Consider the following 57671-nt stretch of genomic DNA (forward strand, 5'->3'; position numbering starts at 1 on the left):
CCCGCCAGTGGCGCGATGTTCAGCCGTGCGCCGGGAAACGCGTCGCTGATCGCCGCCTGCAAGGCCTCGGGGTCACCGATTTCGATGATGGTGCGCAACGCCGCCGCCAGATCGCGGCCGTCGTGATGCAGCACCGGTGTGCGTGTGCCCAGTTGTGGCTGGCGCACCGGGGCGTCGGCGTCGCTGCGAAAGTGATCGTAGAAGCGCCAGCGGCGGATGAACTCGCGCATCTGGAACACTTCCGGCGAAGTGCGCAGGCTGCCGACCTGATCGAACAGGCTGTCGAAGTTCGGCGTGTGCTGCGCCAGCACATCCCAACTGCGGCCGTCGCGGCTGCGGATCATCGGCCCGTTGCGCTCCACCAGCAGGCTGGCCGGGCGATACAGCGGCCCGGCCCAGATGCATTCCTTTTTGATTTCCGGGTCGAGGGAAAAGAACGAAAGGCTCGGTTCGGGCAAGCCCAGCGCAATTGAATAGCTGAAATCCTCGCCAGCAAAACCCAGCCTCAGACGTTTCACGCCCTGGCGCACGGTGGACTGGATTGGCACTTCACCGTTGCGCATGCGCCGGCTGATGGTTTCCGGTCCGGCCCAGAACGTCGATTCCAGCCCGCCTTCGCGAGCCAGTGCATTGACCACGCCGCCCTGAGCGGTCTCCGCCAGCAGCCGCAGCGCCCGGTAGAGGTTGGATTTACCGCTGCCGTTGGGGCCGGTGATCAGGTTCAGCCGACCCAGTGGAATTACCAATTTATTGATCGAGCGGTAATTGGCCACCGCGAGGGTCTTGAGCATGAAAATCCTTCCTGGGGGCTCCGGAAACCGGGTCAGGATACCTGCTGCACATAAATGCATATATCGCCCGGACGAAGGTTGAACCCTGTTCTAAGCTCACAGTCGTATCGTCACTTGCACGTTCGTACACAGGAAGGAGTCTGCATGGCGAGTCCCGGATTGAAAACAGCCGCCCTGTTGGGCCTGCTCGCTTTGCTCACCGCCTGCGGCGAAAAAAAGGCGCCCCAGGAATATTTGCCGCGTGTCTTCGTGCAAGTGGTCAAGCCCGCGGATTTCGCGGCTTCGGTGACCCTCACCGGCGACGTTCAGGCCAGGGTGCAGACCGAATTGTCGTTCCGGGTCGGCGGCAAGATCATCCAGCGCATGGTCGATGTCGGTGACCGTGTCTCGGCCAAACAAGTGCTGGCCAAACTCGATCCCAAGGATTTGCAGACCAACGTCGATTCCGCCCAGGCCCAGGTGCTGGCCGAGCAGGCGCGGGTCAAACAGAGTGCTGCCGCGTTCGTCCGCCAGCAAAAACTGTTGCCCAAGGGCTACACCAGCCAGAGCGAATACGATTCGGCGCAGGCGGCATTGCGCAGCAGCCAGAGTGCGTTGAGCGCAGCTCAGGCGCAGTTGGCCAACGCCAAGGATCAGCTGAGTTACACCGCGCTGATCGCCGATGCGCCGGGCATCATCACCCAGCGTCAGGCCGAGGTCGGTCAGGTGGTGCAGGCCACGGCACCGATCTTCAGCCTCGCCCGGGACGGCGATCGCGACGCGGTGTTCAACGTGTACGAATCGCTTTTGGCAGAGCGGCCGGCCGAGCGTTCGATTGTCGTCAGCCTGCTCGACAACCCCGCCATCAAGACCACCGGCACCGTGCGCGAAATCACCCCGGCAGTGTCGGCGCAGTCCGGCACGGTGCAGGTCAAGGTCACCCTCGACAGCCTGCCCCAGGGCATGCAGCTTGGCTCGGTGGTCAGTGCCACCGCCAAAGGCAGCGGCAAATCGGCGGTGGAACTGCCCTGGTCGGCCCTGACCAAAAACATCAGCGAACCGGCGGTGTGGATGGTGGACAACAAGGGTGAGGCGCAACTGCACAATGTCACTGTCGGCCGTTACCTGACCGGTCACGTGATCATCAGCGAAGGGCTCAAGGGCGGCGAAAAAGTCATCGTTGCGGGTGGGCAGCTGCTGCATCCGGGGATGAAAGTCGAGATCGCCGAGAACACCTACAAGGAACTGCAACCGGGAGCACAGCCATGAAGCCTTTATGGGTGTTGTCTGTCGGGCTGCTGCTGGTTGCCTGTTCCAAGAGCGAGCCACCGCCCGAACCGGTGCGGCCGGTGTTGTCGATCAAGGTCGAAGCGCTGAACGAGGAAACCCTCGGTCGTTTCGCCGGCAGCATTCAGGCGCGTTACGAGAGCAACACCGGATTCCGCGTCGGCGGTCGGATTGCCAGCCGTAACGTCGACGTGGGTGCCGAGGTGGAGAAGGGCACCTTGCTCGCCACCCTCGACCCGTCCGACCAGCAGAACCAGTTGCGCTCGGCCCAGGGCGATCTGGCGAAAGTCGAAGCACAACTGATCAACGCCCAGGCCAACGCCCGGCGTCAGCAGGCGCTGTTTGATCGCGGGGTCGGCGCCCAGGCGCAACTGGACATCGCCACCACCGATCTGAAAACCACCCAGGCGTCCCTCGACCAGGCGCGGGCTGCGGTCAATCAGAGCAAGGATCAGCTCGGCTATACCGAGCTGCGCTCCGACCACAAAGCCGTGGTCACCGCGTGGAACGCCGAGGCCGGGCAAGTGGTGACGGCCGGCCAGCAAGTGGTGACGCTGGCGCAACCGGACATCAAGGAAGCGGTGATCGATCTGCCGGACACGCTGGTCGACCAGATCCCCAGCGACGTAGTGTTTCTGGTGGCCGCGCAACTTGATCCGAGCATCAACACCACCGCCGTCATCCGTGAAATCGAACCTCAGGCACAAAGCGCCACCCGTACCCGCCGCGCACGCTTGACCCTGGCCAGCACGCCACCGGGCTTTCGCCTCGGCACGGCGATCAGCGTGACTCTCAGTTCGGCGATCAAGCCGCGAATCGAATTGCCCGCGACAGCCTTGCAGGAGGCCGACGGCAAAACCCGGATCTGGGTGATCGACCCGCAAAGCAAAACCGTTGCCCCGCGCGACGTCAGCGTGACCAGCCGTACCGACAGCACCGTGGTGCTGGCCGGCGGGGTCAAGTCCGGCGAGCGTGTGGTCAGCGCCGGCGTCAACAGCCTCAAACCCGGACAAGCCGTGAAACTCGACGAGGACAGTCAATGAAAGGGTCTTTCAATCTCTCGGAATGGGCCCTCAAGCATCAGTCGTTTGTCTGGTACCTGATGTTCGTCGGGCTGCTGATGGGGGTGTTCTCGTACTTCAATCTGGGGCGCGAAGAAGACCCGTCGTTCACCATCAAGACCATGGTGATCCAGACCAAGTGGCCGGGCGCGACCCAGGAGGAAACGCTCAAACAGGTCACCGACCGCATCGAGAAAAAACTCGAAGAGCTCGATTCCCTCGACTACGTGAAAAGCTACACGCGCCCCGGCGAATCCACGGTCTACGTGTACCTGCGCGACACCACCAGTGCCAAGGACATTCCGGAAATCTGGTACCAGGTGCGCAAGAAGATCGATGACATTCGCGGCCAGTTTCCCCAGGGAATTCAAGGGCCGGGATTCAACGATGAGTTCGGTGACGTGTTCGGCTCGGTCTACGCGTTCACCGCCGACGGCCTGACGATGCGGCAACTGCGTGACTATGTGGAGCAGGCGCGCGCCGAAATTCGCAACGTGCCGGGGCTGGGCAAGATCGAGATGGTCGGCCAGCAGGACGAAGTGATCTATCTGAACTTCTCCACCCGCAAACTGGCGGCGCTGGGCATCGATCAACGACAAGTGGTGCAAAGCCTGCAATCGCAGAACGCCGTGACCCCGGCGGGTGTGATCGAGGCCGGGCCCGAGCGGATTTCGGTGAGAACTTCCGGGCAGTTCGCCTCGGAAAAGGATCTGGCCGAGGTCAATCTCAAACTCAATGACCGCTTCTATCGACTGGCCGATATCGCTGAAATCAGCCGGGGTTACGTCGACCCGGCGACCCCGGAATTCCGCTTCGACGGCAAACCGGCCATCGGTCTGGCTATCGCCATGCAGAAGGGCGGCAACGTTCAGGCCTTCGGAAAAGCGCTGCATGCGCGCATCGATCAACTCACCGCCGACTTGCCGGTAGGCGTTGGCGTGCACACCGTTTCCGATCAGGCAGTGGTGGTGGAAGAAGCCGTCGGCGGCTTCACCAGCGCGCTGTTCGAAGCGGTGGTCATCGTGCTGGTGGTGAGCTTCATCAGCCTCGGCGTGCGGGCCGGGCTGGTGGTGGCGTGCTCGATCCCGTTGGTGCTGGCGATGGTGTTCGTGTACATGGAGTACAGTGGCATCACCATGCAGCGGATTTCCCTCGGTGCGCTGATCATCGCCCTCGGGTTGCTGGTGGACGACGCGATGATCACCGTGGAAATGATGGTCACGCGCCTGGAAATGGGCGAGACCAAGGAGCAGGCGGCGACATTCGCCTACACCTCCACGGCGTTCCCGATGCTCACCGGTACGCTGGTGACCGTGGCCGGTTTCGTGCCCATCGGACTCAACGCCAGCTCCGCCGGTGAGTACACCTACACGTTGTTTGCGGTGATCGCAGTGGCGATGATCGTGTCATGGATTGTGGCGGTGTTCTTCGCGCCGGTGATCGGCGTGCACATCCTCAGCACCAACGTGAAGCCCCACGAAGCCGAGCCGGGGCGTATCGGGCGAGCGTTCAATCACGGTTTGTTGTGGTCGATGCGCAACCGCTGGTGGTGCATCGGCATCACCGTGCTGTGCTTCGTGCTCTCGGTGTTTTGCATGCGCTTTGTGCAGAACCAGTTCTTCCCGTCTTCCGACCGCCCGGAAATTCTGGTCGACCTGAACCTGCCGCAAAACGCCTCGATCGATGAAACCCGCAAGGCCGTCGACAAACTCGAAGCCACGCTCAAGGGCGACCCGGACATCGTGCGCTGGAGCACTTATATCGGTCAGGGTGCGATCCGTTTCTACCTGCCGCTGGACCAGCAACTGCAGAATCCGTACTACGCGCAACTGGTGATCGTCAGTAAAGACTTCAAGGCCCGCGAAGCCTTGAGCCAGCGCCTGCGAGATCGTCTGCGCCAGGACTTCGTCGGCATCGGCAGTTACGTACAGGCCCTGGAAATGGGCCCGCCGGTGGGTCGTCCGATCCAGTACCGGGTCAGCGGCAAGGACATTGATCAGGTGCGCAAGCACGCCATCGACCTGGCCACCGAACTGGACAAGAGCCCGCACATCGGCGAAATCATTTACGACTGGAACGAGCCCGGCAAAGTCCTGCGTATCGACATCGCTCAGGACAAGGCGCGGCAGCTCGGCCTGTCGTCGGAGGATGTGGCCAACCTGATGAACAGCATTGTCAGTGGCTCGCCGCTGACCCAGGTCGACGACGATATCTACCTGGTCAACGTGGTCGGGCGGGCGGTGGATTCCGAACGCGGTACACCGGAAACCCTGCAGAACCTGCAGATCGTCACGCCCAACGGCACGTCGATTCCGCTGCTGGCCTTCGCCACCGTGCGTTATGAACTGGAGCAGCCGCTGGTGTGGCGTCGCGACCGTTTGCCGACCATCACTATCAAGGCTTCGGTGCGGGATGAAATTCAGCCGACCGATCTGGTGAAAGTCCTCAAACCGACCATCGATGACTTCGCCGCCAAACTGCCGGTGGGTTACAAGGTCGCCACCGGCGGTACGGTCGAGGAAAGCGGCAAGGCCCAGGGGCCGATTGCCAAGGTCTTGCCGCTGATGCTGTTCCTGATGGCGACCTTCCTGATGATCCAGCTGCACAGCGTGCAGAAGCTGTTCCTGGTGGCGAGTGTCGCGCCGCTGGGGCTGATCGGTGTGGTGCTGGCGCTGGTGCCGACCGGTACGCCGATGGGCTTTGTGGCGATCCTCGGGATTCTGGCGCTGATCGGTATCATCATCCGCAACTCGGTGATCCTCGTGACGCAGATCGAGGAGTTCGAGCACAAGGGCTACTCGCCCTGGGATGCGGTGGTGGAAGCGACCGAGCACCGACGCCGGCCGATTCTGCTGACCGCTGCGGCGGCGAGCATGGGCATGATCCCGATCGCCCGGGAAGTGTTCTGGGGACCGATGGCCTACGCGATGATCGGCGGGATTGTGGTGGCGACGTTGCTGACGCTGCTGTTCCTGCCGGCGCTGTATGTGGCCTGGTACAAGATTCGCGAGCCGAAGAAAAACTAGATCAAAAGCTTCCCTCACCCTTGGGTGAGGGGAGTCAGATCTTGCGCCAGACACTCGCCAGCCACGGCTGCTGCTCCCGCGGCAGCCCCGCCGGCCGGTAGTAATGCTCAAGTTCCACGAATCCAGCGGCAGTCAACAACCCGCGCCACGCCTCCAGATCGTGATACGAGCCATAACGCGGCCCGTTCCAGCCCTCACGGTTGTCCCCGCGTGGATTGGAGCTGAACAGCACGCCGCCCGGTTTCAGTGTCCCGTGCAACTGCTTCAAAACCCGTGGCAATTCCTGCAACGGCACATGGAACAGCACCGCGTTGGCGAAGATCCCGTCGAAGCGTTCTGCCGGCAGATCCAGCTTCAGAAAATCCTGGCACCACACTTCACAGCCACTGTCCTCCCGAGCCATCTGCGCGAATTTTTCCGCACCGTCGAGGCCGACGGCGATGTGACCCATCCGTGTGAAGGTCTGCAAATCCCGCCCCGGTCCACAGCCGAAATCGAGAATGGAGAACGGCGCTTCAGCCTGAATATGCCGCAGCAAGGCGTCGATGTTCTGGCTGACATCATGGTCGCGGGTGCCTTCACGAAAATCCTCGGCCACCGAGTTGTAATGGCCGAGAGTAGTGGAGGTAATCTGTTCCAGATCGATAGGCGTCTGTTTCATGGTCGGACTGCGCTGGCAAAGGATGTTGCCGACTATACGCCATGCAATTCAGCGCTTGTTCAACCCTCGCGCCAGACGGTCGCCGCCCAGTTGAATCACCGCCACCAGCGCCACCAGCAGCACGATCACGGTCAGCATGATCTGGCTGTCGAAGCGTTGATAGCCGTAGCGATAAGCGATGTCGCCCAGACCGCCGGCACCAATCGCCCCGGCCATCGCCGATGAGTTGATCATCGTCACCAGCGTAATGGTGAACCCGCCAACGATGCCCGGCAGCGCTTCGGGCAACAACACGTGCCAGATGATGTGCCAGCGCCGGCAGCCCATGGCTTGGGCGGCTTCGATCAAACCGTGGTCGACTTCGCGCAGGCTCACTTCGGCGATCCGCGCGAAGAACGGCGTAGCCGCGATGGTCAGGGGGACGACTGCCGCCCACACACCGTAAGTGGTGCCAACGATCAGCCGGGTGAACGGGATCAGTGCCACCATCAAAATCAGGAACGGAATCGAGCGAAACAGATTCACGAACGCACCCAACGCACGATTAAGCACCGGCGCTTCGTAGATACCACCCTTGTCACTGGTGACCAGAATCACCGCCATGGGAATCCCGGCGAGCAACGCGATCAGCGACGACACGCCGACCATCAGGAACGTGTCGATGAAACCCTGCAGCAAGCGATCAAACCACATAACCCAACACCTCCGTGCGTTGTGCCCACTGGCTGGCACGCTGACGCAGCTCCTCGGCGTTCAGTTTTGATCCCGCCACCGCCAGCAACAGTTGCCCGAGCGCGTGGCCCTGAATCCGTTCCACGCCGCCCTGCAGCAATTTCACCCGGCCACCGAGGGCGGCGAACAGTGCGGCCAGATCCGGTTCGTCCTGCTGGCTGCCGGTGAACTGCAAACGCAGCACCACGGACGTATCGGACGATGACGGTTGCGCCTGCAAACGGCTTTGCAATTCTTCGGGCAAGGCGTGTTGCAGCGGTGCGAGCAAGGTCTGGCTGACTTCGTGTTGCGGGTTGCCGAACACTTCCCAGACCGGGCCCTGTTCGACGATGCGGCCATGTTCCAGCACGACGACGCGATCGCAGATCTCGCGGATCACGGCCATCTCATGAGTGATCAGCACAATGGTCAGACCCAGGCGTTGGTTGATCTCGCGCAGCAGGCCGAGGATCGACTGAGTGGTTTCCGGATCCAGCGCCGAGGTGGCTTCGTCGCACAGCAGAATGTCCGGGTCGTGCACCAGCGCGCGGGCAATGCCGACGCGTTGTTTCTGCCCGCCGGACAATTGCGCCGGATAGGCCTTGTGCTTGGCCTGCAGGCCCACCAGTTCCAGCAGTTCGCGAACCTTTTTCTCCCGCTGCTCCTTCGGAACGCCGGCGACTTTCAGCGGCAGTTCGACGTTCTGCCACACCGTTTTCGCCGACATCAGGTTGAAGTGCTGGAAGATCATGCCGATCCGCCGGCGCAGGGCGACGAGACGATCCTCGTCGTACTCGCCGATGTCCACCTGATCGATCAGCACCCGGCCCGAGGTCGGTTGTTCGAGGCGGTTGATGGTGCGGATCAGCGACGACTTGCCGGCGCCGCTGCGGCCGATGATGCCGAACACCTCACCGCGCTGGATCGCCAGGTCGATGCCTTGCAGGGCGGCGACCGGGCCTTGTTTGCCGTCGTAGGTTTTGCCGAGCCCGACGAAACGCACATGGGCGCGGTTCAGCTCGGGATGCAGTTCGGTGCGTTGCGCAAGCGCGGGTGGCTCTGGAAGATCCAGTCGCCGCTGGATGGCAGCGGTCATCCTCAGCTTTCCCAACCGGCCTGGTACAGCTTGCCGTGGGCCTTATCCAGCGCGGCGCGAACGGCCGGCGAATGCTGGTAGATGTCGACGAACTTGATCAGACGCGGGTCGGTCTTGCTCTTTGGCTGGATCACGAACTGGATCACGTATTCCTTGTGGTCGAGGCCGTCGAACAGCAGGGCGGAGCCGGCGTCGAACGTTTTCGCCAGACGAATGTAGGCCGGATAACCCTGGACCAGATCGGCATCATCGTAGGCGCGTACCAGTTGCACGGCTTCGACCTGCAGGATTTTGATTTTCTTCGGGTTGGCGACGATGTCGTCTTCGGTGGCCTTGTAGCCGACGCCCGGTTTCAGGGTGATCAGACCGGCCTTGGCCAGCAGTTGCAGGCCGCGTCCGCTGTTGATCGGGTCGTTGGCGATGGCGACGCTGGCGCCTTCCGGCAACTCGTCGAAGCTTTTGTATTTCTTCGAATACAGGCCGACGTTGTTGATGATCCCCGGGGCGAACGGCACCAGGTCGAAACCGGAGGCGGCCTTGGCGTTTTCCAGGAACGGGATGTGCTGGAAGTAGTTCACGTCGATGTCGCCGGCGGCAAGGCTGATGTTCGGCGCGATCCAGTCGGTGAACTCCACCAGCTCGACTTTCAGGCCTTGTTTGGAGGCCTCTTCGACGGCGGCTTCCAGCGGGATCGCGAACGCGGCGGTGGTGCCGATTTTCAACGGGGCGTCGGCGGCGAACACCGCCGAGCTGAACAGGCCGAAGGCCAGGGCCAGTGCTTTGACTGGGTGGGACAGGAGCTTCTTGGTCATGGTGGTTTCCAGTCAGTGCGAGGAGGTGTGTCGGTAGTGGGCGCCGGTGTGTTGCTGCGGCAGGTGCGCTTCGCCGTGAAACAGTTTTTCCCGCAGGCTGCCGGTGTCGTACGCGGTCTTGTACGAGCCGCGTCGTTGCAGCTCCGGAATTACCAGATCGATGAAATCCACATAGCTTTCCGGAGTGACGATGCGGGTCAGGTTGAAGCCGTCGAGACCGGTTTCGGCAATCCACGATTCCAGCTCATCCGCTACTTGCTGCGGCGAGCCGACCACGGTGATGTAGCGTCCACCGAGGGCGTGCTGGTCGAGCAACTTGCGTCGAGTCCAGTCGTTGTTCTGCAGGTTTTTGGTGGCGGACTGGATCGCGTTGCTCTTCACGTACTGGATCGGCTCGTCGATTTCGTACTGGGAAAAATCGATCCCGGTGGACGCCGAAAAGTGCGCCACACCCGCTTCGGCGCTGGCGTAGCTCAGGTATTCGGCGTGCTTGGCCCACGCTGCTTCCTCGGTCTCGCCGACGATCACGTTGAGGCCCATGAACACCTTGATGTCTTCGGGATTGCGACCCGCTTCGACGGCGCTGGCGCGGACCTTGTCTACCTGAACCTTGGTCGACGGTTTGTTCTGGCCGCTGATGAACACGCACTCGGCATGACGCCCGGCGAACAGCAGACCGCGCTCCGAACTGCCGGCCTGAAACAGCACCGGCGTGCGCTGCGGCGACGGCTCGCACAGGTGATAACCCTCGACCTGATAGAACTCGCCCTTGTGCTCGACCTTGTGCACCTTGTCCGGCTGCGCGTAGATCCGCTGCTGCGGATCGTTGAGCACCGCACCGTTTTCCCAGCTGCCTTCCCAGAGTTTGTAGAGGACTTCGAGGTACTCGTCGGCCTGGTCGTAACGCCGGTCATGCTCGACCTGTTCGCTCAGGCCCATGGCCTTGGCGGCGCTGTCCAGATAACCGGTGACGATGTTCCAGCCCACCCGCCCACGGCTCAGGTGATCGAGGGTCGACATGCGTCGGGCGAACAGATACGGCGGCTCGTAGGTGAGGTTGGCGGTCAGGCCGAAACCCAGATTTTTGGTCACGGCGGACATCGCCGACACCAGTAACAGCGGATCGTTGACCGGCAACTGGATCGACTCTTTCAGGGTGACGTCCACCGAGTTCTGATAGACGTCGTACACACCGACGATGTCGGCGATGAACAACCCGTCGAACAGCCCACGCTCCAGCAGTTGCGCCAGTTCGGTCCAGTATTCGAGGGTCTTGTATCGGGTCGAGGTGTCGCGTGGATGGGTCCACAACCCGTGGTTGATGTGGCCGATGCAGTTCATGTTGAACGCATTGAGCAAGATCTTCTTTTTCGCAGCGGTCATCAGATGGTCCCTCGCAGCGGAGGGTTTTCATCGTTGAGGTAGTAATTGCCCACCGCGTGATATTTCCAGCGCACCGGGTCGTGCAGGGTGTGCACCCGGGCGTTGCGCCAGTGACGGTCGAGGCCGTGCTCGATCAGGGTGGCCTGACTGCCGGCCAGTTCAAACAGCGTGCTGCCGGCGGCCAGAGAGATTTCGGTGCTGATGGCCCGTGCTTCGGCGACGGCAATCGAGGCTGCCGCAACCGTTTCGGCGTTGGTCTCGGCCTGGGCTGCATCGAGGAATTCGCCGGCGCGTTCGAGCAAGGCTTCGGTGGCGTGCAGGCGGATACTCAGGTGGCCGAAGCTCTTGAGGGTCAGCGGATCTTCGGTGGCCTTGTCGTTACCCGAATCGATCCATGGCCGGGTCTTGCTGCGCACGAAGTGCAGCGCATCTTCATAGGCGGCGCGGGCGATGCCGGTGTCGATGGCGGCGTGAAGGATCTGCGCCAGCGGGCCGACGGTGGTTGGGCGCTCGAAAGCGCTCTGGAACGGGATGACATCTTCGGCGGCGACATACACGTCTTCGAACACCACCGAACCGCTGCCGGTGGTGCGCTGGCCGAAGCCGCTCCAGTCGTCGATCACGGTCAGGCCTTTGCTGTCACGCGGGACGAAGGCCAGTTGCTGCACGCCGTGTTCATCGACCACCGAAGTCGGGATGCGCTGCGCGTAAATCGCACCGGTTGCATAGAACTTGCGACCGTTGATGCGATAACCGCTGCCGTCCCGTTTCAGGCTGGTGACCCGGTCGTGGGCAGTCTTGGTGCCCAGTTCTGCAAGTGCGTTACCAAAGCGCTGGCCGGCGAGGACTTCGGCGTACAGACGTTGTTTTTGCTCGTGGCTGCCGTTCACCCGCAGCACTTCGAGGGCATAGAAATGGTTCTGCGGAATCTGCCCCAGCGAGCCATCGGCCCGGGCGATCAGGGCGATGACTTTGGCCAGGGTCACGTTGGACACACCGGCGCCACCGTATTCCTTGGGCACGCTGATGCCCCACAGGCCGGAGCGGGAAAACACCTCGAGTTCCGGCAGCGGCAGGCGGCGTTCGCGGTCGCGCAGGTTGCTGTCACGCTGGAAGTCTTCGGCCAGGTCGCTGGCGACGATCAGGGCTTGCTCGTCGCTGGTGATGACCGCGACGGGATGGGAAAGAGTCATGTGTTTCTCCAGAGATCTGGTCAAAAATGTTCTGGTCGTCAGATCCAGGAATGGCGAGCCGGAAGTTTTCCGTTTAGGCGGTAGGCGCCGACCGCGTGGTACTTCCAGCGCACCGGGTCGTGCAGGGTGTGCACCCGGGCGTTGCGCCAGTGGCGGTCGAGGTTGAATTCGGCGAGGGTGGCGCGGCTGCCGGCCAGTTCGAAAAGTTTTTCGCTGGCCAGCAGCGAGATCTCGGTGGTCAGCACCTTGGCTTCGGCCACGGCAATCGAGGCGCGGGCGGCGGACTCGGCAGTCAGCGGTGCAGCGTGCACCTGATCCAGCACTTGCCCGGCCTTGCGCAGCAGCGCCTCAGCGGCGTGCAGTTCGATTTTCAGTTTGCCGATGTCGGCGATGACGTAGAGATCGTCGCTGGCCCGCTCGACCTTGGCGTCGATCCACGGCCGGGCGCGGGTCTTGACGAATTCGATGGCGTCATCGATGGCGCCACGGGCGATGCCGGCGTCGATGGCCGCTTGAATCAGCTGCGAAACCGCACCCTGGGTGTTGGGCTTTTCGTTGATCTTCCAGTTATCCACCACGAGGCCTGCATCGACCCGCACGTTGTGCAAAAGAATCGTGCCGCTGGCGGTGGTGCGCTGGCCGAATCCCGACCAGTCATCGACGATGCGCAATCCCGGCGTGCCGCGACGGACAAACGCCAGCACTTGCCTGCCGTCATCGTTGAGCGCCTTGACCGCCACCCAATGGGCGAAGAGGGCGCCGGTGGAATAGAACTTCTGGCCGTTGATCACGTAGTCATCGCCGTCGGCGGTGATGCGCGCTTTCAGTTCCAGGGTGTCCTTGGTGCCGCGCTCCGGCCCGGCGTTACCGATGCGCCAGCCTTCGAGCACGCTCTGCAGCAGTTGCTGTTTCTGCGCTTCGGTGGCGCTTCCGAGGATCAGGTTGATGATGCCGAACTGGTTCTGCGGGATTTGTCCCAGCGCCGGGTCGGCCGCGGAAATGATTGCGAACACCTCGGCCAGGGTGACGAAGGAAACCTGCGGTCCGCCGTACTCGCGCGGGATGGCGATGCTGCCCAGGCCGCTGCGGGTGAACTGTTCGATTTCCGCCCATGGCAGCTTGCGCTGGCGGTCGCGTTTGGCGGCCTGCACGCGGGCGACTTGCGCCAGCTCATGTGCAGCCTTGATGGCTTGTGCGTCGTTGCGCAGCACTTGCGCGGGCAACAACAACGGGGCGATGTCCAGGTCACTCTGGACGTTTGCGTCTGCCAGACTGGACATCAGTGCCGCTCCTTGGCTGCACGCAATGCCCTGGCGATCTGCACTGGGGTGATTGGGTTCCGGACCATGTTACCTACCTCACATCTCATGAAAAACGCCGCAAAAGTGCGGCGGACGAAAGAGTGTCCGGTGGTCCGGTTCATATACCCTAAGCGCGTATAAAATTTAAATAAACTAACTTTTAGGAATATGCATAGAAGCTCGAAAGCTCACTTGGCTTTGCGCTCCGCAGCCATGGGAGTCCGCCTCGGCTGTGCTTTCAGATAAGGATTCACGCAGCCAATCTTCAGTGTGCGTGGCGGTGCCCAGCGCGAGTTGTTGCCGACCCGGTCGATGATGCAATAGGTCACGTCAAGCCGCAGGTCTTCACCCGCTTCGACGATGACTGCCGGTGGCACCCAGACCTGGATTCCCTGGCCGACATCGGCTTGCGTGACAGGGGGAAGATCCATTCGTGCATCACCCCAGCGCAGGGTGATTTCGTCACCCTCGGCCATGTTCAGGTAAGGCTCGATGGTCAGCGGGACGCCGCGTTTGATCTGGCTCGGGTTGACCCCGCGCCGGCGGATGACATCTGGAAGGCTGACCGGCAGCAGATACTGATTTTCTTCTTCGCATCCCGACGCTAATTGCCCGCCCGGGCAGTCGAGCTTGACCTGGAACCGGGCGCCGGCCGACAGCGCCGGTTTTCTCCCGACCTGCATGACCCGATAGTGCACGCAGGGTGAGCCGTTGACGATGAAGCTCTCCGGCACCCTGAGTCTGACCGTGCTTCCGATATCACCGGCAGCCAGCACATGGGAAGCCACATAGCAGTCATCCCAGAACAGCTCGATCAGATCGCCGCTGTCCATATCGTCATAAGGTCCGATTTCGACCGACAGGTTGGCGGCCGCCATGAGGTTGATTCCGGCTCCGTGGGTTTGCTCCAGGGTCGGTGGTGGCAGTAGCGGGATGTTTGAAATGCAGGTCATCGGTTTCTCTCCTTGAAGCCTTGCAGCGAAGTCCGTATCTGAAAGAACGAATGGCGTGAATTAATCGGCAATAAAACTTAGGAGTTGCGTACAAGTTTGAAAGTGTCTTGTTGAACTAGCGTGCGCCGGTTGATGACTAGATAAGAGTTCGCCGGAAGAAGTGTCAAGCGAGTGGATTAGTTAATCCGTGAATTACGGATTAATCAGAAGGTTCCTACGTTGTTGTAGCAGTCGGACTAGGTAGGGAAAGGAAAGAGGCTACAGGTTTTCGCGGTTTTCAGCGTGTTTGACCGTGCGTTCTGGTGAAGGATGGAATCAAGTCGCGGCGAATTTTATGCGCAGGGAGTTGTTGCAGGACAAATATATGTACTGCCTTTTCAAAGGTTGGGTAGTTTGTGTTTTGAGAGTGATTTGTATATCGGGGGGAACACTACTTCCATCCATGGAAGTGAGTGAGGGTGCAGGCGAAGTTCTCAGCCGTTGTTGCGAAACTTGCTGAGAAACTGTCGGGTGCGTTCTTCTTTCGGATTGGCGAACAGCGCCTTGGCTTCACCTTGTTCGACGATCACGCCCTTGTCGAAAAACACTACGCGGTTGGCCACGTCACGGGCGAACGCCATTTCGTGGGTCACGATAACCATGGTGCGTTTTTCTTCGGCCAGACCGCGAATGGTCGCCAGTACTTCGCCCACCAGTTCCGGGTCGAGGGCCGACGTCGGCTCGTCGAACAGGATCACTTCCGGCTCCATCGCCAGCGCCCGGGCAATCGCCACGCGCTGTTGCTGGCCGCCGGACAAGCGTCGTGGATAGGCGTCTTCCTTGCCCGCAAGGCCGACCTTGGCCAGCAGCTTCTTGCCCAGGGCAATGGCTGCGTCACGGGGCGTCTTCTTGACCACGATCGGGCCTTCGATGACGTTCTCCAGAGCGGTGCGGTGGGGGAACAGGTTGAAGTTCTGGAACACGAAGCCCACATGCTGGCGCAGGGTGCGCACCAGATTCTGCTGCTGGTTCAGGGGACGGCCGGTATCGATTTCGATATCGCCGACCTTGATCCGGCCGCTGGTGGGTTGTTCGAGGAAGTTCAGGCAGCGCAGGAACGTGGTCTTGCCCGAACCGCTGGGGCCGATGATGGCCACGACCTCGCCTTCCTTCACTTCAAGATCGATGCCGTTGAGCACGACTTGACCCTTGAACTGCTTTGTCAGTTTTTCCACGACAATCATGGGGTCAGGACTCCTGGTCGTGCCGATTGACCCGCTCTTCCAGCTTGTTCTGGAAGTGCGACAGCACTGTGGCCAGAATCCAGTAGATCAGCGCGGCGGCAAGATACATGGTGAAGACTTCGAAAGTCCGGGCGGTAATCAGTTGGGCCTGACGGAACAGCTCCGGCACCTGAATGGTGGCGGCCAGCGCGGTGTCCTTGACCAGTGAAATGAAGCTGTTGCCCAGCGGCGGCAACGCCGTGCGCATGGCTTGCGGCAGGATGGCCCGGCGCAGGGTCTGCGCGCGGGTCATGCCGATGCTTGCAGCCGCTTCCCACTGACCGCGTTCGATCGAACCGATCGCGGCGCGCAGGATTTCACAGGCATAGGCAGCCATGTTCAGCGAGAAACCGATCAGGGCTGCCGGCAACGGGTCGAGTTCCAGACCCAATTGCGGCAGGCCGTAATAGATCACGAACAGCTGCACCAGCAACGGCGTGCCGCGAAAGAACGACACGTAGATGCGGGCCAGCCAGCTGACCGATTTGAAACGCGACAGGCGCATCAGCGCCAGGCCAAAGCCCAGCAGCAGGCCGAAGAACATACCGCCGAGGCTGAGGACTACCGTGTAGTACGCGCCCTTGAGCAGAAAGGGCGCGGAGTCCAGTGCGAGTTGGAAAGCTGCTTCCATTATTTAGTGACGTCAGCTTGGAAGTACTTTTCCGAGATCTTGGCCAGGGTCCCGTCGGCACGCAGCTCGTCGAGGGCCTTGTTCACGGCCGCCAGCAGTTCTGGCTCGCCTTTGCGCAGGGCGATACCGGATTCCTGACGGGAGAACGCCTGACCGGCCGCTACGGTTTTCGGTGCTTTCTTGGCGTACTCGAGGGCGGCCAGACGGTCGATCAGAATCGCGTCGGTACGGCCGTTGTTCAGGTCGGCGAACTTGGTCGGATCATCGTCGTAGGTGCGCACGTCGGCACCCGGCACGTTGGCGCGGACCCACTGCTCGTAGTTGGTGCCCAGGCCTACGCCGACTTTCTTGCCGGACAGGTCGGCGGCAGTCTTGATGTTCAGCGCAGCTTCCTTGTCCTTCAGCACCAGCGCCTGAATCCCGGAGATGGTGTACGGCTCGGAGAAGTCATACTTCTTCTTGCGCTCGTCGGAGATAGTCACCTGGTTGACCACGACGTCCAGACGCTTGGATTCCAGCGCGGCGAGGATGCCGTCCCACTTGGTTGGCTGGATCTTGGCCTTGACGCCCAGCTTCTTGGCCAGGGCTTCGGACAGCTCGACTTCGAAGCCCGACAGTTTGCCGTCGGCATCGACGAAGCTGAACGGTGGGTAAGTGCCTTCCAGGCCGACGTTGATGACGCCTTTGTCCTTGATCTGTTGCAGTTGCTCACCGGCAACGGCGCTGCTGATCAGACCGGCGCTCAGTGCCAGGCCCAGCGAACCTACCAGCAGATTTCGACGTAGTGCGGAAAGAATCATGACAAGCCCCTGTGTTTTCTTATGGAAGACGCTTAAGGAAAGTTGGCGAATCCGGGAATTGGACGACAGCGCTATCCTGCCTTAAAGCAGCTTATGCGTCTCTCGCGATATTCGCCTGCGGCGAGACTATAAGACTGTTCTTTTAGAATGGAAAATAATGAATTTTCCAATTGTTATTCGTATATGGAATATGAGTTTCCCGTATTCCGGTTGATCCCACCCGATGCGCGGGAGGGCTTCAACGGACGCAAAGGGACGCGGAGCGTCCCTGCCTGCCTTCCCACGCCGAGCGTGGGGACGAGCGCATCAGAGAAAATCCTTGTAGGCAAACAACGCCGGGGCGCCGCCGGTGTGCAGGAAAATAATCGGGCCGTCGTCGAAACGCCCGCGACCGATGCCGTCGAGCAACCCGGCCATGGCCTTGCCGGTGTAGACCGGATCGAGCAGCACGGCGTCCTGGCTGGCCAGCAGCTTCACCGCCGCCAGGGTTCCGGCATTCGGCTCGCCGTAGCGCGGGCCGAAGTATTCGTCCCACAACTCGACCTTGAAACTCTCCGGCAACGCCACGCCCAACAAGGCGGCAGTACGCTCGGCGAGGCCTTGCACTTTCGGGCGCTGATCTTCTTCGCTGCGCGATACCGTCACGCCGATCACCGGCAATTGCGGCAGTACTTCGCTCAAGGCCAAGGCCATACCGCTGTGCGTGCCGGCGCTGCCCGAGGCCAGGACCACGGCGGAAAATTGCAGGCCGGTGTCCTCGATTTGCTGCGCCAGTTCCAGGCCGGCCCGTACATAACCCAGTGCGCCGATGGCGTTGGAGCCGCCGATCGGCACCAGATATGGCTTCTTGCCGTTGCTGCGCAGGCGTACGGCGAGGGCGGCCAGTTGTTCGTCGGCGTTGTCGAGGTTATCGACCAGCTCGACCTTGGTGTCGAACAGGTCCAGCAGCAGGCGGTTGCCGTTGCCGGTGTAGTTGCTGTCGTCGGTGCCTAGCGGGTTTTCCAGCAGGGCCACGCAGCCCAGGCCCAGTTTCGCGGCCAGCGCGGCGGTCTGGCGAACGTGGTTCGATTGCAGTGCGCCGGCGGTGATCAAGGTGTCCGCGCCTTGGGCAAGGGCATCGGCGGCAAGGTATTCGAGCTTGCGCAGCTTGTTGCCGCCCATGGCCAGCGGCGTCAGGTCATCACGCTTGATGTAGACGTCGCGGCCGAGCCAGGTGGACAGGCGCTCGAGTTTTTCCAGTGGGGTCGGTTGGCCAAGCAGGTCGAGGCGGTTAAAGCGGTCCAGCTGTTGTTTGATCATGAGTCCGTACTGATGCAAGGGGATGTCAGGACTATAGGCACGCCGTTTTACCGGGGCAACCGTCAATCGCTTATAGCCAAATGTGCTTAGGCCAGCACTATCGGTTCTTAATTCGCCTCCGGGGCGTTGCCGTAAAGTAGTGGCCGTTGACGCGGCCAGACAGTCCGGCCGCCCGTGAGGAGTCTTTACCGTGAGCGAGCGTTCCAGCCATTGGCAATTGCAGACCATCGTCAGCCAGCTGCGTACCGCGCGGGATCAGTGGCGTGCACAAAATGGCCGCGCCAGCGGCGAACAGGGCGGCCGCGAACTGCCGTCCCGTGATGCGATGGCGCAGATTCTCGAAGCCTTGTGCGGGGCGTTGTTCCCGATGCGTCTGGGGCCGGTGGATCTGCGTGAAGAGAGCGAGGATTTTTACGTCGGCCACACCCTTGATGTTGCGCTGAATGCATTGCTGACCCAGGCACGACTCGAACTGCGTTACGTCGCCCGCCACAGCGCCCGGGATGACAGCGAAGTCGAGGCGCAGGCCATCCGGATCATTCAGGATTTCGCGTTGGCGCTGCCAGGCCTGCGCAGTCTGCTCGACACCGATGTGCTTGCCGCGTATCACGGCGACCCGGCGGCGCGCAGCGTCGATGAAGTGCTGCTGTGCTATCCGGGGATTCTGGCGGTGATCCACCATCGTCTGGCCCACCATTTGTATCGCGCAGGTCTGCCGCTGCTGGCGCGGATCAGTTCGGAAATCGCCCACTCGGCGACCGGCATCGATATTCACCCGGGCGCGCAGATCGGCCGCAGTTTCTTCATCGATCACGGCACGGGCGTGGTGATCGGCGAGACCGCGATCATTGGCGAGCGCGTGAGGATTTATCAGGCAGTGACCCTCGGCGCCAAGCGCTTCCCGGCAGACGAGGACGGCCAGTTGCAGAAGGGCCATCCACGCCATCCGATCGTCGAGGACGACGTGGTGATTTACGCCGGCGCGACGATTCTCGGGCGGATCACCATCGGCAAGGGCTCGACCATCGGCGGCAACGTGTGGCTGACTCGCAGCGTGCCGGCCGGGTGCAACCTGACCCAGGCCAATCTGCAGCATGATGACGGGACTCAGAAGTAATTTTCCTGTCCGTTCGTTCCCGCGCAAGGCGGGAACGAACGCCCTCGCCACAGCGTCATACCCCTCCCTGAGCCAGCGTACGAAAGGTACCGCTGAGCCCTGCGATTAGTCCTGAGCGTGCTATCCATGTTTAACTTGAACGTTCATTCAAGTTAAACCGGCGGTTCGCTGCCCGCTCACAACAGGAGGCTTGCCTTTGCTGAGTCCGATCATTTCAGCCATTTTCCAACCCCTTGAGGTGCACCGTTCATGAGTGCATCGTCCACCCCCGCCAGCGGTCTGGTACGCATGAATCCGCCGGTGTTCTGGTTCGCCGCAACGGTGATCCTGCTGTTCGGCCTGACCGTTATCGCCATGCCGGAACAGGCCGGTGCCTGGCTGCTTGAAGCGCAAAACTGGGCGGCCAATACGGTCGGCTGGTACTACATGCTCGCGATGACCCTGTATCTGGTCTTCGTGGTGGTCACCGCGTTATCGGGCTACGGCAAGATCAAACTCGGTGCCGACCACGACGAACCCGAATTCAGTTACCTGTCCTGGGCCGGCATGCTGTTCGCCGCCGGGATCAGCATCACGCTGTTTTTCTTCTGTGTGTCCGAACCGCTGACCCACATGCTCCAGCCGCCGCAAGGCGAGGCCGGCACGGCGGACGCGGCGCGTCAGGCGATGCAGATACTGTTTCTGCACTGGGGCCTGCACGGCTGGGGCGTGTTCGCCTTCGTCGGCATGGCGCTGGCGTATTTCGCCTATCGACACAACCTGCCGCTGGCCCTGCGCTCGGCGCTTTATCCGCTGATCGGCAAACGCATCAACGGGCCTATCGGCTACGCGGTGGACGGCTTCGGCATCATCGCCACGGTGTTCGGCCTCGGTGCGGACATGGGCTTCGGCGTGCTCCATCTCAACTCCGGTCTGGACTACCTGTTCGGCATCGCTCACACCCAGTGGATTCAGGTGGGTTTGATCACGCTGATGATGGGTGCAGCGATCATCGTCGCCGTCTCCGGTGTGGATAAGGGCGTGCGAGTCATGTCCGACATCAACATGCTGCTGGCCTGTGCGCTGCTGCTGTTCGTGTTGTTCGCCGGCCCCACCCAGCATTTGCTCAACACCCTGATCCAGAATCTCGGAGATTACCTTGGCGCGTTGCCGACGAAGAGTTTCGACCTCTACGCCTACGACAAACCGAGCGACTGGCTCGGTGGCTGGACGGTGTTCTACTGGGCCTGGTGGATTGCATGGTCGCCGTTCGTGGGCCTGTTCATCGCACGGATTTCCCGTGGCCGGACCATCCGCGAATTCGTCTTCGGCGTGCTGTTGATCCCGCTGGGTTTCACCCTCGCGTGGATGTCGATCTTCGGTAACAGCGCCATCGATCAGGTGCTCAACCACGGCATGTCGGCACTGGGCATGTCGGCTCTCGACAACCCGTCGATGACCCTTTACCTGCTGCTGGAAACCTACCCGTGGAGCAAAACCGTCATCGCGGTGACGGTGTTCATCAGCTTCGTGTTCTTCGTCACCTCCGCCGACTCCGGCACCGTAGTGCTCTCGACCCTGTCGGCCAAGGGCGGCAACCCGGATGAAGACGGGCCGAAATGGCTGCGGGTGTTCTGGGGCGCGATGACCGCGCTGATCACCAGTGCGCTGCTGTTCTCCGGCAGCATCGATGCGCTGAAGTCAGCGGTGGTGCTGACCTCGCTGCCATTCTCGCTGATTCTGCTGCTGATGATGTGGGGCCTGCACAAGGCGTTCTATCTGGAGTCGCAGAAGCAGATCGCGCAGCTGCATTCGCTGGCGCCGGTGTCCGGCTCGCGGCGTGGCAAGGGTGGCTGGCGCCAGCGCCTGAGCCAGGCCGTGCACTTCCCGTCGCGGGACGAGGTGTACCGCTTCATGGACACCACGGTGAAACCGGCCATCGAAGAAGTGACGGCAGTGTTCGTCGAGAAGGGGCTGAATGTCGTTACGCAACCCGATCCGGCCCACGACAGCGTCAGCCTGGAAATCGGACACGGCGAGCTGCATCCGTTCATCTATCAGGTGCAGATGCGCGGCTACTTCACGCCGTCGTTCGCCCGTGGCGGCATGGGCTCCAAGCAGCTCAACAACCGTCGCTACTACCGCGCCGAAGTGCATCTGAGCGAAGGCAGTCAGGACTACGATCTGGTCGGTTACACCAAGGAGCAGATCATCAACGACATCCTCGACCAGTACGAACGGCACATGCAGTTCCTGCATCTGGTGCGTTGATCGGGGCAGGGCGCCGGGACGGTTTCAGGTCTCGGCGCTCAGCACCATGAACAACACCATCGCCGCGATCGGCACGCCGAACACGGCACTGCCAATCGCAATCTCCGACCCCAGCGGCTGCCCGGCATGCACCACGCCGACCGCGCCATTGATCACCGTCAACGCCAGCCACAACGCCGCGAAACCGTAGGCCATGGTCTGCCGACTGAAGCCGATACGCTCGCCGATGTAGAGCATCAACGCCAGCAGGATCAGGCCGAAGAAGATGATGATTGCGGTGTGCATGGTCGCCCCTGCGGGAAGTGCAGTGTTACCTAGAGCATAGTCAAAAGGGCCCGCGCCATACTCGTCAGGTACTTTCCCGCTCAATCACCATGCACTGCAGCAAATTCAACCGCTGCACTTCATCGCTCGGCAGCACGCCCAAACTTTCCAGCACCCGCGTCGCCGCCAGTACGCCGATCTCCAGCGCCGGCGGTTTGATGGTGCTCAGGCTCGGCAGCAGCATCTCGGCGAACGGGTAGTCGCCGAAGCCGAGGACGGCGCAGTCGTCGGGGATCTTGAGGCCGGCGCGTTGCCCGGCGAGCAGGCCGCCGGCGGCGAGGTTGTCGTTGGCGAAGATGATCGCGTCCGGGCGAGGTGAGGCGTTCATCAGTGCTTCCATCGCTTGCTTGCCGGCCTCGAACGGGGCGCGATCGGCGTCTGGTGCGAACACCCACGGTTCCAGACCCATCTCGCGAACGGTCGTGGTGTAACCGTCGCGGCGCTCCAGCGCACTGAAGTCGCCGGGGGCGCTGTTCTGCACGAAGGCGATTCGCCGATAGCCTTTGCCGTGCAGATAACGGGCGGCGCTGACCCCCACTTCAAAGTGCGAAAAACCGATCTGCATCGGCTCGCGATCCGGTTGGTAATCCCAGGTTTCGATCACCGGAATATCCGCTTCGGCGAGCATCTTTTCCGTGCCCGCACTGTGGAAGTGACTGGTCACTACCAGCGCTGCCGGCGACCAGCCGAGGAACGCCCGCACGGCGTTTTCTTCCTGTTCAGTGCTGAAGTAACTCGAGGCCAGAAGTAGCTGGTAGCCGTGACGGCTGAGGGTGTCGCTGAAGCCTTGAATCGTGTTGGCGAAGATCGGCCCGGATATGTTCGGGATCACCATGCCGACGATTTTCCCCCGCGCCGAAGCGAGGCCGCCGGCCACCAGGTTCGGCACATAACCCAGCTCCGCGACTACCGCCGCGATCCGTTCGCGGCGTTCGGGCGAGACCTGTTCCGGCTGGTTGAAGTAGCGCGACACGGTGATCGCCGAAACACCGGCCTGGCACGCCACCGCGTTGAGGGTCACGCGACCGGCGCCACGGCGTTTGCGGGGCTTTTCTTCGCTCAAGGCTCGATCCTTCTTAAAAACCAAAACGCATATAAAAGTAATTTTTCAGTATTGGACGCTCTATGCCGGGCTTGCCAATACTTGCGATGTTAGCGCTAACAAAGCGCATTGTCTGCTACTCGCTCGAGCGAATGCCCAAGACACCGAGACAGGCGCTGTCGGCGCAGAACGGCAGCGGTTCAGGGCAACTTTTCGAGCGGACACAGCATGCACAACATTCCTGGGGCGACACACAAACTGGCGCAATCGATCCGCGCTGCGGGCTGGCTACTCACCGGGCTGGCCGCGCTGCCTCTGCCCGCCGCGTTCGCCGCCGACAGCAGCGATCAGGAGCCGACACTCAAGTCCGTCACGGTCACCGCCACCCGCCGCGAAGAGTCGCTGCAAAAGGTCCCGGTGGCGGTATCGGTAATCGACGGCGAGCAGTTGGAACGCGACAACCGCAACAGCGTGGCGAGCATCGTCCAGCAAGTGCCGTCGCTGAATTTCCGCACTGGCGCATCGAACAAGGACACCTCGTTGTTCGTGCGTGGCGTGGGGACGATTTCCACTTCGCCGGGCGTCGAGCCGACGGTGGCCACGGTGATTGACGGTGTGGTCTACGCCCGTCCTGGTCAGTCGACTCTGGATCTGCTGGATCTGGAGCGCGTCGAAGTCTTGCGTGGCCCACAAGGCACGTTGTTCGGCAAGAACGCCTCGGCCGGCGTGCTGAACATCACCAGCAAGGCGCCGACCGCCGAGACCCACGGTTACATCGATCAGTCGTACTACAGCGGCAATGAAAGCCGCACCCGGTTCGGCATCGGCGGCAGCCTGATTCCGGACACGCTCAAGGGCTCGATCAGCACCTTGTTCGGCAGCTATGACGGCCACGTGGATAACAAGCACAACGGCCAAGAGGTCAACGGCTACAACCACCGCGGCGTGCGCGGCAAACTGGAATTCACTCCGAACGACGACGTTACCTTCACCCTGATCGCCGACTACATGCAGTCCCATGATGACGGCCCGAATGGCGTCGTGACCAAGTCGCTGACCCCCGCGTTCACCAATGCACTGAGCCCGGTCAGCGCCACCGGTCACAACCGCGACATCAACACCGACACCCGCACCCACGTCGAAGACACCAACAAGGGCCTGTCCGGCCAGCTCGACTGGCAACTCGGCGATTACACCCTGACGTCGATCACCGCGTGGCGCGGCTGGGACAACACCCAGTATCAGGATGGCGACCGCCTCGGCACGGTGACGGCCGCGTTCCCCGGCACGGCGGACAAGGGCGACCTGGCCTTCGACCAGTACTCGCAGGAGCTGCGTCTGGCCTCGCCGAAAGGCGGGTTCCTCGAATACGTCGGCGGCCTGTTCTACATGCATGGCAAGGATGACGAGACCTATCAGCGCACGCTGACCACGACCACGCGGACTGACCGTGGCGTCGCCGACTACAGCACCACCAGCGACAGTTACGCGGTGTTTGGCGAAAGCACGCTGAATTTCACCTCGGATTTCCGTGGTATCGCCGGCCTGCGCTACACCCACGACGATCTGGAATACGATCACCGTCGCGTCTCCACTTCCGCCACCACCGTCAGCGGCATTCAACCGGCTACCAGCAGCTCTGGTTCGGTAGACGAGGACGGCTGGTCCGGCCGGCTCGGTTTGCAGTACGACCTGAGCGATACCGTCACCACTTATCTGACTTACTCGCGCGGCTACAAAGGCCCGGCCTACAACGTGTTCTTCAACATGCAGCCGCGTGATACCGAAGCGCTGAAACCGGAAACCTCCAACACCTGGGAGGCGGGGATCAAAGCCTCAAGCTGGAACAATCGCCTGACCACCAACCTCGCGGTTTTCCACAGCGACTACGACAACTATCAGGCGAACTTTTTCGACACCGTCGCCGGGCAAGTGGTGACGCGCCTGATCAACGCCGGCAGCGTCAGCACCGAAGGTGTGGAACTTGATTACGCCCTGCAGGCGACCCAGCAACTGAAGTTCTCCGGCGCACTGGCCTACACCCGCGCCCGCATCGACCAGTTCGCCTGCCCTGCGGGCGCGGCGGCGTCGTGCAACGTCAACGGCAAGCCGCTGCCGTTCAGCCCGGACTGGAAAAGCTACGTGCGTGCCGACTACACCATTCCGCTGGAAAACGGCCTGGATATCGAACTCGGCACCGACTACAGCTGGCAGAGCGAAGTGCAGTACGACATCAGCCAGAACGCCGACACCAAACAAGGTGCTTACGGCCTCTGGAACGCCAGCGTCGCCCTGGCCGATTACACCAATGGCTGGCGCGTGGCATTGCTGGGCAAGAACCTCACCGACAAGTCCTATTCGCCGTTGCTCGCCAGCGGTGGCAACTACATCTACCGCGCCGTACCTCGAGATGACGAGCGCTACTTCGGCGTGCAATTGCGCAAGGATTTCTGAGATGAGCAGACAGCTGAAACTCGGCGCGTTCCTCATGGCCACCGGGCACCATGTCTCCGCGTGGCGTCATCCGGACGTACCGGCCAACGCCGGGCTGGATTTCGCCCATTACAAACGCCTGGCGCAGACTGCCGAGGCGGCGAAGTTCGACACGCTGTTCGTCGCCGACAGCGTCGCCGCGCCGACTCACGACATCGCCAGCCGCATGGCCCGTTCGGATCACTTTGAACCGTTGACCCTGCTCTCGGCCTTGAGCGCGGTGACCGAGCACATCGGCCTGATCGCCACGGCCACCACCAGCTACAACGAGCCGTACCACGTGGCGCGTAAATTCGCTTCACTCGATCACCTGTCCGGCGGGCGAGCGGGGTGGAATCTGGTGACTTCGGACAACGCCGCCGAAGCGCAGAATTTCGGCCGCGATGAACACATCGGCCATGCCGAGCGCTACAGCCGCGCCCGGGAATTTCATCAGGTGGTGACCGGGCTTTGGGACAGTTGGCAGGATGACGCCTTCATTCGCGACAAGGCCAGCGGCGCCTATTACGACCCGGAAAAACTGCATGTGCTGGATCACGTCGGCGAGCACTTTCGGGTCAAAGGCCCGCTGAATGTCGCGCGTTCGCCACAGGGTCAGCCGGTGATCGTGCAGGCCGGCTCGTCGGAAACCGGGCGGGAACTGGCGGCGCAGACGGCCGAAGTGGTGTTCACCGCGCAGACCTCGCTGGCTAGCGCCCAGGCGTTCTACGCCGACCTCAAGGGCCGCTTGCCGAAGTACGGACGCAGCGCCGATTCGCTGAAAATCATGCCCGGCGTATTTGTCGTGGTCGGACAGACGGAAGCCGAAGCGCAGGAAAAATGTGAAACGTTTCAGCAATTGGTCGAACCCGAGGTTGGCGTCGCCTTGCTTGGGCGTATGCTGGGCAACTTCGATTTGTCGAAGTACCCGCTGGACGGGCCGCTGCCGGACTTGCCGCTGACCGAAAGCGGCCAGCAGAGCCGGCAGAAACTGCTGACCGAACTGGCTGGCCGCGAGCATCTGACCCTGGCCGAACTGGGCCGGCGAATCGCTGGCGGTCGCGGGCATTACAGCGTTGTCGGTACGCCGGCGCAGATTGCCGACCGTTTGCAGGAATGGTTCGAGCAGGGCGCGGCGGACGGCTTCAACGTGCTGGTGCCGCACCTGCCCGGCGGGCTCGAAGACTTCGCCAATGGCGTGGTCCCGGAACTGCAACGGCGCGGACTGTTCAGAACCGAATACGAGGGCCGGACCTTGCGCCAGAACCTTGGTCTCGCCCGACCCGACAATCGCTTTGCGTAGCAATCGACACCCATTTCAAGACCGACAAGAGAGGATTCGATGACTTACACCGCTGCCGAAAACCGCTATGACTCCATCCCTTACCGCCGCGTCGGACGCAGCGGTCTGGTATTGCCGGCGCTGTCCCTGGGCCTGTGGCACAACTTCGGCGACAGCACGCCGATTGACACCCAGCGCGCGTTGCTGCGCACAGCGTTCGATCTGGGGATCAACCACTTCGACCTGGCCAACAATTACGGCCCGCCCTACGGCAGCGCCGAGACCAATTTCGGCCGCTTGCTGCGCGAAGACTTCAAGCAGTATCGCGATGAGTTGATCATCTCCAGCAAGGCCGGTTGGGACATGTGGCCCGGCCCTTACGGCCAGGGCGGCGGCTCGCGCAAATACGTGCTGGCCAGCCTCGACCAGAGCCTGCAACGCCTGGGCCTGGACTATGTGGATATCTTCTATTCGCACCGCTTCGACCCGGACACCCCGCTGGAAGAAACCGCCAGCGCCCTCGCCACGGCGGTGCAGCAGGGCAAGGCGTTGTACATCGGCATCTCGTCGTACTCCGGGGTGAAAACCCGCGAAATCGCCGCGTTGCTCAAAGAGTGGAAAGTGCCGCTGCTGATTCACCAACCGGCCTACAACCTGCTCAACCGCTGGGTGGAAAAGGACCTGCTCGACACCACCGACGAACTCGGCACCGGCGTGATTGCGTTCACCCCGCTGGCACAGGGTCTGCTGACCGACAAATACCTCAACGGTGTGCCGGCGGATGCGCGGATCAATCGTCCGGGCGGTGGCTCGTTGCAGGCTTCGCACTTGTCCGAGGCGAACATTGCTCACGTGCGGGCGCTGAACGAGATCGCCAAGCGTCGCGGGCAGAGCCTGGCGCAACTGGCATTGGCGTGGACGCTGCGCGATCCTCGGGTGACCTCTGCGCTGATCGGCGCGAGCCGGCCGGAGCAAATTATCGAGAACGTCGGGGCGTTGAAGAATCTGAGCTTCAGTGCTGAGGAACTGGCGGAGATTGACCGGTTTGCCCAGGAGGGCGGGATTAATCTTTGGGAGAAGCCTTCGACGGCGGAGTAAGCAGCCCTCACCCCAGCCCTCTCCCCGAGGGAGAGGGAGCCGACCGAGGTGTCTTGCGTCATACATCGACCTGAAAGACCTGGTCGATTATGGATTCAGCAAAGCACGATCAGGTCGGTGCATCTTTAAAGCATCCCCCAATCAGTCCCCTCTCCCTCTGGGAGAGGGTTAGGGTGAGGGGGCTTTTGATTTTGCTCTGGCGTTAAAGGCTCAACGAAAAAACGGCACATCCCCCAACACCGTAGCCCGCTGCATCACCCGCCGCGCCGGACGGTAATCATCCACCGCGTAATGCTGCGTCACGCGGTTGTCCCAGAACGCGATGTCGTCCTTCTGCCAGCGCCAGCGAATGGTGAATTCCGGTCGCGTCGCGTGGGCAAACAGAAACTTCAGCACCGCTTCACTCTCGGTTTCCGACAACTCATTGATCTTCGACGTGAAGCCTTCGTTGACGAACAGCGAGCGGCGCCCGCTCACCGGGTGAGTGCGAATCACCGGATGCGACAGCGGTGGATTCTTGCGCCGCGCCTCTTCCCACTGCGCCAGTGCCTCAGGGGTGTTGCCATAGCGCTCCAGCGGAAACGAGCGGGTGAAGTCGTGAGTCGCGGTCAGCCCTTCGAGCATCGCCTTCATCGGCGCCGACAGCGCTTCATACGCGGCAATCCCGCTGGCCCACAACGTGTCGCCACCAAACTCCGGCAACAGCTTGGCGCTCAGCACCGCGCCCATGGCCGGGGTCGGCAGGAAGGTCACGTCGGTGTGCCAGATTGCGTTGTCGCGCACATCGGTGACGGCGGTGTCGAGGATCAGCACTTCCGGTTGTTCCGGCACGTTCGGGTAGATCGGGTGAATGTGCAGGTCGCCGAAATAGTGGGCGAAGCGCGCCTGTTGCGACGGCTCGATCGGCTGATTGCGGAAGAACAGCACCTGGTATTTGAGCAGCGCCTGCTCGATGGCATCGCGTTGTTCCAGGTTCAGCGGCTGGCTGATGTCGACGCCGCTGATCTGTGCGCCGAGGGCCGAGCTTAACGGGGTGATGTTCAGGCTGCTCATGGTGGTTCTCTTCAATTCCGGGGCCCCGAAACTGTCGGGGTAGTCAGTGCTGAAAAATCAGTGGGCCTGGCCGTGCCACGGCACCAGTTTGCGTTGCAGGGCACGCAGGCCCATTTCCATGGCGAAGGCGATCAGGGCGATGACCAGAATCCCCAGCACCACCACATCGGTGACCAGGAACTGCGCGGCCGACTGCACCATGAAGCCGAGGCCGCTGGTGGCCGCGATCAATTCGGCGGCGACCAGCGTCGACCAGCCGACACCCAGACCGATACGCACACCGGTCAGAATGTCCGGCAGGGCGCTTGGCAAAATCACGTGGCGAATCAGTTGCGCGCGAGTGGCGCCCAGCGATTGCGCGGCGCGCAATTTAGCCGGGTCTACGGTGCGCACGCCGGTGGCGGTAGCAATCGCGATCGGAGCGAAAATCGCCAGGTAGATCAGCAACACTTTCGACAGTTCGCCGATGCCGCACCAGATCACGATCAGCGGCAGATAAGCCAGTGGCGGGATCGGGCGGTAGAACTCGATCAGCGGATCCAGCACGCCACGGGCGATGCGGTTGGCACCGATGGCAATGCCCACCGGCACGGCGGTCAGAATCGCAAAACCGAGGCCCAGACCGATGCGGCTCAGGCTCGCGCCCAGGTGCTGCCACAACGTCGAATCCATGTAGCCCGTGGTCGCCAGCAACCAGCCTTTTTGCAGCACGGCGGACGGTGGCGGCAGGAACAGCGGTTCGATCAGACCGGTGGCGGTCACCGCCCACCAGATCACCAGCAACGCGAACAGGGTCAGCAGGCTGATCCAGCGGGTGCTGAGGCTGCGGCGCACGGGAATCACCACCGAGACGGCGGTGGGTTTTACTGCGGTGGCGGAAACGTCGTAACTGCTCATGCGCGCTCCTGCCGTTGAACGGCGCTGCGTTGCGAGAACACTTTGGCGAGCACGTGTTCGCGGGTTTCGATGAAGCGCGGATCGGACTTGATCGCCCGCGCCGATTCGCCGGCGGCGTAACGCTTGCCGAAATCCAGGTGCAGGCGCTCGACGATCTGTCCCGGATTCGGCGCCAGCAAAATCAGGTCGGTGGCGAGGAACACCGCTTCTTCAATGTCGTGGGTAATCAGGAATACCGGTTTGGCGGTGCGTTGCCAGACTTGCAGCAACAGCTCCTGCATCTGTTCGCGGGTGAAGGCGTCGAGGGCACCGAAGGGTTCGTCCATCAGCAAAACGCGCGGGTCGGCGGCTAGGGCGCGGGCCAGGCCGACACGTTGCTTCTGGCCGCCGGAGAGCTGCCAGATGCGACGCTTTTCAAAACCGGAGAGATCGACCAGCGCGAGCATTTCCCGGGCGATCTGTTCGCGTTTGTCCTTGGCCACACCGGCCAGTTCGAGACCGAAGGCAACGTTGGCCAGCACATCCTGCCAGGGCAGCAGGGCGTCGTCCTGGAACACCACGCCGCGCTCGGCGCCCGGGCCTTTGACCGGTACGTTGTCGAGGGTAATGCGGCCGGCGCTCGGTTCGACGAAACCGGCAATCAGGTTCAACAGCGAAGTCTTGCCACTGCCGGACGGGCCGAGGGCCACCAGCAATTGCTGAGGGCCGAGGGTCAGGGAAATGTCGGACAGTACCGGTTCCGGGCTGCCGGGATACTGTGCGCTGATGCGCTCCAGCTGTAGCAAGGCCATCGCAGTTAACTCCCGATCAGTTGGTGATGTACTTGGGGGTGACGTACGGCGCGTAGTCCGGCAGTACCGCTTCTACCTTGCCTTGCTCCTTGAGGAACGCAGCGGTGTCGGTGATGGCTTTGGTGGTCGGCGCGCCGAGGTCACTGACCTGATCCGCCGCCAGCGGGTAGACGTTGCCTTGCAGCAGCAATGGAATGTCGCTGGCCTTGGCGCCGGAAAGTTTCACCAGCTTGTCTACGTTGCTCTGGTTGGCCAGCCAGGCCTTCGGATCCTTGCGGTAGTCGGCGTAGGCGTCGAGGGTGACCTTGGCGAACGCGGTGACGATTTCCGGGTGCTTCTCGGCGAAGTCCTTGCGTACGATCCAGGCGTCGAAGGTCGGCGCACCGAACTTGGCCAGTTCACCGGAAGTGATCAGCACTTTGCCGTTTTCCTTGGCCACACCCAGCGCCGGATCCCAAACGTAGGTGGCGTCGATGTCACCGCGTTTCCACGCGGCAATGATCGCCGGCGGGGCGAGGTTGAGAACGGTGACTTTCGAAGGATCGATGTTCCAGTGCTTTAGCGCGGCCAGCAGGCTGTAGTGACCGGTGGACACGAACGGCACGGCGATTTTCTTGCCGACCAGATCCTGCGGCGTCTTGATGCCGGCGCCGTCGCGGGCGACCAGCGCTTCGGCGGCGCCGATCTGGGTGGCGATGAGGAAGGTTTCCACTGGAACTTTGCGGGTGACGGCTGCGGTCAGCGGGCTGGAACCGAGGTAGCCGATCTGCACGTCGCCGGAAGCGATGGCCGAGATGACGTCCGCGCCGTTGTCGAACTTGCGCCAGCTGATGTCGGCCTTGGTGGCTTTTTCATAGGCGCCGTCGGCCTGTGCGACTTTCGCCGGGTCAACGGTGGTCTGGTAGGCGACGGTGAGGTCGGCGGCCTGGGCCAGGAAACTCGCAGCGGCCAGAGAGGCCACGGCCAGCAGGCGAAGCGGGACATTCAGTTTCATTGAAGAGCTCCATATCAGGCGACCGAGGATCGGCGTGAAAGGAGACTAAATGATCTAAGAAACTAAAAATAAATAACTTTTTAGACTTAGCTTATGAGCGGAAAAATCTAAGGGAGATAGCGTGATCGTTCCCACGCGGACGGTTCGACGCCTCGACGTGGGAACGATCAGAGAAGGAAGTGTCAGTTGCTGATCGCCAGAATGCTCGCCTGATACGACCCGACAAACACGTCGAAATCGCCAACTTCGTTCTGCTCCAGCTCAGCCTGTTGCGCCAGCGACGAGCGCGCCAGTTCTTCAAACTTCGCCTGTTCGTCAGCCGCCAACGGCTCGCTGCGGAAGAACTCGGCGTGGGCCTGGCTCTGGCGCAGGGAGAATTGCGCGAAGCTTTCCTTGTGTTCTGCCATGGCCGCCAGCACCTGGGCCGATGGCGTCAGGGACGAATCCTTGACCTTGGCCAGTTGCGCATCGAGGGCCTTGCTGTGGGCGTCGCCGCCGTGGCCCTGATCCAGCAGCGCGGCCAGCGGAGCGATTTTTTCCAGCAGCTCCGCCGCCCATTCCTTCATGTCGACCGGTTGGCCGTCGCGCTGCAATTGCAGGCCCGGACGGCGACCTTCCTTGACCACGCTGAGGAAGTTCGACGTGGCGTTGCCGCAGCTGATGTTGGTCAGCAGTGGGCTGTCGTTCAGCGCGCAGTACAGCAGGAACGCGTCGAGGAAGCGCGACTCGGTGAGGTCGATGCCCATCGGCAGGAACGGGTTGATGTCCAGGCAGCGCACTTCGACGTACTGGATGCCACGGGCCATCAAGGCCTGGATCGGCCGCTCGCCGGTGTAGGTCACGCGTTTCGGGCGGATGTTGGAGTAGTACTCGTTTTCGATCTGCAGGATGTTGGTGTTCAGTTGCACCCACTCGCCATCCTGGTGCGTGCCGACTTCAACGTACGGCGCGTATGGCGTGGCAACGGCCTTGCGCAGGCTGTCGGTGTAGCTCGCCAGGTCGTTGTAGCACGGCGTCAGACCGGCCTGGGCGTTGCTCTGGTAACCGAGGTCGCTCATGCGCAGGCTGGTGGCGTAGGGCAGGTACAGGGTGTCCGGATCCAGTTGTTCCAGCTGATGCGAACGGCCGCGCAGGAACCCCGCGTCCAGCGCCGGCGAAGCACCGAACAGGTACATCAGCAGCCAGCTGTAGCGGCGGAAGTTGCGGATCAGCGCGATATAGGACGACGACTGGAAATCCCGGTCGGTGCCAACGAAGCCTTCGGCTTCTTTCAGCAGCGGCCAGAGTTTTTCCGGCAGGGAGAAGTTGTAGTGAATCCCGGCGATGCACTGCATGGTCTTGCCGTAACGCAGGGCCAGGCCCTTGCGGTAGACGTACTTCAGCTGACCGATGTTGGAGGTGCCGTAATAGGCGATCGGGATGTCTTCCTCGGCCGGCAACGGGCACGGCATCGATGGACTCCACAGGTACTCGTTGCCGAGCTTGCTGTAGGCGAAGCGATGAATCTTGTCCAGGCTCGCCAGCGTGTCGGCCGGATCGGGCAGGGCAGGCGTGATGAATTCCAGCAGCGACTCGGAATAGTCGGTGGTGATCTGTTCGTTGGTCAGCGCGGAACCCAGGCTTTCAGGGTGCGGCGTTTGCGCCAGTCGACCCTCGCCGGTCACGCGCAGGCATTCACGTTCGATGCCGTGCAGGCACTGTTCGAGCAGAGAGAGGTTGGCGCGCTCACCGAGCAGAGCCAGGCGGCGGTTGAGAAGTTCGCTCAATTTGGATTCCTTCACGCGTCAGTCGCCCCAATATGGGGGTGGGCAGGACGGTCTACAAGGGTGAAGTTGAAACTGGCGTTTTCGCCTGGTTTTCGGGCCATGAAAGCCCCATTGCAAACGCCAACTTCAGTCCCTGAATCTGGCAGACGCGGGCGAGGAAAACTCCGACGCTGCGATCACAGCGCCGAAATTAACTCAAATCGATGACGAGTAGCTACAGGACAGCGAACGTGCCTTGCGCTTTTGCGACCAGTTTGTCGCCCTGCATCACGTCGGCTTCGACCACCAGCGTGCGCCGGCCCGGGTGGATCACCCGCGCCGTGCACATCACCTCGCCTTCGGAGACGGCGCGGATGTAGTTGATCTTGCACTCGATGGTCGCGCTCTGCTGGTCAAAGCCGTGGGTGCTGGAACAGGCCAGCCCCATGGCGATATCGACCAGACTGAACAGCGCGCCACCGTGCAGCTTGCCGCCGCGGTTGCGCAGTTCCGGTTCCAGCACCAGGGCGACTCGCGCCACCCCGGTTTCCAGGCTGTGCAGGCGGCAGCCCAACAGCTTGAAAAACGCGCTCTCGACGAGCCCGGCCGGAATTTCCATCAGCGTTTCTTCAACTGTTTGGCGTTGGCGAACAGCGAGGCCATGGCGTTGTTCGCCGGAGCCGCCGGGGTGCTTTCCTTGCGCGGAGCCGAACCCTGCGACTGGCGTGGCGCCGAGCCCGGACGCGAGCCACGGGCACCGTCGATCTTCTCGCCCGGCGTGTCACTCATGCGCATCGACAGGCCGACGCGTTTGCGCGGGATGTCGACTTCCATGACCTTCACTTTCACCACATCACCGGCCTTCACCGCTTCGCGCGGATCCTTGATGAACTTCTCCGACAGCGCCGAAATGTGTACCAGACCGTCCTGGTGCACGCCGATGTCGACGAACGCACCGAACGCGGTCACGTTGGTCACCACGCCTTCGAGGATCATCCCCAGTTGCAGGTCCTTCAGGTCCTCGACGCCCTCCTGGAACTCGGCGGTCTTGAACTCCGGACGCGGGTCGCGGCCCGGTTTTTCCAGTTCCTGCAGGATGTCGGTGACGGTGGGCAGACCGAAGGTCTCGTCGGTGAACTTCTTCGGATCCAGACGCTTGAGGAACGAGGCGTCGCCGATCAGCGAGCGGATGTCGCGGTCGGTTTCAGCGGCGATGCGTTGCACCAGCGGATAGGCTTCCGGGTGAACGGCCGAGGAGTCCAGCGGGTTGTCGCCGTTCATCACGCGCAGGAAGCCGGCGGCCTGTTCGAAGGTTTTTTCGCCCAGACGTGCGACTTTCTTCAGCGCGGCCCGGGTCTTGAACGCGCCGTGCTCGTCACGGTGAGTCACGATGTTCTGCGCCAGGGTCGCGTTGAGGCCGGAGATCCGCGCCAGCAGCGCCACGGACGCGGTGTTCACGTCCACGCCCACGGCGTTCACGCAGTCCTCGACCACGGCGTCCAGACCGCGCGCCAGTTTCAGCTGCGACACGTCGTGCTGGTACTGGCCGACACCGATGGATTTCGGATCGATCTTCACCAGCTCGGCCAGCGGGTCCTGCAGGCGCCGGGCGATGGACACGGCGCCACGGATCGACACGTCGAGATCCGGGAATTCCTTGGCCGCCAGTTCCGATGCCGAATACACCGATGCGCCGGCTTCGGAGACCATGACCTTGGTCATTTTCATCGCTGGATATTTTTTGATCAGCTCGATGGCCAGCTTGTCGGTCTCACGGCTGGCGGTGCCGTTGCCGATGGCGATCAGGTCGACCGAGTGCTTGGCGCACAGGGCGGCCAGAATCGCGATGGTCTGATCCCACTTGTTGTGCGGCACGTGAGGGTAAACCGTGGCGTGATCCAGCAGCTTGCCGGTGGAGTCGACCACGGCGACCTTGCAGCCGGTGCGCAGGCCCGGGTCGAGGCCCAGGGTGGCGCGTGGGCCGGCCGGGGCGGCCAGCAGCAGGTCGTGCAGGTTGTGGGCGAAGACGTTGATCGCCTCGGTTTCGGCGCCGTCGCGCAGCTCGCCCAGCAGATCGGTTTCCAGGTGGGTGTAGAGCTTGACCTTCCAGGTCCAGCGCACCACTTCACCCAGCCATTTGTCGGCCGGACGGTTCTGGTTCTGGATGCCGACGTGCTGGCCGATCATGCCTTCGCACGGGTGCAGGGTGCCCGGCAGTTCTTCGCCGACTTTCAGCGCAGAGCTGAGAATGCCTTCGTTGCGGCCACGGAAAATCGCCAGCGCGCGGTGCGACGGCATGCTTTTCAGTGGTTCGTCGTGTTCGAAGTAGTCGCGGAACTTGGCGCCTTCCTCTTCTTTGCCGGCGATCACGCGGGCGCTGAGGGTGACTTCCTGCTTCAAATAGTTGCGCAGTTTGTCCAGCAGGTTGGCGTCTTCGGCGAAGCGTTCCATGAGGATGTACTTGGCGCCTTCCAGCGCTGCCTTGGCGTCGGCCACACCTTTTTCGGCGTCGATGAAGCGTGCGGCTTCGGCTTCCGGGGCCAGGCTCGGATCGTTGAACAGACCGTCGGCCAGTTCGCCGAGGCCGGCTTCCAGGGCGATCTGGCCCTTGGTGCGGCGCTTCTGCTTGTACGGCAGGTACAAGTCTTCGAGGCGGGTCTTGGTGTCGGCGAGTTTGATTTCGCGTTCCAGCTCAGGGGTGAGTTTGCCCTGCTCCTGGATGCTGGAAAGGATGCTGATGCGCCGTTCGTCGAGTTCTCGCAGGTAGCGCAGACGCTCTTCCAGATGACGCAGCTGAGTGTCATCGAGGCTGCCGGTCACTTCTTTCCGGTAACGGGCGATAAAGGGAACGGTAGAGCCTTCATCGAGTAGCGCGACGGCCGCTTCGACCTGTTGCGGGCGTACGCCGAGTTCCTCGGCGATGCGGCTGTTGATGCTGTCCATAAAACCACCTGACAAATTGTGAAAGCAGGCTCGCAGGCGCATAAATAAGGGCCCGGAGTCTGGTGGGGCGGCCTGACGCTTGCCGCTGCCTGGGTCAAAAGGCATCCCATTGACCCGTGAAATCGAACAATTACTGCGGCCACCCGGAAAATAAAGGACGGCCACCTGCGGTAACGATTCAGACGTTGCCTGGCACAAAAGGCCGCGCATTATAACCGGCGTTCTGTCATTCGGGGGCGACACGGTCTGTAGGCTCAAGCCCCGGTTTTCTGGCAGTGAAGGAAAAATCTGCTAACAATGCACACGGTGCGTATAACGGCAGCTACGCCATAATGCGCGCCGAGCTAAAAGGAGCATCCAATGAGCAGCACTGCACAAACTGCTGAAGGCGAAAAAATTCTTATTGTTGACGACGATCCGGGGCTGAGCAGCCTGCTGGAACGCTTCTTCGTCAGCAAGGGCTACCGTGCCCGCGCCGTACCGAACACCGAGCAGATGGATCGTCTGCTGTCCCGTGAAGTGTTCAACCTGGTCGTTCTCGACCTGATGCTGCCGGGCGAAGACGGCCTGACCGCTTGCCGTCGCCTGCGTGGCGCGAACAATCAGATCCCGATCATCATGCTCACCGCCAAGGGCGACGAGCTGAGCCGGATCAAGGGCCTGGAACTGGGCGCCGACGATTACCTGGCCAAGCCGTTCAACCCGGACGAACTGATGGCCCGCGTCAAAGCCGTACTGCGCCGTCAGGCCGCACCGGTGCCGGGCGCGCCGGGCAGTGAAGAAGAAAACGTCACGTTCGGCGACTACGTGTTGTCCCTGGCCACCCGCGAACTCAAGCGCGGCGACGAAGTGCACATGCTCACCACCGGTGAGTTTGCGGTACTCAAGGCCCTGGTGATGAACGCCCGTCAGCCGCTGACCCGCGACAAGCTGATGAACCTGGCCCGTGGCCGGGAGTGGGATGCCCTGGAGCGTTCCATCGACGTGCAGATTTCCCGTCTGCGCCGGATGATCGAACCCGATCCGTCCAAGCCGCGCTACATCCAGACTGTCTGGGGCGTGGGTTATGTGTTCGTGCCGGATGGCAACTCCACCAAGTGACGGGTGATTTGTAGGAGCGGGTCTGCGGGAAACGGTCGAAAGTGCCGGCTCCGCAGACTCGTTATCCGCAATATGCGAGCATTGCTCGCTCCTGCAAGTGCGTAGCGGTTATCCATGAAAACCCCTGTCTGGTTCCCCCAAAGTTTCTTCTCCCGCACCCTCTGGCTGGTGCTCATCGTCGTATTGTTTTCCAAGGCACTGACCCTGGTTTATCTGCTGATGAACGAGGACGTGCTGGTGGATCGCCAATACAGCCACGGCGTCGCCCTGACGCTGCGCGCCTATTGGGCCGCCGATGAAGAAAACCGCGCGAAGATCGCCGATGCCGCGACCCTGATCCGGGTGGTGGGTGCAGGCGTGCCGGAAGGCGAACAGCACTGGCCGTACAGCGAAATCTACCAGCGGCAGATGCAGGCGGAACTGGGTGCCGACACCGAGGTTCGACTGCGCATGCATTCGCCGCCGGCGTTGTGGGTGCGCGCGCCGAGCCTCGGTGATGGCTGGTTGAAAGTGCCGCTGTACCCGCACCCGCTGCGCGGCCAGAAAATCTGGAACGTGCTTGGCTGGTTCCTCGCCATCGGTCTGCTCTCGACCGCGTCGGCCTGGATTTTTGTCAGCCAGCTCAACCAGCCATTGAAGCGTCTGGTGTATGCCGCGCGGCAGCTCGGTCAGGGCCGCAGCGTGCGCCTGCCGATCAGCGATACACCCAGCGAAATGACCGAGGTTTATCGCGCCTTCAACCAGATGGCTGAAGACGTCGAACAGGCTGGGCGTGAACGAGAACTGATGCTCGCCGGGGTTTCCCATGACCTGCGGACGCCGCTGACCCGTCTACGACTGTCACTGGAGTTGATGGGCGACCGCACCGACCTGACCGACGACATGGTGCGCGACATCGAAGACATGGACGCGATCCTCGACCAGTTCCTCGCGTTCATTCGCGATGGTCGGGACGAGTCCGTGGAAGAAGTAGACCTGAGCGATCTGGTGCGTGAAGTTGCGGCACCATACAACCAGAGCGAAGAGAAAGTGCGCTTGCGTCTGGAGCCGATCCAGCCGTTTCCGCTGCGTCGGGTGTCGATGAAGCGTCTGCTGAACAACCTGATCGGCAACGCGTTGAATCATGCCGGCGGTAGCGTGGATGTCGCGGCTTATGTGTCCGGCGACACCAGCGCGCCGTATGTGGTGCTGAGCGTGATGGACCGTGGGGCGGGGATTGATCCGTCGGAGCTTGAGGCAATCTTCAACCCGTTCACCCGTGGCGACCGTGCGCGGGGCGGGAAGGGTACCGGACTGGGCCTGGCGATTGTGAAGCGGATTGCTTCAATGCACGGCGGCAATGTCGAGCTGCGCAACCGCTCCGGTGGCGGGTTGGAGGCACGGGTGCGGTTGCCGCTGGGATTGATGCTGCCGCGGGATGCGGTTTAAGTTTCAGGCGGCCTGGCGGCCGCCTGATTCAAGGTTCAACCCTTGCCTTTGGTGCGGGTCATGTTCGGCCCGCCATTCTTCTCGAGATGCTCGATGATGATCCCCGCCACATTCTTGCCGGTGGTGGTTTCGATCCCTTCCAGGCCCGGCGACGAGTTCACTTCCATCACCAGCGGCCCGTGATTCGAACGCAGGATATCCACACCCGCCACCGCCAGGCCCATGACCTTGGCGGCGCGCAACGCGGTCATGCGTTCTTCCGGGGTAATCTTGATCAGGCTGGCGCTGCCACCCCGGTGCAGGTTGGAGCGAAATTCCCCGGGCTTGGCCTGACGCTTCATCGCCGCGATCACCTTGTCGCCGACCACGAAGCAGCGAATATCCGCGCCGCCGGCCTCCTTGATGTATTCCTGCACCATGATGTTCTGTTTCAGGCCCATGAAGGCCTCGATCACCGACTCCGCCGCCGTCGCGGTTTCGCACAACACCACGCCGATGCCCTGGGTGCCTTCCAGTACCTTGATCACCAATGGCGCGCCGTTGACCATGTCGATCAGGTCGGGAATGTCGTCCGGCGAGTGGGCGAACCCGGTCACCGGCAGGCCGATGCCCCGGCGTGACAGCAGTTGCAGCGAACGCAACTTGTCCCGGGAACGGGCGATGGCCACCGATTCGTTGAGCGGAAACACCCCCATCATTTCGAACTGGCGCAGCACCGCGCAGCCATAGAACGTCACCGATGCGCCGATCCGCGGGATCACCGCATCGAAACCTTCCAGCGGTTTGCCGCGATAGTGGATCTGCGGCTTGTGGCTGGCGATGTTCATGTAGGCGCGCAAGGTGTCGATCACTACCATTTCATGCCCGCGTTCGGTTCCGGCTTCGACCAGACGGCGGGTGGAATACAGACGCGGATTCCGCGACAGCACAGCGATCTTCATGCAACACCTGTGGAGGAGGTAGATACCGGGAACACCGGCTTGTCTTGTACATACTTGATGCCCGGGTTGACCACCAGCTGGCCGTCGATCAGGGCTTTGGAACCGAGCAGCAGGCGATAGCGCATGGACTTGCGGCAGGCGAGGGTGAACTCGACCGGCCAGACCCGATCACCGAGGGCCAGGGTGGTGCTGATCACGTAGCGCACCTGGGCCTGGCCGTTGGAACTCTTGATGGTCTTGCGGGTGACCAGCGGCGCTTCACAACGCCGGTGGCGTAACTGCACCACCGTGCCCAGGTGCGCGGTGAAGCGCACCCATTTCTCGCCGTCCCGTTCGAACGGCTCGATGTCGGTGGCGTGCAGGCTGGAGGTGCTGGCGCCGGTGTCGATTTTCGCCCGAAGGCCCGCGACTCCCAGATCCGGGAGCGCCACCCACTCGCGCAGACCGACAACGGTCAAATGGTCAAATGTCTTCAAAAAAATGCTCAACCGGTGAAAACCGATCAGCCCGCAGGGGGCCGGATTTGCGGTATTCACGCAGAATAGTGGTTAAAAGGCGACAGATATCTACGGCCCGGATTGGCGCCATCTCAAGCACGCCCCGGAATATGCGCATTGTAATCCGGGACGGTGCAATTCATGGCACGACAGAAACGGTAGTACAGTTCATCAATATTTCAGAATGAGGAAATTCCATGGCACAAAAAAGCGAAGAGGACGACAAGGTCCGTCTCGATAAATGGTTGTGGGCTGCACGTTTTTTCAAAACCCGTGCCTTGGCCAAAGCCGCCATTGAAAGCGGCAAGGTGCATTGTCGGGGAGAGCGCTGCAAGCCTGGCAAAGAGCCACGCATCGGCGATGAATTCGAGATTCGCACCGGCTTCGATGAAAAGACCGTTGTGGTGCAAGCCCTGTCGATCGTGCGTCGTGGCGCGCCGGAAGCGCAGACGCTGTATGCCGAGACCGAGGCCAGTATCGCCAAGCGCGAGGCGGCTGCGGCGATGCGCAAGGCGGGTGCGCTGGGTGTGACCACCGACGGTAAACCGAGCAAGAAGCAGCGCCGGGATCTGTTTAAATTTCGTGGGAACAGTGGCGGAGAATAGAAAATCGCAGCCTGCCGGTCCTGACTCAAGACCCGTCAATGGCTGCGATTTTTTCAGCGGTCGTCGATTATCGTGCGGACACGACAGTCATCCGTGAAACCACCGGCAACTTGCCCAGCAGCCCGAAGATCGGCGCGGTGACCTTCAGCCAGAAGTTCGCCGCGTGATAGGCAAACGGTGTGTAATAGCCCCAGCCCAACGCCCATACCGCCAGCAGCAGTCCACCGATGTAGTCGTCCTGGCCCCAGTGCGCGCCGGCCACCAGGCGCGGCAGCATGAACAGCAGCGCCAGGCCCCAGACCGTCAGGAACTGGCCGGCTGAGCGACTGAACACACCCATGAACAACGCCCAGATCAGCAGCACTGAAGCGTGGTCACCGGGAAAGCTCTGGCTCGAGCGATCCTTCAGCTCAAAGGTTTTCTCCAGATGCGGAAAATAGTCGCTCATGTGGATGGCGCCTTCGAGCACCATGGAGGGGCTGTTGTGCTGCCAGCCCATGTGGTCGGCAAATTTGGAAAACAGCGCGCGGATCACCACCATCAGCAGCAGGATCGAGAAAAATCCGAAGAAGGCGCGACGTACGTCAATCGCCTTGAACACCCAGTCGCCCTTGATCAGCAGCGTCAGCAGAATCAGTCCGACGACAACGTCGAACGGGCGCAGACTTGCAATTGCCCAGATGTGGAGCCATATGGGGTTGCTGGCCAGCGGAGTATTGAGTGAGCGGAACAGCCACTCGTCGAAAACCACACACAGCATCTGGCCTGTAGGCCATAACCAGAAAGCCAGTAGTGCCAATGGCACCGCATTGCACAGAACCAGCCGGCCGAGGTTCCACCTTGATTGGAACAAACCCGGATTGTTCATAAAATGCCTCCCGTGGCTGAACATAGGCATCAAAATGGATGCCAGAAGCGCGGGATTTTCATTCTTTGTAACCTTTTTGTCATTAAAATCAGATACCTAGACCTATGACCGATTTCCTCGATACCGATTACACCCAACGCTTCATCTTCGATGACAGCGACACGCGCGGCGAACTGGTGTCGCTGGAACGCAGCTACGCCGAAGTGCTCGCCAAGCACCCGTACCCGGAGCCGGTTGCGCAATTGCTGGGCGAATTCATGGCTGCCGCGTCGTTGCTGGTGGGCACCCTGAAATTCGATGGTTTGCTGATTCTTCAGGCACGCTCCGAAGGCCCGATTCCGCTGCTGATGATCGAATGCTCCAGCGAGCGTGAAATCCGTGGCCTGGCCCGTTACGAGGCAGACCTGATCGCTCCTGACGCGACCCTCGCCGACCTGATGCCCAACGGCGTTCTGGCCCTGACGATCGACCCGACCGTAGGCCAGCGCTATCAGGGCATCGTCGACCTCGACGGCGAAACCCTGTCCGATTGCTTCACCAACTACTTCGTCATGTCCCAGCAGGTCGGCACCCGCTTCAAGCTCTGCGCCGACGGCCGTCGCGCCCGTGGTTTGCTGCTGCAGCAACTGCCGGCCGATCGCCTGAAAGATGAAGAAGAACGCGCCGCCAGCTGGCAGCACATCACCGCGCTGGGCAATACCCTGACCGCTGATGAACTGTTGAGCCTGGACAACGAAACCGTTCTGCATCGCCTCTACCATGAAGAGCAGGTTCGTCTGTTCGATGTGCAGAAACTGCGCTTCCACTGCAGCTGCTCCCGCGAGCGTTCGGGCAATGCACTGGTCAGCCTGGGTCTGGAAGATGCGCAGCAATTGGTGGCCGAACAGGGTGGCAGCGTCGAGATCGATTGCCAGTTCTGCAACCAGCGCTACCTGTTCGATGCGGCGGATATCGCTCAATTGTTCGCTGGCGCGGGCGTCGAGACGCCGTCAGATACCCGGCACTAAAACGGTTCAGCGCAGGTAAATTCACTGCTCAACGACGGAATAACGCCGTTACGACGGGAGGGCCCTACTCTTTTTGGGCTTTTCTGGCATAATCCGGCCCACTTTTTTCGCGGTAGTAGTGCACGACTTTCTACTACAAAACGTTTGGAGCACACTCGGCCACTGGCCGACGGGGAACCTCATGACGCAAGCCAATAACGCCGTGTACACCGATCTGAGTGTTGATGATCTGGTAAAAGAAGCCCTGAAACGCGGTGAAGGCGAGCTTGCCGATACCGGCGCTCTGGTAGTTCGCACCGGTCACCGCACCGGCCGTTCGCCAGTCGACCGTTTCATCGTTGAAGAGCCTTCCACCCAGGACGCGATTGCCTGGGGCCCGATCAACCGCAAGTTCCCGGCCGACAAGTTCGACGCGCTGTGGGCTCGTGTCGAGGCGTTCAACAACGCGCAAGAGCATTTCGTTTCCCACGTGCATGTAGGCGCGGCCGAAGATCACTACCTGGCCGTGAAGATGACCACCCAGACTGCCTGGCAGAACCTGTTCGGTCGTTGCCTGTTCATCAACCCGGCCCAGTACAACCCGGCCGGTCGTGAAGAGTGGCAAGTGCTGAACGTCGCCAACTTCGAGTGCGTGCCTGAGCGTGACGGCACCAACTCCGACGGTTGCGTGATCCTCAACTTCGCCCAGAAGAAAGTGCTGATCGCCGGCATGCGTTACGCCGGTGAAATGAAGAAAGCCATGTTCTCGGTGCAGAACTTCCTGCTGCCGGCTTCCGACGTGCTGCCAATGCACTGCGCTGCCAACATCGGCGAAGCAGGCGACGTGACCCTGTTCTTCGGTCTGTCCGGCACCGGCAAGACCACCCTGTCGGCCGACGAAAGCCGTTACCTGATCGGTGACGACGAACACGGCTGGGGCGAAGGCGTTGTCTTCAACATCGAAGGCGGCTGCTACGCGAAGTGCATCGACTTGTCCGAGAAGAACGAGCCGGTCATCTGGAAAGCCATCAAGCACGGCGCCGTGCTGGAAAACGTCGTGATCGACGATGCCAAGCACGCCGACTACGCCGATGTCAGCCTGACCCAGAACAGCCGCGCAGCTTACCCGCTGGAGCACGTTGCCAAGCGTTCCGAGAAGAACCTGGGCGGCGAGCCGAACGCCGTGATCTTCCTGACTTGCGACCTGACCGGCGTACTGCCGCCAGTGTCGATCCTGAACAACGAGCAAGCGGCTTACCACTTCCTGTCCGGCTACACCGCACTGGTGGGCTCGACTGAAATGGGTTCGGGCAGCGGCATCAAGTCGACCTTCTCCACCTGCTTCGGCGCACCGTTCTTCCCGCGTCCGGCTGGCGAATACGCTGAGCTGCTGATCAAGCGCATCAAGGGCTTCGGCTCCAAGGTCTACCTGGTCAACACCGGCTGGACCGGCGGTGGCTACGGCGTCGGCAAACGCTTCAACATCCCGACCACCCGTGCGGTGATCGCTGCGATCCAGAGCGGCGCGCTGATCGGTGCCGAAACCGAACACCTGGACACCATCAACCTGGACGTGCCGCTGGCCGTACCGGGCGTCGAAACCAACCTGCTCAACCCACGCAACACCTGGGCTGACAAGGCTGCGTACGACGAAGCTGCCAAAGCACTGGCCGGTCTGTTCATCGAGAACTTCAAGAAGTTCGACGTGAGCGACGCGATCAAGGCTGCCGGGCCTAAGTTGTAAGACTTGGTTCTGGTGAGTGAAAAAGCCGCCTCTTAGGGGCGGCTTTTTTGTGGGTGATTGGTTGGGCTTCGTTGTCAGATAAACTGCCATTATTCCCGCAGAGTCCGCGCTAAACAGCCAGAATAATGCTACTTAAGGAGCCGCGAACTCCTAAGCATTTTTTCTCCAGCCATCATGGCCATTGCCGTCTGGTATGCAGCACTCGCAGCACCTCCACAACATCAACTTTGATTGCGTAGATGATGACGTAGTTTGGGGTGACGACGATTTCGCGGGTGCCTTCCGCGATACCTTTTCGGTATATGGCTGGGTGCTTGCGAGCGCTTTCTCCTTTCAGTTCGAAAACCTCATCGAGCTCAATCGCTGCAACGGGATTTTCCTGTCCGATACGCTCCATGATGTTGTCTCGGTCATCCAGCGCTTCTTGGCGCCAGACCAACCTCATCAACGTACTCGCTGACGCAGGGCATCCCGCTTGGTGGCAAATATCCTGCGAGCGTCTTCATCGCTGACGCTGGGCCTTGGGTCATCAATGCTGATTTTTACCTGTTGTTTGACCCATTCTTCATATGCAGCGGCTTCATGAGCTTGCTTCATCGCTTCGGCGCGATCAGGGCGAGCATAGGTTTTTATTTGAAGAGGATCATAACTGGAGGCGTCCACATCGAAGTGATTGATACCCACTCCTTGCAGGTAGATCACCAGTGTTTCGAACCGCTTGAACAGCCGCACCTGGCCACTGCGTTGTGCTGCCAGTGAATACTCTTTGCTTCCTTGCTGAACTTGAATCGACCAGCCACCGGGTTTGGCGACGATATGTGCGCTACTGATCGAACCGTTCTCAAACAGTCGCGTGAGAGTGCTGTGATCAATGGTTTCAGTGGTCATGAAAGCAAGCCCTTGGTTGAACAATGGCTCCCATCGTACGCAATCAATAATAGTTTGCAAAATTCAGGTCCTTAAGTTTTGCGCCGGAAATGGCAGCGTCAGTGTTCGAAATAGAGGCAGGCAGTTCTAGCCATGAACACGCCTGCCCGAGGAGTTCGTTAGGCCGGGGCTTTCCAGCTGAGCATTTTCTGCTGGGCGACTTGCAGCAAGTCACAGCCGTCTTTGGTCAGCAGGTAGAGGGCGTGGGTGATGTGCGGGATGTCTTCGACGTCGGCGTGTTTGAAGCAGAGGCAGTAGAGGGTTTGCAGCAGGTCGCTGGAAGCACGCAGGCGCTGGACGGCGCATTCGAGGATGTCTTGCGGGTTGGCATCGGTGTCGATGACCAGGGGCTTGGTGTCGGTGAGGTTGGAGTCGAGTGGACGGTAGCGATCGGAGTGGAGCTCGTTCCATGATTTCATTTTTTAGATCCTCAATTGCTTCGAATGAAGCCACCAAATCGTGACCAAGCGACTGGAGGCGACTGTGTTCGGGTTGGTCAACCGGTGAGGATCATGCACATACCCGGCACGCTCGAAAGCGTCCCAAACACAGCCACCATAACGCTGCTGGCAATTGAGTACCGGCAGCATACAGCGGACGCGAATGCATGATCCAATCGGGTGACCAAGCCCGAGCCGCTGAATTGGCAGCGACAGTCACAACTATAGGTTTCGACCTAACGGCGCCGATAGAAGACAAGGCGTCGCTGTGTGTAGGAACGGGATGCAGATTCGAGCAGGCCGTTCCTACAGATCAATCACGGTTTTCAACGAATCGCCCGATACGCCTCAACATCCAGCACACTCGTCGTCAGCCCGGTCGCCGGGGTGTAGATCGTGCCTTTCACCGTCGAGAACGGGACGCCCTTGCTGCCCAGCGACACATAGCGTTCGCCTTGGTCCAGTTCGGTGAACCAGGTGTAGGAGCACTTCTCCATGGCCTTGTACTTCGCTGCCGCGTTGACGATGGCGGCGGTGTGGTTTCGAAGGTCGGCGTCAGTAAGGTTGAGGTTCTTGTCGAGCACGGTGCCCCAGCGTTTCAGGCACACCTCGGCAAAGTGACGGACGATCAGGCCCGGTTCGGCCACAACCTTCGAACCACTGACGCCATCGGCCGAAGCATTGCCGACCAGGGTGGCGTGACGACCTGGCATGGGGAAAATGCTGGTTTTGGTGCCGGTCGCGGTTTGCGGGATGACGCAGCTGAAACCCTTGGAGCGTTCGTCTCGTGCATAAAAGCCCACGTACTCTTTCACGTTGTGATTGAGCTTTACCCGGTGTTCCTGAAAGTTACCGATACCGGGCACGGGATCAATGGCGAAGATATTCACCGGAATGTTTTTCAGCACACTGTCGTTGAACATGGCATTGGCCAGCATATGGCAACTAATGCCGCCACGGCTCCAACCCACCAGATTGACCTTTGTTGGAATGACACCGTCCTTGCGGAAAGTTTTAATGATCTGCTCCTGTAACTTTTGTTGCGTGACGCTGCGTTCGCCATAGTTATATTTGCGCCATAGCCAGGAGCCCTCGACCTTTACATCTTCAATCGGAATGCCGGCAGCCTTGAGGCGGTTGTATTCCGCTTCGGTCAATTGCTCGCGCTGCCAGTCGCACTTACCTTTGATGATGTTCATCGCGTGCTGGACGTTTTCCTCCCAGCCCTTGCCGAACAGGGTTCCGCTGAGGCCATAGTCCTTGATTTTGGTGAACAGTTCATCGGCCTGCAGGTTGCTGGTGCCGGGGCCATCGACCACGATCCATTCGGCAAACTCGCGACCGGCGTGATGGGAGGCGAGAGTGGAAACCAGTTCGCCGTCCCAATAGTTTTCGTGGGAATCGTCAAACTTTGTGGAACCTGTACCGCAAAAGAAAATTGTCAGCGTAGTCATATTGTTGCTCTTGGTTGATGAAAGAGCAAACAGGCTAGTTCTTAACTTTGCAGTAATGGAAGCGAAGGGTTGTTGCGAACTTTGTAAGTTTGGCGGGTGGCGTTAGTTGTTTGTTCGTTGTCTGGCAACTTCCAGCAAGTCACAGCCGTCCTGTGTCAATAAATAAAGCGCATTGACGATGTTGGGGATGTCTTTCACATCAGCCTGTTTGAAACACAGGCAGTAAAGAGTTTCCAGCAGGTTGTTGGCTGCACGCAGTCGCTGTTCGGCGGCATCGAGGAGATCGCGGTGGCTCGCTTCGGTATCAATGACCAGCACGGGCGTTTCGCTATAGCTGGTTGTGAGTGAGCGATATCGGGAGTTGAGCGGTTTGAACATGTTCATGATCGGGTGTGTCCTTTACGAAGTCGCTTTGGCGGGCCGACACAATGTTTTCAGTCGCGCCGGCCACTATAGAAGGGCGCCCTCGAGCGGAACAAGACAGCCACGATGGACAGAATTCGTAGGGGTTTTTCCGGGGTTCGGGCATTTGCCCTACGCGTTTTCCAGGCTTTTTCACAGCCAAACCCTGATCAGCGAAATTTCCCACGTGTTTGTCGGGCGATTCCCGTTAAACCTCTGTATGGTGCGCGCCAGAATCCGTAGGGCGTTTCCAGACGTCCGACACACGCTTAAAGGGAATTAGGTATGCAGTGGCTACGAATGGCCTCGATCATTTTGCTGTGGGCCAGTGGTTGTTGCGTGGCAGTGGCCTCCGATACGGCCAACGGGTTGGCGCTTGCCAATCTGGAACGCAGTGGCTGGCCGGAAGCGCTCACCACTCAGGACAACATCGATACGGCTTCCCGCGCGCAAGTGCTGATCTTCGGCAAGGCCCTATTGGCCAGCGAAGCGCTGGACGAAGCGGGACTCAAGCAACGACTGGGCGTGCAGCAAATGCAGCTCAAGTCGATCCGGCAAGTGCGCGACGGTCTGTGGGATCGCCTGCTCAACACCTATCGCAATGCCAGTCAGAACTGTGATGAACAAGCGTTTTGCCCACGGGTGCGCAGCGTCGCCGATCTGCGCCAGTTGGCGGCGGCATTCACCGGTGATATCAGCCCGGCCCATGCACAATGGGCAAGCAAGAGCCTGGACGTGCATGAGCGGGTACTGGATGAGCAACTGCGGGTGGCCGTGTTGCGGCCATAAAGCTGCTTTTGCGGGTGTCAGGCCGAAAGGGTTTCACCCGTTGTCACGGCGGACGCCCACGGCGGTGGGAAGTTGTCGGGAGAGGGCGTGCATCCACTCAGTAACAGGGATGCAAAGATCAGGGCGAAGGGCAGTTTCAAACGGTTCGACATGTTCACTCCTTGATAAAAATCCATGGGCATCGGCCGTCCTGGCTCGACGCGTGACGGACATTACCCTCAGGTCGATTCACACGGCGATGAACAAAGTGTTTCATTTGTTTGATCCCGTGGCGTGGCCGCCGACGCTGTATCATCCCGTATCGATTTGCCCCCCGACCTTTTCTCGATTCGCTGCGATCGCCCGCTAGGCTGTTGGCATCACAGCGGTCAACGGAGTGACAGCGAATGCATAACACCCTGGAACAGGTTTTCGGTTATCCACAGTTTCGACCCGGTCAGGAAGCGGCAATCAGCGCTGTGCTCGCCGGGCGCTCGGCGGCGGCGATCTTTCCCACCGGGTCGGGAAAATCCCTTTGCTACCAGGTGCCGGCTCTCCTGCTGCCACACCTGACGCTGGTGGTCTCGCCGTTGCTGGCGCTGATGCAGGACCAGCTCGAATTCTTGCGGCGCCACGGCATTTCGGCGGGGAGCATCGACTCGGCGCAGAGCCGCGAAGACGCCAATGATGTGATGGCCCGCGCCCGTTCGGGTGAGCTGAAGATCCTGATGATTTCCGTGGAGCGCTTGAAGAACGAGCGTTTTCGCAATTTTTTGCAGCAGGTGCCGATCTCGCTGCTGGTGGTGGATGAGGCGCACTGCATCTCCGAATGGGGCCACAACTTCCGCCCCGACTACCTCAAGCTGCCGGACTACCAGCGCCAGTTCAACATCCCGCAGACCCTGCTGCTGACCGCCACGGCAACGCCGAAAGTCATCGCCGACATGCAGGCGAAATTCACTATCGCTGCCGAGGATGTGGTGACCACCGGTTTCTATCGGCCCAACCTCAACCTGCTGGTGGAGCCGGTGCGCGGTGAGGACAAGCGCCGACGGCTGGTGCAGTGGATGGCCGAGCGGGCGGGCCAGCCGAGCATCGTCTACGTCACTCTGCAGAAAACCGCCGAACACATCGCCGAGCATCTGGGGCGCAATGGCATTCAGGCCGAGGCTTACCATGCCGGACTGCCTCACGAACAACGGGACGCGATCCAGAAGCGCTTCATGGGTGGGCAGTCCAATTGCATCGTCGCGACCATCGCGTTCGGCATGGGTATCGACAAGAGCGACATCCGCAACGTGGTGCATTTCGACCTGCCCAAATCCATCGAAAACTACAGCCAGGAAATCGGCCGCGCCGGGCGTGACGGGCAACCGTCTGACTGCCTGGTGCTGGCTAACCGCGACAGCCTCAATGTGCTGGAAAACTTCGTCTACGGCGACACGCCGGAGCGCGACGGCATTCGTCATGTACTGGATGAATTGCAGGCCGCTGCACCTGAAGGTCAGTGGGAGTTTTTGCTCGGGCCGCTGGCGGATCAGAGCAACATCCGTGCGCTGCCATTGAAGACGTTGCTGGTGCAGCTGGAGCTGCGAGGGTTGATTGCCCCGCGCTACGCGTACTACGCCGAATACCGTTTCAAGTACCTGATGGAACCCGAGGCGTTGCTTGAACGTTTCGAGGGCGAGCGCAGGGATTTCATCGCGGCGATCATCCAGACCTCGAGCCGCGCGCGGACCTGGGCCACGGTGAATTTCGAGGCGATGTACACGCAACATTCCGCTGAGCGCAACCGCGTGGTGAAGGCGCTGGATTACTTTCAGGAAAAGGGCTGGGTCGAGCTGGAAAGCAAACAGATGACCGAGGTCTACAACGTGCTGCACAGCGCCTTCGACAGTCAGGTTTTAAGTGGCGAGCTGCATGATTACTTCTCCCGTCACGAACAGACCGAAGTGGCGCGGATTCACGCCATGCTCGAATTGTTCGCCACCGAGCGTTGCCTGGGCTATCGACTGGCGGAGTACTTCGGTGATCACAACGCCCCCGAGCGGTGCGGGCATTGCTCGGTGTGTCACGGGCAGATCGCCCGGCTGCCGGCGCCTCCGGAATTGCCGGCGCTTGTGGATAAAAGTTTCCCGGCGTTGTGCGGCGATTTTATCCACAGGCACGAGCAACAGACCGGCAGTGCGCCTTCGGCGGAGCGGCTGACGCGGTTTCTGTGCGGGATCAGCGTGCCGCTGTTCACCAGGCTCAAGGCGCGGACCATTGCCGGGTATGCGGCGTTTGAGGAGTATCCCTACGCGGATGTAAGGGCATGGGCTCAGGCGCATCTTTGAGCATCGAATCCATCTGCTGAATGTCGATCATCACGGCAATAAACTTCAAAAATGCCCGGTGGCTGACTATGGTGAAGGCTGTCTTTGGATCTCCAACAAGAGCACAACATGAGCCAGACATCCTTCGAAATCCGCCAGGCTGCCGTGATCGGCGCCGGCACCATGGGCCGCGGCATTGTCATGTGCCTGGCCAACGCCGGCGTGTCAGTGCAATGGGTCGATAACAATCCGCAGATGCTCGAGCAGGCGCTGAAGGCGGTGGCCGATACCTATGCGCACAACGTGCGTCAGGGGCGGATCGATCAGGCTGAGGCCGATGCGCGAATCGCCCGGGTCAGCGCGGCGGCGGATTATGTGGCGATTCGCAATGTCGATCTGGTGATCGAAGCGGTGTACGAGAATCTCGAGCTCAAGCAGAAGATCTTCCGTGAACTCGATGGCTTGCTGAAGCCCGAGGCCCTGCTGGCGAGCAACACCTCGGCGCTGGACATTGACGCCATCGCAGCCGCAACACGACGCCCGACGCAAGTGCTGGGCCTGCATTTTTTCAGCCCGGCGCACATCATGAAATTGCTGGAAATCGTCCGTGGCGCGCGAACCTCGCCAGCCGTGCTGGAAGCGGCTCTCGAGCTGGGCAAGCGCATGGGCAAGGTCAGTGTGGTGTCGGGCAACTGTCACGGATTTATCGGCAACCGCATGCTTCATCCTTACGTGCTCGAGGCGCGCAAGATGCTGCTCGAAGGGGCCTGGCCACAGCAGATCGACGCGACGTTGCAGGGCTTCGGTTTTGCCATGGGGCCGTTTCGCATGTACGACGTGGTCGGCATCGACCTGGAGTGGCGTGCCCGGGAGCTGGCCGGCAAGGGCCAGGACGCGCCAGAGATCCAGGTGGATAACCGCTTGTGCGAGCTGGGGCGGTTCGGACAGAAGTCCGGTAACGGCTATTACCACTACGAGCCGGGCAGTCGTCAGGCCGAGCATGACCCCGAGGTGGACGCGCTGGTGTTGAGCGTCAGCGAAGGTCTGGGGTTTCATCGCCGTGACATCGGGTCCGAGGAGATCCTTGAGCGTTGCCTTCTGGCGTTGGTCAACGAAGGCGCGAAAATCCTGCAGGAAGGGATTGCCGAGTCGGCCCATGACATCGATCAGGTCTACCTGAATGGCTACGGCTTCCCGGCAGAGAGGGGCGGGCCTATGGCCTGGGCGGACGATCAGGGACTGGCAGACATTCACAAGCGGTTGCTGGCGCTGGAAACGCGGCAGGGCGATCAATGGCGGCCGGCCCAATTGATTGGCGAGCTGGCGGCGCGAGGAAAGGGTTTTTACCTTTAGACTGGGCCGATCACTCAAGGAACCGACACTGATGTCCAACCCGATGCCGCAACGCGCCGATTACCCGCATTTCCAGCCGATCACCACGCGTTGGCATGACAACGATGCCTACGGTCACGTCAACAACGTCACCTACTACAGCTTTTTCGACACGGCCGTGAACACCTACCTGATTCAGGTCGGTGGTCTGGATATCCACGATGGCGAGGTGGTGGGGTTTGTGGTGAGTTCGTCCTGCGATTACTTCGCCTCGATTGCGTTTCCGGACCGGATCGAGATCGGTCTGCGGGTCGGCAAACTGGGTAACAGTTCAGTGCAGTACGAGCTGGCGGTGTTCAAGGCTGGCGAGCATGAAGCCTGCGCGGCGGGGCGCTTCGTTCATGTATTCGTTGATCGGGCGTCGAATCAGCCTGTGGCGATCCCGGACGGTTTGCGCGGGGCGCTGGAGCGACTGGCGGTCTGACAGGCAAAAAAATCGCAGCTCGGGGGAGCTGCGATCTGGCTGTACCGGCAACGAGGTCAGGCCTCAGTCGCGATAGTAGCGGTGATGCTTGCGATGGCCGTAGGCATGGCCGCGACCATGGTGGTAGTCACGGTAGTAGCGACGATCATCACGGCCGCGATCATAACGACGGTCTTCGCGATTGCTTTCGTTACCCATGTAGTTACCCAGCGCGCCACCGGCACCGCCACCTGCTGCGGCACCGATCAGGCTGCCGGTGGTGCCGCCCATGCTGCGGCCGACCACGTTACCGCCGGCTGCGCCCAATGCACCGCCAATGGCGGCTTCGCCACGGCTGTGTTTGTTGGCGCCAACCGCGCTACCACCCGCGCCGCCCAGGGCCGCGCCAATGGTTGAACCTGTGCTGCCGCCTAAAGACTGACCGACGACCGAGCCAAGAACCCCGCCCAATGCGCCGCCCACACCTGCTTCGGTGGTGCCTCCGGCAGAAGCGAAGCCACTGACCAGGCCAAGGGACAACAAGAGAATCTGGGAGAACTTCATAGAGGAGCCTCAAAGGGATGACGGCGCGATCCTGAGGCTGTGTAACAAGGCTGACAATCGAAATCCGACGAATAACACGACTTGTATACAATTATGCAAGTTACTGATTTTTGAGTGGAACTTAACCGATTTTGGCCGGTCTTTAACTACTTCACAAAGGCCGCTTTTATGCAAAAGCGGCCTTTTTTGTGGGCGCAGAAAAGTTTTGTATCAGGCCGACTTGGCCATGATCAACCCCGTCTCGCTCGCCGCTTCCAAACGAATGGCGATGAACTTCGACGTCGGCGTATGGCTGCCGTCCCCGGTGCTTTCCAGCGGCACCAACGGATTCACCTCTGGATAGTAGGCAGCCGCCTGACCCGCCGGAATATCGAACGCCAGCAGCGTGAAGCCCTTCACCCGACGCTCGCGACCATCGTCCCACAGCGACACGATGTCTGCCTTCTGCCCCGGTTTGAAGCCCAGGCGAATGATGTCCGCTTCGTTGGCGAACAGCACGTCACGCTGTCCTTTCACGCCGCGATAACGGTCGTCGAGACCATAAATCGTGGTGTTGTACTGATCGTGAGAACGCATCGATTGCAGGATCAGGTCCGGCAGTTTGCCGGTGGCGCGGGTGCGCTCGTGAATCAGGTCTTTTGGCAGCATGTTCGGTTTGAAGTTGGCCCGGCCCGACGTGGTGTTCCACTTGCGCGCGCCGGCGCTGTTGCCGAGGTAGAAGCCGCCCGGGTTCTTGACCTTCTCGTTGAAGTCCTTGAAGCCGGGGATGGTGTCGGCGATCAGTTCGCGGATGCGTCGGTAGTCGGCCACCAGCCAGTTCCAGTCCACCGGTTTGTTGCCCAGTGTGGCGGCGGCGATGCCGGCGATGATCGACGGCTCCGAGCGCATCTGATTCGACAGCGGCTGCAACTGACCGTTGGAGGCGTGCACCATGCTGAACGAGTCTTCCACGGTGACGGCCTGCGGGCCTTCGGTCTGGATGTCGATGTCGGTACGACCCAGGCACGGCAGGATCAATGCGTCCTTGCCGTGGGCCAGGTGGCTGCGGTTGAGCTTGGTGCTGATCTGCACGGTCAGGTCGCAGTTGCGCAGGGCCTGGAAGGTGCGCGGGCTGTCCGGCGTGGCCTGGGCGAAGTTGCCGCCCAGACCGATGAACACCTTGGCGCGACCTTCGGCCATCGCGTGAATCGCTTCGACCACGTTGTGCCCGTTGTGGCGCGGGACTTTGAACTGGAAGCGCCGTTCCAGAGAATCGAGGAACGCTACCGGCGGACGCTCGTTGATGCCCATGGTGCGGTCGCCCTGCACGTTACTGTGGCCGCGCACCGGGCACAGACCGGCGCCGGGCTTGCCGATGTTGCCGCGCAGCAGCATCAGGTTGGCGATTTCCTGGATGGTCGGCACCGAGTGGCGGTGCTGGGTGATGCCCATCGCCCAGCACATGATCACGTTCTTGCCTTTGGCATACATGCGCGCCGCTTGCTCGATCTCGACCAGGGTCATGCCGGACTGCGCAACGATCTGCTCCCACGGCGTGTCATCGACGACGCCGAGGTACTCCAGCACGTTGACGCTGTGTTCATTGAGGAAGTCGTGATCGAACACTGCCGGTGCGCCGGCCTTCTGCGCATCGCGTTCCCATTGCAGCAGGAACTTGGCCATGCCACGCAGCACTGCCATGTCGCCACCGAGTGCCGGGCGGAAATAGGCGGTGTTGGTCGGTTTGTCACCGTTGGTGAGCATTTCGATCGGGTGCTGCGGGTGCTGGAAGCGTTCCAGACCGCGCTCTTTCAGCGGGTTGATGCAGACCACCTGAGCACCGCGTTTCACCGCTTCGCGCAGCGGTTCAAGCATGCGCGGATGGTTTGTCCCCGGGTTCTGGCCCCAGACGAAAATCGCATCGGCGTGTTCGAAGTCGTCGAAGGTCACGGTGCCTTTGCCGACGCCGACGCTTTGTGCGAGCGCCACACCGCTGGCCTCGTGGCACATGTTCGAGCAGTCGGGGAAGTTGTTGGTGCCGAAGGCGCGGACGAACAGTTGATACAGGTAGGCCGCTTCGTTGCTGGCGCGACCCGAGGTGTAGAACTCGGCCTGGTCCGGGCTCGACAACGCTTGCAGGTGTTTGCCGATCAGCGCGTAGGCATCGTCCCAACTGATCGGCTTGTAGCGATCGGTTTCGGCGTCATACACCACCGGCTCGGTCAGGCGACCTTGATACTCGAGCCAGTAGTCGCTCTGTTCCAGCAACGCGGTGACGCTGTGCTTGGCGAAGAATTTGCCGTCCACCCGACGCTTGGTCGCTTCCCAGTTCACCGCTTTGGCGCCGTTCTCGCAGAACTTGACCATGCCGCTTTCCGGCGAGTCGCCCCAAGCGCAGCCCGGGCAGTCGAAACCGCCGTTCTGGTTGGTCTTGAGCATCATGCGCAGGTTTTTCAGCGCGTTGTCGCTGGTCAACCAGGCCTGGGCCACGCTGATCAGTGCGCCCCAGCCGCCGGCGGCACCCTTGTAGGGCTTGTAGCGCGGGACGGGTTTCTGGTCGGCTTGATGGTGTTGGCTCACGGGTGTTTCTCCATTTCTGGGCTATACACCCGCGGCGCATTTTTCTGCGGCAGGTGGATGAGATTGAGGTTGTGCCGACGGGCCCACTGCACGGCGAGGCCGGTGGGCGCGGACAGACTGACGAGGGTCTGGATCCCGGCGCGCAGGACTTTCTGGATCAATTCGAGGCTGCAACGGCTGGTGACAATCGCCAGGCCGCCGCTTGTGGATATCTTTTGCCGGATCAGGCCACCGATCAGTTTGTCGAGAGCGTTGTGCCGGCCGATGTCTTCACGGCCCAGCAGCAATTCACCGCTGGCGTTCATGAACACCGCCGCGTGCACCGCGCCGCAATGCTGGCCAAGCGGCTGAAACGCGCCGATGCGCTGGCGCAGACCGTCGAGCCACTCGATCGGTGGCAAAGGCGCGCCGGGCAAGACCTTCAGGTCGGGCAACGCCTGTTCCACCGCCTCCACACCGCACAAACCGCAGCCGCTGGTGCCGGCCAGTTGCCGACGTTGTTGCTTGAGATTCCAGAACGCGCGATTGGCGATGGTCACCTGGGCGTACTGCGCCGAGCCCGAGCCGGTCAGTTGCAGGTCATAGATGTCGGTGGCGTCTTCGATGATGCCGCTGCCGAGGCTGAAGCCGACGATGAAGTCTTCGAGGTCGGTCGGTGTCACCAGCATCACGGCCTGGCTGATGCCGTTGTAGGCAATCGCCAGCGCGACTTCCTCGGCCAGCGCGGTGCTGGCCGACTCCGCCAGGGGCAGGTCGCTGTAGCTGTAGGTCTGACTGGCGGCGGGCGCGGGCGTTTCGAGTGCAGGCGCCGCGCAGGCCGGGCGCTTGGCGTTCATGGCATCACCGACGGATTGATCAACGTTAAGACTAGGCGCGGCAACTTGTCGCGTCTAATCGCTAGTGTCGATCTATCGATAGATGCCGTCGATCAAGCGACCGCTGGCGATTTCTGATACAGCGCGAAACAGGCCTCGGCCAGCGCCGAACGCGGGGCACCGCGACGCATGATCAGGCCCAGTCGGGCGAGGGTCTGGGCGTTTTCGATAGGCTGCAGCCGCAGGTGATCGGTGAGGCGTTCGAGGCCGCCGTCCAGCGGCATGATCGCGCAGCAGAATCCGCCGTGCACAGCTTGTAACAATTGATGCACGGCGTCGGTCTGCAACAGTGGCTGCGGTGTCAGGCCGCGACTATGGAAGTTGTGGTCGATGGACTGGCGAAAGTGCATGCCGCTGGTGAGCATGCCCAGCGGCAGTTCGATCAGCGCCTGCCAGCTCAGCGGTGCTTCGCCGAAACTGAAGGAGCGCTGATCGTAGAGCAGGCCCATGCGGGTTTCGTCGAAGGCCAGGGATTCGAAACGTTCGTTGTCGAGACGATCCAGATAGGACACGCCGATGTCGATCCGGTTGTCCGCCAGTTGTTCGAGGATCTGCTCGGAGCTCAGTGCCGACAGTTCGAAACGTAGCTCCGGGTGTGCAGCGTGCAGGCGTTGCATCAGCGGCAGCGGATCGAAACTCGACAGCGGCACCACCCCGAGGCGCAAGGTGCCGATCAGGTTGCCGCGACAGGCCGCCGCTTCCGCCTGCAAGCCGTCATAAGCCGCCAGCACGGTACGGGCCCAGGCCAGCACTCGTTCGCCTGGCGCGGTAAAACCTTCGAAGCGTTGACCGCGATTGACCAGCGGCAGATCGAGTTCTTCTTCGAGGCTGCGCAAGCGCATCGACAAGGTCGGCTGGGTGATGTGGCAGCGGGCGGCGGCCTGGCCGAAGTGGCGGGTTTCGTCGAGGGCGATGAGGAATTTCAGCTGCTTGATGTCCATCTTCGCTCCGGGGCGCTGGCAAGGGTGGGCGATTCTACCGCTTGTACGGGAGCAGGGTCATTGGTCGGGCCGGAACCGGTGGGGTTCGGGGTGGTCTAGGCTTGGGCGTCTGGAACTTAAATCAAGGAGTGTGCGCTATGAGTCTTTTGAGCTTTGTAAAAGAGGCGGGTGAGAAACTGATCGACCTGCTGACCCCCGGCAACGCCA

General features: G+C 61.2%; 52 protein-coding genes (2 of these 52 cut by a window edge). 18 read left to right on the forward strand and 34 right to left on the reverse strand.

Annotated elements, in window-relative coordinates; genetic code table 11:
* A protein-coding gene (locus M5B98_RS23310) for an AAA family ATPase (protein ID WP_248744113.1) crosses the window boundary here: on the reverse strand, positions 1-791 show its 5' portion. It extends 370 nt beyond the left edge of the window; 791 of the gene's 1161 nt are visible here — the first part of the coding sequence; the start codon lies at positions 789-791; its stop codon lies beyond the left edge, outside the window.
* Between the two features lie 144 nt (positions 792-935).
* On the opposite strand from M5B98_RS23310, the gene M5B98_RS23315 reads away from it, so the two are divergent.
* From M5B98_RS23315 to M5B98_RS23325, 3 genes are read left to right on the forward strand one after another with little or no spacing between them, the layout of a single operon-like run.
* Positions 936-2039, forward strand: a complete 1104-nt coding sequence (locus tag M5B98_RS23315; protein WP_248744114.1) for an efflux RND transporter periplasmic adaptor subunit — start codon at positions 936-938, stop codon at positions 2037-2039.
* Positions 2036-3100, forward strand: a complete 1065-nt coding sequence (locus M5B98_RS23320; protein WP_248744115.1) for an efflux RND transporter periplasmic adaptor subunit — start codon at positions 2036-2038, stop codon at positions 3098-3100. Before M5B98_RS23315 ends, M5B98_RS23320 begins: the two co-directional genes overlap by 4 nt.
* A complete protein-coding gene (locus M5B98_RS23325; protein ID WP_134825122.1) occupies positions 3097-6144 on the forward strand; it encodes an efflux RND transporter permease subunit in 3048 nt (1015 codons plus the stop codon). The genes M5B98_RS23320 and M5B98_RS23325 overlap by 4 nt, the downstream gene beginning before the upstream one ends.
* 34 nt (positions 6145-6178) lie before the next feature.
* Here M5B98_RS23325 and M5B98_RS23330 read toward each other — a convergent pair whose 3' ends face one another.
* The 12 genes from M5B98_RS23330 to M5B98_RS23385 all read right to left on the reverse strand — a co-directional run bounded on the left by M5B98_RS23330 (position 6179) and on the right by M5B98_RS23385 (position 18246).
* Complete coding sequence (locus M5B98_RS23330) at positions 6179-6805, reverse strand: class I SAM-dependent methyltransferase (protein ID WP_248744116.1); 627 nt, start codon at positions 6803-6805, stop codon at positions 6179-6181.
* Positions 6806-6853: 48 nt separating this feature from the next.
* The gene (locus tag M5B98_RS23335; RefSeq protein WP_096821885.1) at positions 6854-7498 is read right to left on the reverse strand and encodes a methionine ABC transporter permease; all 645 of its coding nucleotides are present in this window, start codon (positions 7496-7498) and stop codon (positions 6854-6856) included.
* Positions 7488-8612, reverse strand: coding sequence for a methionine ABC transporter ATP-binding protein (locus M5B98_RS23340; RefSeq protein WP_248744117.1), 1125 nt, complete (start codon positions 8610-8612; stop codon positions 7488-7490). The genes M5B98_RS23335 and M5B98_RS23340 overlap by 11 nt, the downstream gene beginning before the upstream one ends.
* Positions 8613-8614: 2 nt before the next feature.
* Positions 8615-9424 carry a MetQ/NlpA family ABC transporter substrate-binding protein gene (locus tag M5B98_RS23345; RefSeq protein WP_248744118.1) on the reverse strand — a complete coding sequence of 270 codons (810 nt, stop codon included), beginning with the start codon at positions 9422-9424 and terminating at the stop codon, positions 8615-8617.
* Positions 9425-9436: 12 nt separating this feature from the next.
* The gene (locus M5B98_RS23350) at positions 9437-10807 is read right to left on the reverse strand and encodes an LLM class flavin-dependent oxidoreductase (protein WP_248744119.1); all 1371 of its coding nucleotides are present in this window, start codon (positions 10805-10807) and stop codon (positions 9437-9439) included.
* Positions 10807-12000, reverse strand: a complete 1194-nt coding sequence (locus M5B98_RS23355) for an SfnB family sulfur acquisition oxidoreductase (RefSeq protein WP_248744120.1) — start codon at positions 11998-12000, stop codon at positions 10807-10809. The genes M5B98_RS23350 and M5B98_RS23355 overlap by 1 nt, the downstream gene beginning before the upstream one ends.
* Before the next feature lie 38 nt (positions 12001-12038).
* Positions 12039-13280, reverse strand: a complete 1242-nt coding sequence (locus tag M5B98_RS23360) for an SfnB family sulfur acquisition oxidoreductase (RefSeq protein WP_085712689.1) — start codon at positions 13278-13280, stop codon at positions 12039-12041.
* Between the two features lie 209 nt (positions 13281-13489).
* Entirely contained in the window at positions 13490-14254 is a 765-nt protein-coding gene (locus tag M5B98_RS23365) for a hypothetical protein (RefSeq protein ID WP_248744121.1), read from the reverse strand.
* A 473-nt stretch (positions 14255-14727) separates the two neighbouring features.
* Complete coding sequence (gene tcyN, locus M5B98_RS23370; protein WP_114881002.1) at positions 14728-15477, reverse strand: L-cystine ABC transporter ATP-binding protein TcyN; 750 nt, start codon at positions 15475-15477, stop codon at positions 14728-14730.
* Positions 15478-15481: 4 nt separating this feature from the next.
* A complete protein-coding gene (gene tcyL, locus M5B98_RS23375) occupies positions 15482-16147 on the reverse strand; it encodes a cystine ABC transporter permease (RefSeq protein WP_114881003.1) in 666 nt (221 codons plus the stop codon).
* On the reverse strand, positions 16147-16947 hold the full coding sequence (tcyJ, locus tag M5B98_RS23380; RefSeq protein WP_085712693.1) for a cystine ABC transporter substrate-binding protein: 801 nt from the start codon (positions 16945-16947) through the stop codon (positions 16147-16149). The genes tcyL and tcyJ overlap by 1 nt, the downstream gene beginning before the upstream one ends.
* A 306-nt stretch (positions 16948-17253) precedes the next feature.
* The gene (locus tag M5B98_RS23385; protein ID WP_248744122.1) at positions 17254-18246 is read right to left on the reverse strand and encodes a D-cysteine desulfhydrase; all 993 of its coding nucleotides are present in this window, start codon (positions 18244-18246) and stop codon (positions 17254-17256) included.
* A gap of 190 nt (positions 18247-18436) precedes the next feature.
* Between M5B98_RS23385 and epsC the strand changes: the two genes are divergently transcribed.
* On the forward strand, positions 18437-19363 hold the full coding sequence (gene epsC, locus M5B98_RS23390; RefSeq protein ID WP_192552705.1) for a serine O-acetyltransferase EpsC: 927 nt from the start codon (positions 18437-18439) through the stop codon (positions 19361-19363).
* Between the two features lie 288 nt (positions 19364-19651).
* Positions 19652-21613 carry a choline transporter BetT gene (gene betT, locus M5B98_RS23395; protein ID WP_170931615.1) on the forward strand — a complete coding sequence of 654 codons (1962 nt, stop codon included), beginning with the start codon at positions 19652-19654 and terminating at the stop codon, positions 21611-21613.
* A 24-nt stretch (positions 21614-21637) separates the two neighbouring features.
* Here the strand turns inward: betT and M5B98_RS23400 are convergent, their stop codons facing one another.
* Positions 21638-21898, reverse strand: a complete 261-nt coding sequence (locus M5B98_RS23400) for a hypothetical protein (RefSeq protein ID WP_114881008.1) — start codon at positions 21896-21898, stop codon at positions 21638-21640.
* 64 nt (positions 21899-21962) lie between these two features.
* Positions 21963-23000, reverse strand: a complete 1038-nt coding sequence (locus M5B98_RS23405) for a LacI family DNA-binding transcriptional regulator (RefSeq protein WP_248744123.1) — start codon at positions 22998-23000, stop codon at positions 21963-21965.
* A 207-nt stretch (positions 23001-23207) separates the two neighbouring features.
* Between M5B98_RS23405 and M5B98_RS23410 the strand changes: the two genes are divergently transcribed.
* The 3 genes from M5B98_RS23410 to mgrA are packed head-to-tail and all read left to right on the forward strand — an operon-like array spanning position 23208 to position 27831.
* The gene (locus tag M5B98_RS23410; RefSeq protein WP_248744124.1) at positions 23208-25433 is read left to right on the forward strand and encodes a TonB-dependent receptor; all 2226 of its coding nucleotides are present in this window, start codon (positions 23208-23210) and stop codon (positions 25431-25433) included.
* Position 25434: 1 nt separating this feature from the next.
* Positions 25435-26754, forward strand: coding sequence for an LLM class flavin-dependent oxidoreductase (locus M5B98_RS23415; RefSeq protein WP_248744125.1), 1320 nt, complete (start codon positions 25435-25437; stop codon positions 26752-26754).
* A gap of 39 nt (positions 26755-26793) precedes the next feature.
* Positions 26794-27831: an L-glyceraldehyde 3-phosphate reductase gene (gene mgrA / locus M5B98_RS23420; protein WP_248744126.1), complete on the forward strand. Its 1038-nt coding sequence runs from the start codon at positions 26794-26796 to the stop codon at positions 27829-27831.
* Between the two features lie 210 nt (positions 27832-28041).
* Here the strand turns inward: mgrA and tauD are convergent, their stop codons facing one another.
* From tauD to M5B98_RS23455, 7 genes are all read right to left on the reverse strand, one after another.
* Complete coding sequence (gene tauD / locus M5B98_RS23425; RefSeq protein WP_134825135.1) at positions 28042-28884, reverse strand: taurine dioxygenase; 843 nt, start codon at positions 28882-28884, stop codon at positions 28042-28044.
* Positions 28885-28941: 57 nt separating this feature from the next.
* Positions 28942-29781 (reverse strand): taurine ABC transporter permease TauC, encoded by an 840-nt coding sequence (tauC, locus tag M5B98_RS23430; RefSeq protein WP_248744127.1) that lies wholly within the window; start codon positions 29779-29781, stop codon positions 28942-28944.
* Positions 29778-30572 (reverse strand): taurine ABC transporter ATP-binding subunit, encoded by a 795-nt coding sequence (gene tauB / locus M5B98_RS23435; RefSeq protein WP_248744128.1) that lies wholly within the window; start codon positions 30570-30572, stop codon positions 29778-29780. Before tauB ends, tauC begins: the two co-directional genes overlap by 4 nt.
* Positions 30573-30588: 16 nt before the next feature.
* Positions 30589-31566 carry a taurine ABC transporter substrate-binding protein gene (gene tauA, locus M5B98_RS23440; RefSeq protein WP_085712707.1) on the reverse strand — a complete coding sequence of 326 codons (978 nt, stop codon included), beginning with the start codon at positions 31564-31566 and terminating at the stop codon, positions 30589-30591.
* 182 nt (positions 31567-31748) lie between these two features.
* Complete coding sequence (gshA, locus tag M5B98_RS23445; protein ID WP_248744129.1) at positions 31749-33332, reverse strand: glutamate--cysteine ligase; 1584 nt, start codon at positions 33330-33332, stop codon at positions 31749-31751.
* A gap of 214 nt (positions 33333-33546) precedes the next feature.
* Complete coding sequence (locus tag M5B98_RS23450; protein ID WP_248744130.1) at positions 33547-33930, reverse strand: PaaI family thioesterase; 384 nt, start codon at positions 33928-33930, stop codon at positions 33547-33549.
* Positions 33930-36254, reverse strand: a complete 2325-nt coding sequence (locus M5B98_RS23455; RefSeq protein ID WP_248744131.1) for a Tex family protein — start codon at positions 36252-36254, stop codon at positions 33930-33932. Before M5B98_RS23455 ends, M5B98_RS23450 begins: the two co-directional genes overlap by 1 nt.
* Positions 36255-36614: 360 nt before the next feature.
* On the opposite strand from M5B98_RS23455, the gene ompR reads away from it, so the two are divergent.
* A complete protein-coding gene (ompR, locus tag M5B98_RS23460) occupies positions 36615-37355 on the forward strand; it encodes a two-component system response regulator OmpR (protein ID WP_007952694.1) in 741 nt (246 codons plus the stop codon).
* 114 nt (positions 37356-37469) lie between these two features.
* The gene (locus M5B98_RS23465; RefSeq protein WP_085712711.1) at positions 37470-38783 is read left to right on the forward strand and encodes an ATP-binding protein; all 1314 of its coding nucleotides are present in this window, start codon (positions 37470-37472) and stop codon (positions 38781-38783) included.
* Positions 38784-38818: 35 nt separating this feature from the next.
* Here M5B98_RS23465 and rimK read toward each other — a convergent pair whose 3' ends face one another.
* Together rimK and M5B98_RS23475 are read right to left on the reverse strand one after the other, a co-directional pair.
* Positions 38819-39724: a 30S ribosomal protein S6--L-glutamate ligase gene (rimK, locus tag M5B98_RS23470; RefSeq protein WP_007949201.1), complete on the reverse strand. Its 906-nt coding sequence runs from the start codon at positions 39722-39724 to the stop codon at positions 38819-38821.
* Positions 39721-40167, reverse strand: a complete 447-nt coding sequence (locus M5B98_RS23475; RefSeq protein WP_169432582.1) for an ATP-dependent zinc protease — start codon at positions 40165-40167, stop codon at positions 39721-39723. Before M5B98_RS23475 ends, rimK begins: the two co-directional genes overlap by 4 nt.
* Before the next feature lie 251 nt (positions 40168-40418).
* Between M5B98_RS23475 and M5B98_RS23480 the strand changes: the two genes are divergently transcribed.
* The gene (locus M5B98_RS23480; RefSeq protein WP_085712712.1) at positions 40419-40826 is read left to right on the forward strand and encodes an RNA-binding S4 domain-containing protein; all 408 of its coding nucleotides are present in this window, start codon (positions 40419-40421) and stop codon (positions 40824-40826) included.
* Between the two features lie 67 nt (positions 40827-40893).
* Here M5B98_RS23480 and M5B98_RS23485 read toward each other — a convergent pair whose 3' ends face one another.
* Complete coding sequence (locus tag M5B98_RS23485) at positions 40894-41694, reverse strand: phosphatase PAP2 family protein (RefSeq protein ID WP_248744132.1); 801 nt, start codon at positions 41692-41694, stop codon at positions 40894-40896.
* A gap of 104 nt (positions 41695-41798) precedes the next feature.
* Between M5B98_RS23485 and hslO the strand changes: the two genes are divergently transcribed.
* Both hslO and M5B98_RS23495 read left to right on the forward strand, forming a co-directional pair.
* On the forward strand, positions 41799-42701 hold the full coding sequence (gene hslO, locus M5B98_RS23490; RefSeq protein ID WP_085712714.1) for an Hsp33 family molecular chaperone HslO: 903 nt from the start codon (positions 41799-41801) through the stop codon (positions 42699-42701).
* Between the two features lie 181 nt (positions 42702-42882).
* A complete protein-coding gene (locus tag M5B98_RS23495; RefSeq protein WP_085733328.1) occupies positions 42883-44424 on the forward strand; it encodes a phosphoenolpyruvate carboxykinase in 1542 nt (513 codons plus the stop codon).
* 172 nt (positions 44425-44596) lie between these two features.
* On the opposite strand, the gene M5B98_RS23500 is transcribed toward M5B98_RS23495, so the two are convergent.
* From M5B98_RS23500 to M5B98_RS23520, 5 genes are all read right to left on the reverse strand, one after another.
* On the reverse strand, positions 44597-44869 hold the full coding sequence (locus M5B98_RS23500) for a type II toxin-antitoxin system RelE/ParE family toxin (protein ID WP_248744133.1): 273 nt from the start codon (positions 44867-44869) through the stop codon (positions 44597-44599).
* The gene (locus M5B98_RS23505) at positions 44869-45312 is read right to left on the reverse strand and encodes a hypothetical protein (RefSeq protein ID WP_248744134.1); all 444 of its coding nucleotides are present in this window, start codon (positions 45310-45312) and stop codon (positions 44869-44871) included. The genes M5B98_RS23500 and M5B98_RS23505 overlap by 1 nt, the downstream gene beginning before the upstream one ends.
* A gap of 158 nt (positions 45313-45470) precedes the next feature.
* Positions 45471-45770 carry a hypothetical protein gene (locus M5B98_RS23510; RefSeq protein WP_085712718.1) on the reverse strand — a complete coding sequence of 100 codons (300 nt, stop codon included), beginning with the start codon at positions 45768-45770 and terminating at the stop codon, positions 45471-45473.
* 347 nt (positions 45771-46117) lie between these two features.
* Entirely contained in the window at positions 46118-47245 is a 1128-nt protein-coding gene (locus M5B98_RS23515) for a hypothetical protein (RefSeq protein ID WP_248744135.1), read from the reverse strand.
* A 102-nt stretch (positions 47246-47347) separates the two neighbouring features.
* Positions 47348-47629, reverse strand: a complete 282-nt coding sequence (locus M5B98_RS23520; RefSeq protein WP_248744136.1) for a hypothetical protein — start codon at positions 47627-47629, stop codon at positions 47348-47350.
* A gap of 303 nt (positions 47630-47932) precedes the next feature.
* Here M5B98_RS23520 and M5B98_RS23525 point away from each other — a divergent pair, with 303 nt between their 5' ends.
* From M5B98_RS23525 to M5B98_RS23540, 4 genes are all read left to right on the forward strand, one after another.
* Positions 47933-48436 (forward strand): polysaccharide deacetylase, encoded by a 504-nt coding sequence (locus M5B98_RS23525; RefSeq protein ID WP_248744137.1) that lies wholly within the window; start codon positions 47933-47935, stop codon positions 48434-48436.
* Positions 48437-48822: 386 nt separating this feature from the next.
* Positions 48823-50751: an ATP-dependent DNA helicase RecQ gene (locus M5B98_RS23530; protein WP_248744138.1), complete on the forward strand. Its 1929-nt coding sequence runs from the start codon at positions 48823-48825 to the stop codon at positions 50749-50751.
* A 108-nt stretch (positions 50752-50859) separates the two neighbouring features.
* On the forward strand, positions 50860-52083 hold the full coding sequence (locus M5B98_RS23535) for a 3-hydroxyacyl-CoA dehydrogenase (protein WP_248744139.1): 1224 nt from the start codon (positions 50860-50862) through the stop codon (positions 52081-52083).
* A gap of 31 nt (positions 52084-52114) precedes the next feature.
* Positions 52115-52546, forward strand: a complete 432-nt coding sequence (locus M5B98_RS23540; protein WP_248744140.1) for an acyl-CoA thioesterase — start codon at positions 52115-52117, stop codon at positions 52544-52546.
* A gap of 63 nt (positions 52547-52609) precedes the next feature.
* Here the strand turns inward: M5B98_RS23540 and M5B98_RS23545 are convergent, their stop codons facing one another.
* The 4 genes from M5B98_RS23545 to M5B98_RS23560 form a co-directional block, all read right to left on the reverse strand.
* Positions 52610-53089 carry a glycine zipper domain-containing protein gene (locus M5B98_RS23545; RefSeq protein ID WP_085712724.1) on the reverse strand — a complete coding sequence of 160 codons (480 nt, stop codon included), beginning with the start codon at positions 53087-53089 and terminating at the stop codon, positions 52610-52612.
* A 210-nt stretch (positions 53090-53299) separates the two neighbouring features.
* Positions 53300-55648, reverse strand: a complete 2349-nt coding sequence (locus tag M5B98_RS23550) for an FdhF/YdeP family oxidoreductase (protein ID WP_248744141.1) — start codon at positions 55646-55648, stop codon at positions 53300-53302.
* Positions 55645-56484, reverse strand: coding sequence for a formate dehydrogenase accessory sulfurtransferase FdhD (fdhD, locus tag M5B98_RS23555; RefSeq protein ID WP_248744142.1), 840 nt, complete (start codon positions 56482-56484; stop codon positions 55645-55647). The genes M5B98_RS23550 and fdhD overlap by 4 nt, the downstream gene beginning before the upstream one ends.
* A 92-nt stretch (positions 56485-56576) precedes the next feature.
* Positions 56577-57464: a LysR family transcriptional regulator gene (locus M5B98_RS23560; protein WP_248744143.1), complete on the reverse strand. Its 888-nt coding sequence runs from the start codon at positions 57462-57464 to the stop codon at positions 56577-56579.
* 137 nt (positions 57465-57601) lie between these two features.
* Between M5B98_RS23560 and lysM the strand changes: the two genes are divergently transcribed.
* On the forward strand, positions 57602-57671 hold the 5' portion of the coding sequence (lysM, locus tag M5B98_RS23565) for a peptidoglycan-binding protein LysM (protein ID WP_065257779.1). The gene runs 371 nt beyond the window's last position; the window shows 70 of its 441 coding nt (coding positions 1-70); it begins with the start codon at positions 57602-57604; its stop codon lies beyond the right edge, outside the window.

Source organism: Pseudomonas sp. MWU12-3088, assembly GCF_023242405.1.
Classification (GTDB): domain Bacteria; phylum Pseudomonadota; class Gammaproteobacteria; order Pseudomonadales; family Pseudomonadaceae; genus Aquipseudomonas; species Aquipseudomonas kribbensis.

Coding starts and splice junctions, on each gene's coding strand:
- M5B98_RS23315 (WP_248744114.1), top strand. CDS start 936: ATGGCGAGTCCCGGATTGAAAACAGCCGCCCTGTTGGGCCTGCTCGCT.
- M5B98_RS23320 (WP_248744115.1), top strand. CDS start 2,036: ATGAAGCCTTTATGGGTGTTGTCTGTCGGGCTGCTGCTGGTTGCCTGT.
- M5B98_RS23325 (WP_134825122.1), top strand. CDS start 3,097: ATGAAAGGGTCTTTCAATCTCTCGGAATGGGCCCTCAAGCATCAGTCG.
- M5B98_RS23330 (WP_248744116.1), bottom strand. CDS start 6,805: ATGAAACAGACGCCTATCGATCTGGAACAGATTACCTCCACTACTCTC.
- M5B98_RS23335 (WP_096821885.1), bottom strand. CDS start 7,498: ATGTGGTTTGATCGCTTGCTGCAGGGTTTCATCGACACGTTCCTGATG.
- M5B98_RS23340 (WP_248744117.1), bottom strand. CDS start 8,612: ATGACCGCTGCCATCCAGCGGCGACTGGATCTTCCAGAGCCACCCGCG.
- M5B98_RS23345 (WP_248744118.1), bottom strand. CDS start 9,424: ATGACCAAGAAGCTCCTGTCCCACCCAGTCAAAGCACTGGCCCTGGCC.
- M5B98_RS23350 (WP_248744119.1), bottom strand. CDS start 10,807: ATGACCGCTGCGAAAAAGAAGATCTTGCTCAATGCGTTCAACATGAAC.
- M5B98_RS23355 (WP_248744120.1), bottom strand. CDS start 12,000: ATGACTCTTTCCCATCCCGTCGCGGTCATCACCAGCGACGAGCAAGCC.
- M5B98_RS23360 (WP_085712689.1), bottom strand. CDS start 13,280: ATGTCCAGTCTGGCAGACGCAAACGTCCAGAGTGACCTGGACATCGCC.
- M5B98_RS23365 (WP_248744121.1), bottom strand. CDS start 14,254: ATGACCTGCATTTCAAACATCCCGCTACTGCCACCACCGACCCTGGAG.
- tcyN (WP_114881002.1), bottom strand. CDS start 15,477: ATGATTGTCGTGGAAAAACTGACAAAGCAGTTCAAGGGTCAAGTCGTG.
- tcyL (WP_114881003.1), bottom strand. CDS start 16,147: ATGGAAGCAGCTTTCCAACTCGCACTGGACTCCGCGCCCTTTCTGCTC.
- tcyJ (WP_085712693.1), bottom strand. CDS start 16,947: ATGATTCTTTCCGCACTACGTCGAAATCTGCTGGTAGGTTCGCTGGGC.
- M5B98_RS23385 (WP_248744122.1), bottom strand. CDS start 18,246: ATGATCAAACAACAGCTGGACCGCTTTAACCGCCTCGACCTGCTTGGC.
- betT (WP_170931615.1), top strand. CDS start 19,652: ATGAATCCGCCGGTGTTCTGGTTCGCCGCAACGGTGATCCTGCTGTTC.
- M5B98_RS23400 (WP_114881008.1), bottom strand. CDS start 21,898: ATGCACACCGCAATCATCATCTTCTTCGGCCTGATCCTGCTGGCGTTG.
- M5B98_RS23410 (WP_248744124.1), top strand. CDS start 23,208: ATGCACAACATTCCTGGGGCGACACACAAACTGGCGCAATCGATCCGC.
- M5B98_RS23415 (WP_248744125.1), top strand. CDS start 25,435: ATGAGCAGACAGCTGAAACTCGGCGCGTTCCTCATGGCCACCGGGCAC.
- mgrA (WP_248744126.1), top strand. CDS start 26,794: ATGACTTACACCGCTGCCGAAAACCGCTATGACTCCATCCCTTACCGC.
- tauD (WP_134825135.1), bottom strand. CDS start 28,884: ATGAGCAGCCTGAACATCACCCCGTTAAGCTCGGCCCTCGGCGCACAG.
- tauC (WP_248744127.1), bottom strand. CDS start 29,781: ATGAGCAGTTACGACGTTTCCGCCACCGCAGTAAAACCCACCGCCGTC.
- tauB (WP_248744128.1), bottom strand. CDS start 30,572: ATGGCCTTGCTACAGCTGGAGCGCATCAGCGCACAGTATCCCGGCAGC.
- tauA (WP_085712707.1), bottom strand. CDS start 31,566: ATGAAACTGAATGTCCCGCTTCGCCTGCTGGCCGTGGCCTCTCTGGCC.
- M5B98_RS23450 (WP_248744130.1), bottom strand. CDS start 33,930: ATGGAAATTCCGGCCGGGCTCGTCGAGAGCGCGTTTTTCAAGCTGTTG.
- M5B98_RS23455 (WP_248744131.1), bottom strand. CDS start 36,254: ATGGACAGCATCAACAGCCGCATCGCCGAGGAACTCGGCGTACGCCCG.
- ompR (WP_007952694.1), top strand. CDS start 36,615: ATGAGCAGCACTGCACAAACTGCTGAAGGCGAAAAAATTCTTATTGTT.
- M5B98_RS23465 (WP_085712711.1), top strand. CDS start 37,470: ATGAAAACCCCTGTCTGGTTCCCCCAAAGTTTCTTCTCCCGCACCCTC.
- rimK (WP_007949201.1), bottom strand. CDS start 39,724: ATGAAGATCGCTGTGCTGTCGCGGAATCCGCGTCTGTATTCCACCCGC.
- M5B98_RS23480 (WP_085712712.1), top strand. CDS start 40,419: ATGGCACAAAAAAGCGAAGAGGACGACAAGGTCCGTCTCGATAAATGG.
- M5B98_RS23485 (WP_248744132.1), bottom strand. CDS start 41,694: ATGAACAATCCGGGTTTGTTCCAATCAAGGTGGAACCTCGGCCGGCTG.
- hslO (WP_085712714.1), top strand. CDS start 41,799: ATGACCGATTTCCTCGATACCGATTACACCCAACGCTTCATCTTCGAT.
- M5B98_RS23495 (WP_085733328.1), top strand. CDS start 42,883: ATGACGCAAGCCAATAACGCCGTGTACACCGATCTGAGTGTTGATGAT.
- M5B98_RS23500 (WP_248744133.1), bottom strand. CDS start 44,869: ATGAGGTTGGTCTGGCGCCAAGAAGCGCTGGATGACCGAGACAACATC.
- M5B98_RS23505 (WP_248744134.1), bottom strand. CDS start 45,312: ATGACCACTGAAACCATTGATCACAGCACTCTCACGCGACTGTTTGAG.
- M5B98_RS23510 (WP_085712718.1), bottom strand. CDS start 45,770: ATGAAATCATGGAACGAGCTCCACTCCGATCGCTACCGTCCACTCGAC.
- M5B98_RS23515 (WP_248744135.1), bottom strand. CDS start 47,245: ATGACTACGCTGACAATTTTCTTTTGCGGTACAGGTTCCACAAAGTTT.
- M5B98_RS23520 (WP_248744136.1), bottom strand. CDS start 47,629: ATGAACATGTTCAAACCGCTCAACTCCCGATATCGCTCACTCACAACC.
- M5B98_RS23525 (WP_248744137.1), top strand. CDS start 47,933: ATGCAGTGGCTACGAATGGCCTCGATCATTTTGCTGTGGGCCAGTGGT.
- M5B98_RS23530 (WP_248744138.1), top strand. CDS start 48,823: ATGCATAACACCCTGGAACAGGTTTTCGGTTATCCACAGTTTCGACCC.
- M5B98_RS23535 (WP_248744139.1), top strand. CDS start 50,860: ATGAGCCAGACATCCTTCGAAATCCGCCAGGCTGCCGTGATCGGCGCC.
- M5B98_RS23540 (WP_248744140.1), top strand. CDS start 52,115: ATGTCCAACCCGATGCCGCAACGCGCCGATTACCCGCATTTCCAGCCG.
- M5B98_RS23545 (WP_085712724.1), bottom strand. CDS start 53,089: ATGAAGTTCTCCCAGATTCTCTTGTTGTCCCTTGGCCTGGTCAGTGGC.
- fdhD (WP_248744142.1), bottom strand. CDS start 56,484: ATGAACGCCAAGCGCCCGGCCTGCGCGGCGCCTGCACTCGAAACGCCC.
- M5B98_RS23560 (WP_248744143.1), bottom strand. CDS start 57,464: ATGGACATCAAGCAGCTGAAATTCCTCATCGCCCTCGACGAAACCCGC.